Genomic DNA, 57671 nt, shown 5'->3' with positions numbered 1-57671 from the left:
GGCCGATCGAGGATTCGCGCTTCAACACCATCAGGCACATGGATACGTAGGCGCGGGCCATCGTCCGTGTCAGGTTGTCCTCGTCCACGTTCCGCGTGTCGATGAACGGATGGCAGCTCAGCAGGTCCTCTATCGCCAGGTCGAGGTCGTCGAACGCGCTGGCGACGCGGACCAGGTCCTCCAGCCTCCCCAGCCAGAGGTTGAAGTCGCCGGTGCTCTGCCACTGCCGCGGCCGGGTCTGACGGTGCGCCGTCCACGCCCGGTGAGCCTCGGCCGGGCTGCCCCGCAGGTGTGCGTCCTTGTACGCCCACACATCCCGGGCGGCCTCGGCCATCCGCCGCCGGTCGTCGTCCGGGCTGTCCAGGTCGTGCCTGATCCGTTGTCCCCTGGCCTCGTGCGCCCACGGCTCCTCGAAGGTCGCATCGGTCGGCCTTCCGCACGTCGGACACGGGTGCGGCCACGACCGGGGCGCCGGGACGTCGCTCGTCCAGCAGCCGTCGTAGCGGCACTCCCAGCCCCGCACTGCCGCCTCGGGTGGCGCCAGGTATCCGTAGGAGGTAGGTGGCGGGCGTCGAACCAACGCGGTGACCGTCCTCGTGTGCGTCGCCGGCACCGGCTGCCGGACCTCGCCCCCTGCTGACGGACAGCTGTCCGTCAGCAGGGGGCATGGCATTCTTCCGACGACCGTCCAGCTCGCCGTTTCCGGACGACATGCTGCGGTGGCTCGACCTCTTCGGCCGGTACTCGTTCGACGTGCACGGCAGCGGGATCGACGACAGCAGCATGTGGGAACGCGTCGGGTCGCTGTACGAGTACGCGAGAAGCGACCGGGAGGGCTTCCTGGCCGCCCTGGGCGACCTCGTCGCCGACGATCAGGGCGGCTTCGCGACCTTCGGCGCGGCCCGGCTCGTCTGGGAGATGTTCGGCGGGGACGTGCTGACGATTCCCGCGGCGTGGCCGCTGATCGACGCGGGCATCGCCTTCAAGGCCGCGCGAGGGCTTCCGGACGCCCTGCTCACCGGCTACGAGCAGCAACGGCTCCAGCAGATCCGCGCGCAGCGCGGCTGACCCGCGATCGGCGTCGACTTCGTCCGATCGCAAGGAGGGAATGAACACCGTGGAAGGACTAGTCTGCTTCGGCATCGTGGCCGCACTGATCGGCATTCTCGTCTGGCAGTTCGTCGAGACACGAAATGCCACGGCGACCACGACCGTCGACACCACGTGCGATACCGCACTGGCCGCCGAGGTCGTACGAGGGGCCTTCGGTGGTCCCCGCGCAGTGTTGTGGACCGGCGCGAACGGGCCGGGAATGATCAATATGCGGCGGCGTGGAATCCGGGGTGGTATCACCTTGTCCATCGACATCGAACCGCAGCCCGGCGGGGGCTCCCGGTTGGCGATGTGGGCCTCGGAGACTGTCGTGTACATGGGGATCCTGGTGAACTTCGCCGGTGTGGTCAACCGGCGGAAGACGGCGATCGCGCGGCTGCTGGCCGACGCGGAGAGCGCCAGGGCCTCGGGCAGCTTCGGACAGTGACACCCGGGCTGTGGCTCCGGCACATCCGCGGAGGGCGGCAGGCCCTCCGCGGATGACCGCGTACTCGACCGGAGCGTCCCAACGGTGCACCGCCGCCGGGCGTCGGGAGTCCGCGATGCTAGCCTGCCCGTCTGGTATGGACAGTCTTCTCGACCGGGCTCAAGAGTGGATCGATGACTGATGGTTCGGACGCCCGGCGTTCGCGGTACCACGGCGACCACGCCCGTGACCGGCGCCGGCACCCGGGGTGGTGGCGGGTGACCCGGACCGCACCGGCGGTGGTCCGGGCCTCGCTCGCCGTCGTCGTCGCGGTGGCAGTGCTCGCGCTGGCCCCGCTCGCACCGGCGGCCCGCGCCGACGGTGAACAGGTCAAGTACTACCGGGTCGGGGCCACCCACCAGGGCGAGCCGGAGAACCTCACCGAGATCGCGGAGCGGTTCCTCGGCGACGGCGCGCGGTCGGCCGAGCTGTTCACCCTCAACGCGGGGCGGATCCAGCCGGACGGCGCCACCCTGACCGACGGCGCCCGGCTCCGGGCCGGCTGGGTGCTCGTGCTGCCGTGGGACGCGTACGGCAGCGAGGTCCGACAGGGCGTCCCGCCGGCCCCGAAGCGGACGCCCGGCGCGTCCACGCCGTCCGGGCGGCAACCGGATGCCGACGGCGACGCGGCGGCCGGCCCGCCGAAGGGGTGCCGCACCGCCGCGACGGCGCGCGCCCGGTCGCCGTGGGCCGGTCCGCGCGTCGCCGCCGACCGGGCGTGGCCGCACAGCCGGGGCCGGGACCAGCTCGTGGCCGTCGTCGACTCCGGCGTCGCCGGCAGCCTGCCCTCGCTCGCCGGCCGCGTGACGACGGGCGTCGACCGGGCGGCCGGCGCCGCCCGCGGTGACACCGACTGTCTCGGCACCGGTACGGCGATGGCCGGGCTGATCGTGGCGCGGCCGGTGAAGGGGTCGACGGTGGCCGGGGTCGCGCCGGACGCGGCGGTCATGCCCGTCCGGGTGGCGGGCCGGACGCCCGGCGCCTCGGCCGCGGCGAGCGTCGCGGGGATCCGGGCGGCGGTCGGCTCCGGCGCGTCGGTCATCGCGCTCGGGCCGCAGGTGGACCTCGGTCAGGCCGAGGTGGTGGCCGCCGTCAACGAGGCGGTCGACCAGGGCGCGGTGGTGGTGGTTGGCGCCGCGGGCGAGGCGGCGGCGCCGGACCCGGACGTGCCCCTGCACGACGCGGTGCTGCGCGTCGGCGGGATCGGTCCGGACGGGGGCACGGCCGAGCGCTACCGCTCCGGCGGCGTGGACGTGATCGCGCCCGGCGTCGACGTGACAAGCCTCGGCATCACCGGCACGCGGCCGGTGAACGGCACCGGCACCCACCTCGCCGTCGCGTACGTGGCCGGGCAGGCGGCGCTGATCCGGTCGGCGTACCCGGACCTCGACCCGGCGCGGGTCCGCAACCGGGTGCTGAAGACCGCGAGGACCACCGGCGGCGTCGCGCCGGAGATCGACCTGACCGCCTCCGTCACGGCCGTGCTGCCCGAGGAGGCGCCCCGCGCGCAGGCTGCCGAACCGGTGTCCGGCTCCACCACCGGGATCGGCCGCCGGGCGGCGTTGCTGACGCTCGCCGGGCTGGCGGCGCTCGCCGCGGTTCTGCTGGGCCTGCGTGCCCGCCGCCGGGCGGCAACGGGCGCCGGTGCCGGATCGGCCGAGGCGGCGCCGGCCACGACGACAGCCGTGTCCGCCGGTGCTGCCCCGGTGGAGCCGGCCGCGACCCGTGTGGATCCAGCAGTCCCCGAGGCGGCGCTCGCGAAGCAGGCCGGCCCTCACCGGACCTACGCCGCCCCGGCATCAGCCCGGCCGGCCGTCGCCGCTCCCGAGGACACCGGGCCCGCCGGCACCGGGGCGACCGCCGGCGGCGTACCCGCTGACCCCGCCCCCGAGGACACCGTTCCGGGCGACGCCGTTCCGGTCGGGCCGGACGTGACGGCGGCGGTGGCGGAGCTGAGCCGCGACCCCGCGCTGCGGCACCTGGCCGCAGACGAGGCGGGGATGGCGTACCTGGCCGAGACCCGCCCGGAGGCGCGGGAGAAGGCGCTCATCGGCCTGGTGCCGGGCATGGACGACGACACGGTGGCCGCGCTGCCGGCCATGGTGACGGCGCTGCCCGGCACCGACGAGCAGGAGCAGTCGCTCACCGGCGTCCTGGTGGACGTCCGGCGTCACCTGCGCGGCGACCCGCTCGCGCTGGACCGGGCGCTGGTCCGGGCCGGGAAGGTCCGTTGGCAGTCCCAGTACGAGCTGGCCGAGCACGTCACGTCGTACGCGCGGCAGCATCCGGAGCTGGCCCGGCTCGCCACCGCCATCGCCGAGACCCGCTGGTCGAGCGGGGCCGGGGAGCCGGCGCGGGGGAGCTGATCAGAGCAGCACGAGTTCCTGGGCCAGCATGTCGGTCCAGGTGCGCCGGGTGAAGTCGCAGCCGGTGTGCGCCACGAACTGCTCCAGGGTGCGTACCGGCCCGATGCCGAGCCGGTCGGCCGGCGGGGTGTGCAGCATGTAGAGCACCCGGCGGCGGCTCAGCTCCTCGCAGCGGGCCCAGTCCTGCTCGACGTGGTCGCTCCAGTGCCGCGGCCGGTCCTGCCGGATGTAGTAGTGCCAGGTCAGCACCTCGGTGGGGTGGAACAGGTCGTAGCCCCACGTGAAGGCGCGCAGGGCCAGGGTGATCTCCTCGCCGTGGAAGTAGATGCCCGGGTCGTAGGGCACCTCGGCGACGAACGAGCCGGGCGCGAAGAGGAACCCGGCGGCCAGGAAGAGCGCCGGCTTGGGTGGTACGCCGGGCGCGGCCCCCTCGATCAGGCGCTGGCCGAAGACGGGCACGCCGAACGTCGTCCAGTCGCTGACGATGATCTCGGCGGGCGCGCCCGCGCCGGTGAACTCCTGGTCGGGCTCGTAGCTCGGCGGGTACGCGGTCAGGATCGGCTTCGCCGCGCCCGTCTCCCGCGCCATCCGGATCAGGCGGACGTCCCAGTCCGGCGCGAACCGGGTGTGGCTGTCCACCTGCAACAGCCAGTCCTCGCCGCCGTACCGCTGGAACGTCTGGTCCCGGGCCCAGCAGGCGCCACGGCTGTCCCGGGCGTCGTACTCCCGCACGTCGACCTGTGGCAGGTTCCGGATGGCGGAGATGTCCTCGTCGCCGAGGTGCTGCCAGCACACCGCGACGCGGACGTCCTCCGGGTGCGCCGCCTTGGCCAGGCAGTCCAGCACCGTCGGCACGAGTTCCGGGTCCCGGTACGACGCGATCGCCACGAAGATCGTCACGCCTCCGCCGGGACGAGGGCGTACGACTGGAACAGCAGCGCCAGCGCCCGGTGCTCGTCGGCGGGGTCGGTGACCGGCGGCAGCCCGCCGCGCGACCGGATGTGGGCCAGCAGGTCCGGTTCCGGCGCCAGCCCGTAGGCCCGCAGGTAGTAGGCGACGGACTCGGGCCAGAGCCACCGGCCGTCGGTGCGGTAGGTCATCGGCACGACCCGGCCGCGTTCGGGCTCCACCACGTCGGGCCCGCGTGCGGTGGTGGCGAGCACCGGTGTGCCCGTCTCCAGGTACGCCGCCGCCCGGGCGAGGTCGGTGCCGGAGAGCCGTTCGTGGTCCGGCGCGAAGCGTGCCCCGTCGTCGTCCACCTCGTCGAAGACGCGGGCGATCCGCGGCGGCTCGGTGTCCCGGTCGGCCCAGAGCAGCGCGCCGGACCGGCGGGCCGCCGCGGAGTACGGCGGCAGCTTGTCGCCGGGCCGGTACACCTCGACCAGCGGGGCGGAGATTCCGGCGGCGCCCAGCGCCCGCATGACGTTCGCCGCCGTCCCGGCCCGCGGCCCCTCCGTCTCCAGCACGTAGACCGGCGCGGGCGGGATCACCGAGGCGGCCCACTCCGGGGCGATCCGCCATCCGCGCCACAGCGCCACCGCGCCGGGCTGTTGCCGCACGGCGGCGACGGCGACCCGGTCGGTGTCGTCCATCAGGCCCTCGCGGCCGGTCAGGTCGGCCAGCGGCGGCACCCGCCCGCCGAAGACACGCGGGTTCGGTACGGCCGACGCGAAGGTGAACGGCAGGTCGACCGGCCCGGGCGGCTCGGGCAGGGACACCGTGCCGGTGTCGGCGAGCCGCAGCCGGGCGTCGGCGAGCGTCGCGTCCGGCACCCGGCCACCGAGGTGCAGCAGCGCGGTGTGCAGGTGGTCCTGGTCCGTCATCTCCGGCCTCCTCTGGTCCTCGTCGGCGGGGCGCCGGCGCATTCGACCACGCGGGCCGCCGGGAGCGCCGCGCGGCGCCGGGGCTCGTGCCCGAGAGACACCGCGACCCGGGCCGTTCGTACACCCGGTCAGAGCGCTCCGGCGCGTACCAGCGCGGCGAGCGCCCGGTGGACGGCGACCGCGCCGGCCGGCGCGGGCGGATCGGCCCGGCACCGCCGCAGGTGCCACAGCAGACCCTCGTCGGCCAGCGTGCCCTCGTCGAGCAGCCGGTCGGCCACGTCGGCCGGCCAGACCCACACGCCGTCGGTGCGCAGGCGCGCGGTCAGCGCGGGCGCGGACCGCAGGTGGGCGACGAACGGCGCGACCTCGTCGTCGTCGACCGGCAGCCGCGCGTCCCCGTCGGCGGCCAGGCGTACCTCGCCGGGCGGTTCCGGGGCCCAGATCAGCGCGGACCGCGACCGGGCCGCCCACTGGTACGCGGGCAGCGGCAGGTCGTGCCGGTAGACCTCGACCGGTGCGGCGTGCCCGGCGTCGGCGAGCGCCGCCTGCCCCCGGTCGGCGATCACGGGCAGCTCGTCGTCGGGCGTCGCCGCCTCGACCAGGTAGACGCGCGCCGCGTCCACCGTGTCGTCCGGTCCCGGGGTGATCCGCCAGCAGCGCCACACCCCGGCGGTGTGCGCCGGGTCCAGCACGTCGAGCAGTACCTGGTCGAGGCCGTCCACGGTGCCGCCCGCTGTCTCGTCCACCACCGGCGGCGCGGCCGTCGCGTACAGCGGCAGGTCGGCCGGCGGGAACGGGATGAACACCGCCGCCGGGCCGGTGTCCACGTCCTCGTCCGCCGCCGGGTCGGGCAGCAGCGGCGTCTCCGGGGGCAGCAGCGCGGTGAGCGCGGCGATCTCGGCCGCGGACTGCGGGAACGCGCCGAGCAGCCCGGCCGCGCAGGCGCTCCGGTCGCCGTGCGCGAGCCGCGCGCGCAAGCCGGCGAGTTCCTGGTCCGGCATCCGGCCGGCGGCGCGCAGGCAGAGCAGGTGCAGCACGCCGGTGCTCATCGCGTCGCCGCCGTCTCGCGCAGGAAGGCGGCGGCCAGCCGGGCCGGCGCGGCCCCGCCGGCGTTGACGAGCGCATCGCGGTCACCGGCCACGGCCGCCAGTTCCGCCAGGTCGACCTGCCGCCAGCCGGGGGACGGCACCCGCGCCCGGTGTGCTTCGCCGGTCGCTACCACCACGCACCGTTCGTCGTCCGGGGCGGGTACGACAAGTGGCCGCCCGTCGCCGTTCACCGCCAGGTGCAGGGTGCCGGCGCGCAGGACCGCCCGCAGGTGCGCCGGCTGCGCCGCGCCGGCCGCGATCAGGCGCAGCAGCGCGTCGACCGGGTCGGTGGGGGAGTCCGGGAAGGACGGGCGGTAGTCCGGGTTGCTCCGGAACTCGCCCACCTCGCCGTCCTCGCCGACCTGCCACACCCCGACGACCGCCTCGAACGGCGGATCATCGTCGTCGGCCGGCCACTCCGGGTCGAGCAGGAACAGGAAGTCCACGTCGCTCATCCGGCGTCCTCGTCCGTGAACAGGAGCGCGTGCCAGACGAGCGCGGCGGCCAGACGTACCGGCTCGGGGCCGGACGGGTCGACGAGGACGTCGATGCCGTCCGGAAGCAACTCGGCCAGCTCGGCCGTCTCGACCCGGCGCCACCGCGGCGCGAAGGTGCGCGCCCGCTCCTCGGCCGAGGTGGCCACGACCACGCAGGGCATGTCGTCGAAGGAACGGACGATCAGCGGGCGGCCGTCGCCGTTCATCGCCAGGTCGAACCGGGAGCCGCGCAGCGCGGACTGGACCCGCTCCACCGGGGCGTCGCCGCGCATCATCCGGCGCAGCAGCACGTCCAGCGGCTCGGCGCTGTCGGTCATGGTTCCTCCGGGTGGCGGCGGTCCGCGTCGCGTACCTCGGCCGGACGCCGCCTGTCGTCGTGGCCGGGGGTGGGCGGGCGCACGGCACCGCCGGCGCCGGACGCCGGTGCGGTGGGCGTGGCGGCCCCGGTGGCCGGTCCGGCGACCGGCGGGACCGGGGCCGGTGGCCGGGCCACCTCGTCCTCGTGTGCCCGGTAGGCGTTCCACCAGGCGTTCTCCGCCTCCGTCAGGGCCCGCTCGGCCTCGGCGACGGACTCCGCTGTCGAGTCCGTCCGGGACGTCAGCCCGTCCAGGCGGGCCGCCGCCTCCGACATCTTCTTCGCCGCGTCCGCGACGGCGAGCGCGGACGCGCGCAGCGCGGGGGAGAGGTCCCGGCCGGTGGCGTCGCGGGCGGCCGCCTCGTCCAGCCGGACGACGAAGCCGCCCGGGACCCGGACCTCGGTGCCGGCCCGGTGCCGGCCGTCACGGGAACGGGCGACGAAACGGAACTCGACGTCGTACCGGACCGCCGCGGTGATCTTGTCGTCCGGGTCGGTGCGACGGATCGGCTTGCCGGTCGCGCTGACCGCCACCTTGCCCTCGTCCTTCACCTGGGCGCCCGGGTCGGTGCGGTAGAGCTGCTGCTCGACCAGCGAGGAGGCGTTGACGGCGGCGAAGTCCTGCCGCTCGCCCACCCGGCTCGCGCCGCCCGGATGACCGACCCCGCCGGCGACGAGCGGCCCGGCCGCCTTCACCGTGAGCGAACTGCCCGCTGTCCGCTCGTACTCGGTGTCCGTGTTGCGCTTCGCCGAGCCGCCGATCTTCACTGTGGCGTCCGCCCGCAGGAGGGTGGGACGGGCCACCAGGCGGGCGTCGAGGAACAGGTCGCGGCCCAGCGCGGCCGGCATCGGCAGCGGGAACGCGCCGTCCAGCATCGCCGGCAGCGCCTTGATCCGGCTCACCGTCAGGGTGTCGCGCAGCGCGGCGGCGACGTCCCGGCCGGGGTCGGCGCCGGAGGCGATGAGCGCCTGCCGGGCCGCCTCGTGCAGGCCGGGCAGGTCGACCAGGACGTCCTGGACGGCGAACCGGCCCGGCTCGGGCAGCCGGTCGAAGCCGGCCGCCTCGCGCCACGGCCGCCGGCCCTCGTCGGTGGTCTGCCCGGCGGGCACCGGAGTGACCGGACCGGAGACGGCAGGTGGCCTGCCCTCGGTCGCCGAGTACGTGGTGACGTCGCGGACCGCCTGGATCGACACGCCGCCCTCTGGCAGCCCGCGTCCGGTGACGGTGACGGTGAGCCGGACCGGCCCGCGGTACGTGGGCACCGGGCCGGACACGGTAAGCGACTGCTCGTACGTCCGGCCGGTGCGCTCGGTCGTCTTGGTGGCCTGGTTGCCGAGGGCGGCGGTGCCGCTGAGGCCGGCGGCGACGGTGCCGGAGGACGGGCCGTGGCCGGTGGTGCGGGTGGCGTCGTCCTGGACCCGGTCGGTCTCGGTGCCCTGCCCCCGCGCGGTCAGCGTGACCTGCGCCGCCGTCCGGGAGGTGGTGCGGGTCTGCGCCTCGCCGACGACCGAGCGGTCGGTGACCGACAGCTCGTCGACCAGCTCGATGCCGGTGAAGCTCGGCTCCGCCACCGGTTCGGCGGTCAGCGTGACGTGATACGTGGCACCCCGGAACCGCCGTTCCAGCCGTACCGTCTCGCTGCGGCCGCCGTTGAGCGCGTCGGCCAGGTGCAGGTGGGCGGCGCCGAGGAACCCGCTGCTGCCGAGCCCCCGGATCGGGTCGCCGGGGCCGCGGTCCCGGGTGGCCGGCAGGATCGCCTGGGCGAGTTCCTCACTGGACTCCCGGGCCACGGCACGCCGCAGGTGCGGGATGCGGTCGGTGAGGTCGACGTGGGTGGTGACGCCGCCGATGCCGAACGATCGTTCCGGCCCGGGCCGGAACGGCTGTGGTGTCGCGTCGGCCGGCGCGGCGGAGCCGGCCGCCTCCTCGTCCTGCCGCTGCTGCGCCTCGCGTACCAGGTCGCGTTCCCGCTGCTGATGCGCGGCCCGCGCGGCCCGCTCCCGCTCCTGCGTCTGCTTCAGCGCATCCACCGCCGCTCTGTGGCGCGCGTCCAGCTCCCCGAGTTCGCGCCGGTGGCGGTCCTGAAGGTCGGTGAAGGCGTCGTCGACGCGCCGCCGGTCCGTCTCGCCGACGTCGCGGTCCCGGCGGACCCGGTCGACGTACGCGCGGGCGGCGCGCAGCTCGGTGTGCTGGCGCCGCAGCAGGTTCCCGCGTTCGGTGGCCTGTTCGCTCACCATCCGGGCGACCTGCTCGCGCTGGTCGGCGCGCAGCGTCTCGGCGTCCTCCGCGTGCCGCAGTTGCAGGCGCACGTCTGCGGTGCCGTGCCGGCGGGCGCGGTCGCGGTCCTGGAGTCGCCTCAGCTCCGCCGGTGTCATCCGCATGACCACCGCGCCGGGCAGGGTGAGCCGCCGGCCGGCCCGCCGGGCCGGCGACCCGGGCCAGCGGCCCAGCGGGCGCAGGTTGCTGTCGTGCCGGGCCTCGGCCACCACCTCGGCCTCCACGTCCACCCGTACCAGCAGTTCGCGTTCGGCCCGGCCGCCGCCAAGGCGGAGCTTGGCGACCCCGGACGCGCTGCGCTCGCTGATCCGGCCCCAGGCCCGCCGCCACGGCGTGACGGACAGGATGACGGCGCCGCCGGGCCGGCCGGTGCTGCCGCCGTGGTCGGCGACCGGCCCGCTGACAGCGGCGACACCGGTGCCGGAGACGCTCAGCTCGGCCGCGCGCGTGTGCGTGCTCTTGCGGGCGGTGCCGCTGGCGAAGGTCCGCTTGACCCGGGCGAACTCGGCGCCGTCGAGCACCGTCGGGTTGGTCGGGCGCAGCCGTACCCGCACGTCGGCGCGGGCGTCGGCGGCCCGGCGGCCGTGCCACAGGTTGCTCAGCGCCAGCGGGCGGCTGAACAGCTCGGCGTCACCGGTGAGGCGCTCCGGTGACAGTTCGTCGGCGACCACAGTGGAGATCCGGCCGTCCTCGACGGCGTAGACGTCGTCCCGGGCGGCCTCACGCAGCGTCTCGACCACCGCCTCCTGCAACCGGTCGGCGCCGACGAACGACTCCACCCGGCGTCCGTCGAGGTCGTGCGGTCCGCCGGTCATCCGGCTCAACGGGGGCGGGTACGCGATGGTCTCCACGTCGCGGGGAGCCGGGCTGGGCTCCGCGTCCGGGCGTCGCCGGGAGACCCGCGTCTCCGGCACGAGCATGCGCACGTCGAGGCGGTGCGTGCGGGGACGCGTCTCGGACGAGGCGACGACGGTGGGCACGTCCCGGCCGTACGTCCCGAGGGAGAGCTGCCGCCCCGCCTGGTTGACCCGCACCGTGGACCGGGTCGTGACGGTCAGGTCGAGGGTGGCGGCGAACTCGCGCAGCCGTACCCCGGTGGGCTTGCCCTCGTCGTCGAGCTCCGGCCCGTGGTCGCTCTCGACGGACTGCCCCCCGGTGACGGCGCTCTCGTCGGTGGTGCCCCAGGTGATCGCGGCGCGCGGCCCGCCGAGCAGCGTCGAGGCGGCCTGGCCGAGCGGGCCCAGGACGCGGGGCTCCAGGCTCAGCTCGGCCGACCGGCTGTCGTCGCGGGCACTGGTCACCGTGGACCTGGCGGTCCGCTTGTCGGCGGTGCCGATCTTGTCCCGGTTGACCAGGTCACCGTCGGACACCTCGCCGAGGCTGCCCCGGATGGTCACCACAGTGACGTGGTCGTGGAACGTGCCGGTGCGGATCAGCGGGATCCTCAGCCCGGGCCCGACGATCCGGTCCGCCAGGTGGCGCAACTGGTCGGGGGAGAGCTGGGTCTTCAGGTCCGTGTCCCGGTTCAGCGCCGCCTGAAGCTCGGGCGTCAGCCCGTCGGTGAGCCGCGCGTCGCCGAAGTGCCGCAGCGTCTCCTCGGGCGTGGCCAGACGGAACCGGCGGTGACCGGGCACCGAGCGGACCGCGTCGGCGACCGTCTCGTACAGGCTCCGGTCGCCCACCCGGGTCAGGTACGCGCCGCCGAACGACTCGCCGTGCTCGACGCGGGCCGGTGCGAAGTGGGTGCGGGCGGTGCCGCGCCGTCCGCGCCACTCCAGGCCGTTCGGGTCTAGGGCGGTGCCGGGCAGCCGGTCGCCGGTGGTCCACTGGAGCGCGTCGACGGAACCGGACAGCATCCGTGGCGCGCGGCCCAGGACGCGCACCTGCACGCCGTACTCGACCCGGTACCGGACGCCCGGCGCGGTGCCCGTCACCGTCTGCTTGCCGCCGGTCCGCTCGGCGATCGTCTGGGTGGCGCCACGCTCCCGGCCGCCGCCGACCCGGGGCCCCACGACCAGGCTCAACGGCGCGGCGTCCAGTCCGGCGCCGCCGAGGCCCCACAGGCCCCACGGCCGCTTGGTGGTGGCGCCGCCGGTGCCCTCGCCGGCGAGCGCGGCCGTGTCGATGTGCGTCACCCCCTCGACCCGTTCCACCTCCTCGACGTGCCGGGCGACCAGGCGGACCTCGACCTGCCGGGCGCGGCCCGGGAAGAAGCGCCGCCATCCGGTGCGCGCGGCGCGCGGCAGCGCACCCGACCGCACCCAGCCGTCGTGGACGTTCGCCGGGTCGGTGACCACCATCTTCGGCAGGCTGCCGGAGATCGACGCCGTGCTGAGCAGCTTCTGCATCACCGGGCGGCCGGGTGCGCCGATCCGGACCAGGTCGGCCATGCCGTCCTCGGCGAGGATCGCCTCCACCTGGTCGAAGAACGTGGCGTCCGGATCGGCCGGCCGGCTCCGGACGCTCTCCACCCCGAACCGGTCCGGCACCGGCGCGCCGAGCGTGCGGTCCGCGGCGGCCGGCGCTGTCGCGTCTGCCGTCCGCAACCCCGTGTGTACGGCGAGAGCCACGGTGCCCGAGGCCTCGACCGGTCCGGCGGCGGGACGGCCGGGCCGCACGAGCCGGGCGACGAACCGGACCGGCACCGTCACCTCGGTCAGCCCCGCGACCTTGACCGTCGTGGTGGACGTGAACGTGTCCTTGTGCTCGGCGGAGTGCTCGGTGACGGGCGCCGTCGGCACCGAACCACCGACGCCGACCACGACACCGGGTATCGCCGTGACAGTCACCTTCGGCTCGACCCGCTGGTCCCGGTTGTGGCGCAGCTTGTGGGTGAGGTTCTCCCGGGTCTTGGCGGTGACCTTGCGCTTGTCGTCGTGGGCCCGGTCCACGCGGACCGCGTCCCAGTCGAGGACGGCGGTGACGAGCAGTTCGGCCGGGTGCCCCCCGATCGTGACCGGGTAGGGGCGGCCCTCGCCGAGGAACTGGTCCACGTCGTCGCGGCTGTCCGCCGCCACCGCGTCGACGAACTCGTCGGACAGGCCGGGGTCGAGGGTGCGCAGCGCCGCGCCGAGGTCCGCGTTCTCGGTGGCGCGCAACTGCTCGGCGAGCCCGAGGGTCCGGCTCTCCCGCAGGTAGGACGACAGGCTCCGGCGTACCTCGTCGGATGACGGCAGCGCCGAGGTGGTCCCGGTGGTCGCCGGCGACGCGCCGGCCCCGCCCACGGCGTCCTCCCGGGTGGTGGTCCCTTCCGCGGCGCTCTCTTCCGCGGTGGCCCTCCCGGTGGCGGTCTCGGCTGCGGTGGTCTCCGCGGTGGTCGTCTCCGCGGTGGTGGTCTCGCCCGCTGTGGTTTCTTCTACGGTGTCTCTCGTGGCGGTGGTCCCGGTGGTCGTGTCGTCCTCGGCTGTCGACCAGGTGACCGGGGCGTCGTCGCCGTCGTGGTCGTCGCTGCCGTCACCGTCGTCGTGCTCGCCGAAGCCGGCGCCGAAGTCGCCGAAGCCGTCGTCGTCGCCGTCGCCGAACAGGTCGAAGCCGCCGGGCTCGCTGCCGGTGTCGGTGTCGTCGGCCGGGGCCGGCGGCGGTGGCTCCCGGCGGGTGTAGGTGACGTGGCCCGCCGGGTCGATCGTGCGGACCAGTTCCAGCCGGCTCAGCGGCCGGGCGCCGATCACCGGGTAGTCGCGCGGCGTACCGGCCGGGTCGTCGTACACGACGAGGTGCACGTGGGTGCCCCGGGCCGCGGCGAGCTCGACCACGTCGTGCGCGTTGCCGATGCCGCGCCGCTCGGCGTCGTCGACAGGCGTGTCGCGGCGCCGCCCGCCGGGGTCGGGGGCGAGCGCGGCCCGGACGAACTGGCTGTTGTCGTACGGATTGCGCCGCCGCATCGCCGCGGCCTCGTCGAGACTCATCACGTCCCGTCCGGCGCGGAGCGTGCTCAACCGCAGGGCGTCCGCGTCCCCTCCGGGCAGCTCGGCGGCGATCGCGTCGTAGAGCGAACCGGGTTGCCTGTCGATCCCGCCGCGGACGGCGACGGCGGTGGCGACGGCGAACTCCTGCTGGATGGTCCCGGGGTCGTCGGACGTCGCCATGAGGTGCGCGGCGACGAGACGCTGGCTGTTCGGCAGGCCCACGGTCCGGGCCGGCCGCGACGGATCCAGGTCGAGGTCGACGGCGGGCGGGACGTCCGGCGCCGGACCGGTGTCCGGCGCGGGCAGCGAGACGGCGGTGACGTACCGGTTGTGCGGTTGCGCGCCGAGCTGCCGGAGCTGCCGCGCGGTGAGCGACTGCTGCCACGTCGGCGATCCGGCTCCGGCGTCGGTGGGCGCGGCGAACGGCTTCGAGGCGGCGACGTTTGGCTTGCGCAGGTCGGCCCGGTACTCCTTGAAGCCGGTGCCCTCGGTGTAGAACAGCTGCCGGTTGGCGTTCGTGGGCACGGCGTGCGACTGCGGGAGGGCGTGGACGACGGCGAAGTCGGCGGCGAGCCGGGACAGGTCGGTGGGCGTGGCGGCGCCCACGAAGTCCGTCATGAACGCCAGGTCGCGGTCGGGATGCCTGTTGTTCTGCGACTGGACCTGCACGTCGACGGTGAGGACGTCCGCGGGCAGGCCGGCCGGCGTCGCCGCGCCGTGGGCGACGGCGAGCTCCTCGCCGTACGCCTGGTGCAGGCTCTCGGCCAGCATGAGGAACTCCGCGCCCGCCTCGCCGAACCGGACCTCGGGCCGGCCGAGGGTGAGCAGGCCGTCGACGAACAGGTTCGGCTCCGGCGAGTACGGGAGCATCGGGTGGACGGTGGCCTGCCGGTCCCGGGACCGCATGTCCTCGTCCACGGCGTCGGTGAAGTCCTGGACGAAGGCGTCCCGCCCGGCCTGCGTGTCGAACGTGGCGAGGCCCTCCAGGACGGCGGTCAGCTTCTGCCGCTCGATCCCGAGTTCCCGGCGCGCGCCCGGGCCGCGTGTGGTGAGGTCGGCGATCCTCGCCTGGTGGTCGCGTACACGCCGGTCCAGCCGCTCACGGGTACGCCGGATCAGCTCCTCGGTGTCGCCGACCCGGTAACCACCGGAGATCATCAAAGGCCGGGCCGGCGGCTCGTCCTGCGGTCCTGTCGACTCCGGGTCGAAGCGGGTCCGGCCGTCGATGCGGTCGAAGACGTGGGTGCCGTCCGCCGTCGTACGGGCACCCCGGTCGAAGTCCTGGATCGACACGTACGGGTAGCGCCGCTCCTCGCGGGCCGGGTCGCCCTGGACGAGGCCCTGGATCGCGGCCACCGTGTCGGGGTCGCGGAGCACCTGGTTGCGGGTGCGGCCGTACGGGAACTTGCCGCCCTTCGTGCCGACCGCGTAGCCGTTCACCGCCACCGGCACGTCGAGGCCCTCCACCAGCCGGGCGGCCCGGGCGACCGCGTCCCGGAAGGCGAGGTCGGGCGTCTCGGCGGTGGTGTTGACGCCGAAGACGAACGCGACAGTGGTGCCGGGGGCGAGTCCCTCGGTGACGGCGCGGACCACCTCGGGGATCTGGTCGACGTCCTCGGCGGGCAGCATCGAGTTGACGACGAACCCGATCGGCGCTCCCTCGTCCTTGAGCGCGGCACTCACCTGCCGGTAGTTGCCCGGACCGACCTCGCGGGTGTGCCGGGTCAGCTCGTCGAACCGCGCGTTGCGGCCGCCCGCCACCCGTACCGGCTCGAAGCGGACCGGCGCCGTCCGGGGCGGCAGCCCGCCGCGGTCGGGCGAGAGCACGGCATCCTGCTGACCGGCGATCCGGTCGACGTTGCGCGCCAGCAGCCCCGGATCGTGCTCCGGCGTGGTGGTCGCCATCAGCGAGGTGTCGCCCTGGACGAACGTGGCGTCCAGGGCGCGGTCCGCCACCGGGTACTCGTCGCGCAGGCCGAGGAAGTGCCCGATCTCGTGCGCGAGATCGAGGTCGGACGAGTGCGTCGACCAGGTGGTCTGGGTGGCCGGCGCCGGAGTGCCGTGCAGCGCGACGGTGGCGTGCGCCTCGCTGGGCGTCGCCACGAACTCCACAGTGACGTTCAGTTGATCGTCGCCGATCCGGAAGCCCTGGTTGTAGACGCGGTCCACCGCGTCGCGTACCCGGGTCTGGATGTCGGGCCGGGCGGAGGCCGCCGTGGCGTCCCGCGCGTCGAGGAAGACCTTGACCGTGAAGTCCTGCACGTCACGGTCGCCGAGGTCCAGCACCCGATGGTCGTACGCGATGCGGTTGTCGACCGCGTCGAGGCGCAGGCGGGGCCGGTCGTCGGCCGGAAGGGGCAGACCGGCCTGCTCGTACGAGCGCGCGACCACGCCGGGCACGCGGGTGTCGGGGTGGGGTCCCCGGTCGATGACGTCGTACGCGCTGGTGTTCGCGACCCGGTGCGGCGCGGTGTCGCGCTGCGCGGCGCGTGCCTGGGCGATCTCGTCGCGGGTCTTGGGCACGTCGAACCGGGGCGGCGGGGTGCCCTGCTGACGTGCGGCGGTGTCGATCGGGGGCGCGCTCGGCGACGTGTCGGCGCGCGGGCGGGCGTCCGGGTCCAGTGGCAGGCCGGTGACCGTGGCGAGGGCCTGGTCGACCTGATCGGAGCCGGGCTCGCCGAGCGCCTCGCGCCATCTGTCGAAGTACGTGCGGACGGCGCCGTCGCGGTCCTCGACGAAGTCGCGCAGCGCGTCCGGGTCCGTCCCGGTACGGAGGTGGTGCGACGCCCGGTCGAGCAGAGTGCGGCCACCGGTGAGCTCGGGGTCGTCGTGGAACGACGCGGGCTCGTGTTGCCAGGGGCGGGTGTCACCTGCGGACGCGGTCACGGAGAGCGTGGGTCTGCCCGCCGCGAGCGACTCCTGCCAGGTGTTCGCGCCCTCGGTGGCCACGAGCGTGGCGCGCTCGCGCAGCCCGGCCATCTGTTCCGGCGTGACGCGGGGCAGGGCGGCGACGTGGACCGGGGCCCCGGCCGTGGGAAGGGCCCGCGTCGCGTCGCCGACCACCAGGACGACTGTCGGCCGGTCCTGCCGGGCGCCAGTCGTCAGCCGGCGGACCACGTCGCCGTGCTCCGGCGTGACCCGCGTCTTGCCGTAGTAGACGAGCACCACGTCGGTGCCCTCGTCGTCGACCAGGTCCGCGAGGCCGTCGGCCCCGGAAACGCCGGTGTCCCTGATCACCGCCCCGGCACTGGGCGGCGGGGTTGCCGATGGTCGGCCACGGTAGGACGGGACACCGGTCAGGATCGTGTCGAGATCCTTCACCGGCGCGTTCGGGCTGTGGAACTGGCGGGGGAACTTGTCCCACAGGAACGGCTGGAGCGTGAGCAGGTCGTGGTCGCCGTGGGCGTCGCGTAGCCGGCGCACCCAGGACTCCTGGAACCACTCCTTCCGCTGATCGTCGGTCATCTCCGACTCGTCGTCGTTCTTCGGCACGTCGACGGCGGGCAGCACGGTCAGGACCGTGCCCGGGGGGAGCGGGTCGGCGCCGATCTGGTCGAGGCGCAGGCCCTGCGTGTTGTTCTGCTCGTCCTCCGTCTTCTTCCGGAACCCCGGCTGCAGCTCCTTCTGCCATTCGGGGGCCTGCGCGGCGCCGGGCCACTGCCTCGTCTTCCAGTTCACCTCCGTGCGGAGGGCGGCGGCGGCCTTCTGCTCGGCCGGCTGTTGCGGTCGCATGACGACATCCATGTCGCCCCGGCGACCGGTCCACTCGCGGTGGAACAGATCGTAGGAGCCCACCGGGTCGTCGAAGTCGGACTGCCGGCCGAGCTGCCCCGCGTAGTACGGCGTCTTGTTGCTGGGATAGGTCAGCACGACAGTGCCCCGGTAGCCGGTAGCGGCCAGCCCGTCGAGCATGGCGACCGTCGCGGCCTGGTGGCCCAGTCCGGGTGAACCCTGGTCGAGGACGTGCACCACCTGGTACTTCACGGTGAGCCTCTGCCCGACCGCCGTCGGCACGGGCTGCTGCCGGGGCGGCAGCGTGGCTGTGGAGAGGTCCGCCCTGGGTGGTGGGGCGGAGTTCCGGTTCGCCGGTCCGGGCGCCGGAGGCGGCGGGAACCCGGGCGCGGCCGGAGGCGGCGGCATCCCCAGCGGTGGAGGCATCCCCGGGGGAGGCGGCGGGCCCTGAACACCCAGCGCGGCACCCGGTGGCGGTGGTGGCGGTACCGGGACACCCGGCGGTGGCGGCGGTGGCACCGGGACGCCCGGTGGCGGCGGCGGTGGTGGCGGGGCCGGGGCGCGCGACGGGACCTGCGGGTTCGGGTACGGGTCCGGTGTCTGCTCGCGCGGCGCCTGCGGTGCCGGAAGGTCGCGCACCGGTCCGGCGGTCAGCGCGACGTCGTGGATCGTCGCCAGATCCTGTGCGGTGAGATAGTCGACCGGCCCGGCCGAAATCCCGTCCTGCTCCGACATCGGCAGCGTGTCGACCTCGACACCCATCACCCCCGGCCGGGGCACGGTGGTGAAGAGGTGCTCGGGGGCCTGGTGACCCTCCTTGGCCCCGAGGTAGTGCATCACCTCGTGCACCATCACTGGCAGGCGGTCGCCGGTGTTCCACACGTGCTGGTCGGTGCTCACCCCGTCCTGCGAGGTCACCTCCACCGGCGGGTTACGGCGTGGGTCGGCCTGCCAGTCGCGGGTCATGCCGTCGCGCCACGGGGGAGTGTCGACGACCAGGTCGATGTGCAGCAGGCGACCGTCGGGCAGCGTGTATCTGCCGTTGACCATCTCGTCGACGGTGCGCTGCACCGTCGCCGCGAAGTCGCGCAACTCCCGCGGGGACATCTGGTCGTTCTTCGAGACCAGATCCAGGTGTACGTCGAACGACCGGTAGTCCCGGCCGTCGGCGGTGAACTCCCTTGTGGTGAAGTCGATCGTCGTGATCTCGCCGCGCAGCAGGTGGGTGCCGGGGACGACGGTGTCCTTCCAGGGCACGTACCGTTCGGTGCGCAGCCGTTTCGGCTCCGCGCTCGCCTTGGCCTGCTGGAACTGCGGGCTCGGCGTGGGCCGGGTGGGCGCGGGAAGGTCCGCGCCGGCGATCGGCGCGGGAGGGGCCGGCGTCGGCTCGACGGTCCCGTGCTGCTGCGTCGTCGCTCCGTCCGGCGTCGGCGTGGTGTCGACGGCGCCCGTCTCCGGGTCGCCGGCCCGGCCCGTCCCCGTGCCGGGACCGTCGGCGTCGACCTGGGCATCCGACGTGCCGTCGCCCGGCGTGTCGACGGCGGCGACCGGGCCGGGCACCGCGACGACCGGCTCCGGTGAGGACGGTCCCGCGACACCGGGGTCGGTGGCCGGTGAGGCGGCCACGGCCGGACCGTCGACCGAGATCCCGCCGACGGGCGCCAGCGGCGGCGGGGGCGCCTCCGCGGCGCCGGCGACGTCACGCGGGGAAGCGGCCGGACGGCCGGTGGTCGCCGGATCCGTGGACGACGTGCTCGTGGTCGGTTGGCCGGTGCTCGGGGTCCCGGTCGGCGAACCCGTGGACGCGGTGGTCGGCGGCGAGCCAGTGTTCGGCGAGCCGGTAAGCGGGCTGCCGTTGGTGCTCGGTGTGCCGGTGCCCGGCGTGGAGGTGCCCGGTGTGCCGGTAGGTGGTGTGCCGTTGGCGGTCGCCGCGCCCGTGCCGGGCGTGCCGGTGGACGGTGACGGGCCGGTCGGGACTGCCGCCGGGCCGGCGGCGGTGGCGGGCGGGGCCACGGGCGCCGGTGTGTCGAGAGCGGCCGGCCCGCCGTTCGACGCCGGCGCGTCGAAACCGGGAAGGCCGCCGCCGTGGGGCGTGGTGAGGCCGGCGACGGCGGCCGGGGTGCCGGTCGTGGGCGCACCGGTGCTCGCCGGGCTGCCGCTCGGCGCGCCCGTCGCGTCCGCGCGCGGCGACGTCCCCTCGGTGCCGGCGGCCGGGCTCGGCCCCGGGGCGGGACCGCCGGCTCCACGCGGGTCGGTGCCGGTCGCCGGGGTCGCGGCGCCGAGCCCGCTCGGGCTCTGGCCTCCGGTGCCGTTCGGGCTCGTGTCGCCGTTCTGGATGCCGCCCTGTGACCCGTCGCCGATCTGACCGCCGACGCCCGGACCATCCACGGCCTGTCCGCCTGCGGTCTGCCCGCCCGAGATCTGTCCGCCCGGGGCTCGGCCGTCGGCGGTCTGGCTGCCCGGAGCCTGGACGCCTGAGCTTTGGCCGCCCGAGGTCTGGCCGCTGGGAGCCGGGCCGCCCGCAGCAGTCTGACCGCCCGGAGCCGGGCTCGGAGCCGGGCTGCCCGGAGCCTGGCCGCCTGGAGTGGTGTCCCCGGCACTGCCCTGGCCGGCAGCCGGATCACCGGCGCCCTGAGGCGACGGCCCCCGGGTTCCGGCCTCGCCCGGGCCGGACCCCTGACCGGCGCCTCCGGTGGTCGGCCCGCCCGAGGGCTGCGGACCCGGGCCACCGCTCTGACCGCCCGGGCCGGTGGGAGAGCCGACGGGTGGGGGTACTGCTGGCCCGTCAACTGTCGTCGTCGGCGGCGTGGGCGCGGTGGTGGTGAGGTTCTTCGTCTCGATCGTCGGCGGTGGCGCCCCGGCGGCGGCGCCGGGGCCGTAGCTCTGGCCGGCAACCGTGGCGTAGTGGTGGGCCATCCCGCCGATCATCGACGAGCTCATGGTGGCCCACGGGTTGAAGCCTCCGCCGCCGACCATCATGGTGAACAGGCCCTCGAACAGCGTCTCGGCGAGCGCCGACAGCCCTTCCCGCGACAGGACGTTGTTATTGATCTTCGGGAAGAACTTGCCGCCGATCATCTGCATGCCGCTGACGCCCGCGCCGATGAAGGCGCCACCGGCGAACGCCAGCCCGAGGTCCTTGTAGTCCAGGGACTTGCGGTTGCCCTCGATGATCTGGGTCACCTGGGCGGCGGCGCTCTGCCAGAGTTCCTCCAGCCCTTCCTGGAACGCCTCCCAGGTCAGCCGCATCAGCAGGTTCCGCAGCCGCTGGCGGAGCAGGCCGATCAGAGCCCCGACGATCTCCTGACCGATCCTGATCAGGGCGGGCACCGCCGCCGCGCCGAAGCCGGAGGCCAGCGCGATGGCGATCTCGACGACCTGGGTGAAGGCCGCGATGACGATGTTGTACTGGGTGTTCTCCGAGTCCAGTGCGAAGTTGTAGGCCGAGCCGCCCAGGGCCAGGGCGATGTTGCCGCCGGCCGGCACGTTCTTGGTGATCCCCACCTGGTAGTGCTGGAACGCGTCCATCGCCGGGCCGGACAGGCTCCCGGCCAGCCCGTAGCCGAGGTTGGCGGTGGCACCCATCCCGTTGAGGATGGTGCTGCTGAGCGCGTACAGCTCGTCGCCCATGGCCCGCAGGGCGGTGGGGTCGGCCTTCGGATACTCCTCGCCGACGGCGACGAGGATCAGGTCGTACGCCCACTGCCACTGCGGGTCGTTGGGGATGTGGAAGTCGGGCATGTCCTACCGGGGCACCTGTGGGTGGCTCAGGCGCCGGGGATGATCGGGGTGGGTGTGCCGTCCGGCGCGTAGCTCAGGTAAAGCGGCTGGTAGCCGGGTGCGGTGGGGTCGACGGCCGGGTTCTCCCTGACGACGAAGAGCCGGCCCTGCCCGGGATCGATCGGCTTGCCGTCCGGGGTGGTCACGGGCGTCCCGGCCAGCGGGGTGATCGAGTCGTAGAGGTTCGCGTCCACCCGGGTGCTGCCGTCCTCGAACGGGTTGAGTGCGATCAGCCGGTACCCCTCGGGCAGCGGCCGGCCGCCGACGTGGGCGGTCGCGTACTCCGGCCGCACGAAGTACGACGAGATGGCCGGGTGGGCGGCGGTGAGCGGGATCAGCGGCTCGGCGGGCTGGACGGGCGGCATCGGGGTGCCGTACTGCCGCGGAGCGACCCCGGCCTGTTCGGCGACCGGTTCGGCGAGCGCCAGCCGACGGGACGTCAGATGCGGCCGGCGCGGCTCACCCTCCGCGGTGGGCTCCAGCACCGGGTCCGCGACCACCGCCCGCCGGGGGTACGTGAGGCCGTCCAGGCCGTCGAAGTCCTTCGTCATCTTCCGGCTGACGTCGAGGGCGGCCTCGTCCGCCTCCCGGTACGCCCGGCTGCTCTCGGTGAGCCCCTGTGCGGTGTAGCGCAGGGTTCCCCGGACGCCGCCGATGATCGCTTCGAGGTTGTCCAGGCCCTCCAGGAACTTCGTCGAGAACTGCTCGCCCATGTCGTCGTCGCCCCAGGCCCTGGCGTAGCGGGCGCGCAGCGCGGTCAACTGGGTGAGGTACGTGTCGTAGAGCTGCACGTGCGACTCGTACGCCTTGCCGAGCCCCTCCACCCCGTCCGGGTCGACCCACAGCCGCCCGCCGGGATTGTTGCTGATCATTCGGGCCCCCGGGTCAGGAGTTCCCGCACGCTCGTCACCATGCGGGGTTCCTTCGGCAGGAACGCGTCCGCCCCGGCCTGGCCCCGGACCAGCTTGTGGGCGTCCAGGCCGTCCGGCAGCATCGGCGCCAGCACGTCGGCCGCCTGGTTCATGACCTGTTCCTTGGCGTCGGCGTAGGTGTCCAGGATGAGCCGGGTCAGGTCGGCGGTGGTGAGCCGCTTGTGGGCGCCGGAGGGGAACTGGATGTCGGTCAGCACGCCGTTCTGGCCGACGACGACGCTCACCTCGCGGCGCGGTGACGTCGCGGTGGCCGAGAGCGCGCTCATCCGGGCCTGCATCTCGGCGAGGCTGGTGCGCTGCCGCTCGTACTCCTGGAACAGGCCTTCGATGCGCTCGCTGTAGTTCACGACGGACCACTCCCTCGACGTCGCCGTCAAGTGAAGCCGCCACGAGCGTCGCGCCGGAACTCCGGCCGGGGATCAGTGCATGAAAGTGCAACCACTCTTCCCGGGCTGTCGGCCGCTGGGGGCGGTTGCGGGGGCGCTGCCGTGCAATGTTGGGTGACGTTCGGACATGGTGGCGGAACCGGGTTGCCGCCGGGCAGGGCCGCGGATCAACACTCTTCCCTGCCACCTTTCCCTGACACGAGGAGTCCGGCCGTGACGATGCCGACCGTCAGCACCACCGAAGAGGGTATGCAGCGGGCTGCCCAGGAGTTCTCCGACAAGGCCACCGCCTTCACCGGCCAGCTGCGCGCCGTCAACGGGCAGATGGCCATCCTGATCTCCTCCTGGACCGGCCAGGCGTCGCAGGGCTTCAACCAGGCCATGGACAACTGGGAGAACGCGTTCCAGCGGGTCATCAACGAGCTGCTGAAGATGCTCGAGGTCATGGGTGTGACCACGAAGGGCTACCAGACGGCCGAGGACGAGGCGTCGAGCGTGGCCAACTCCTTCGGCGCGGCTCTGCCGGGCATCTGAGCCGCATCCGGATCCCCCCGATCTCCCGAGAGGACTGACGTGTCCAACTACACCTTCGACTTCGTGCAGGCAGACGCCGTGCTGACCGACATGAACCGCATCAACGGCCAGATCCAGTCGTCGCTGGAGGAGATGGAGCGCACCGTCGAGGCCAGCCTGGCCCAGTGGACCGGTGCCGCCCAGGAGCAGTACAGGGTCTCGAAGCTGGCCTGGAACCAGGCGGCCGACTCGATGGTCGGCTACCTGGAGCAGGCCCGGCAGACGCTGCTGCAGATCTCGGACAACTACGGCACCACCGAGCAGCGTCACGCCATGATCTGGAACGACGTCCGCGGCGGCTGAACCGCCGGACGGCCGCCGCGGACGCGGCGTGGCGGCCCACGTCGTCCGTCCCCGGCCCGGTGAGCTAGACGACCCGGGCCGCTGGGGTCTGTGCCAACGTTCCGTCGTCGACTCTCGAGTGGAGTGAGCTCCTTGGCCCGCATTGACTGGGGATACCCCAACGACAAAGCCATCAGCGCGATGAACGCCTACGGCATGGGTGACGAGGCCATAGGGAAGCCGGACGGCACCGTTCAGGCGGCGCACGACTCCTGGATGGCCTTCTACAACAAGCACCAGAACAACCGCACCGGCGTGAACTACGAGCGGTGGAAGGACGAGGTCCGCGCCGAGCATCCGGAGTGGATCGAGGCCCGCGACTGGTACGACAAGAACATCCTCGACACCGAGGGCTGGAAAAACCTCGTCAAGACGTACAAGGACAACATCACCGACCCGTCGAACGTGAAGCCGCCCGCGTTCACCGACCAGTCAGACTGGATCGACGACGAGATCTCGACCGGCTCGGGCTTCAAACCGCCGGCGATCAACCCGACGTTCAAGGGTGACACCGCCTCGACCAGTGGCGTGGCGGTCAACACCGCCGCCCTGAAGTGGTTCGCGGAGGACGTGCTGGGCAGCATCACCGGCGCCGGGAAGATCCTGCTCACCACGGCCGACCAGGTGGGCGCGATCGACCCGCGTCCCGGCGCCTTCGCCCGGGCCGAGGTGCTGCGGCAGGCGATCGTCGGGGCGACGGCCCAGGACGGCGGCGTCAAGGGCGACATGAAGGACATGCTCGTCAACATGAACACCGCCCTGCTCGCGGTGCAGACCGCCCTGCTGAAGATGGCCGCGGAGTACGAGAACCTCGAAGAGCTGAACGCGCTGACCACCGACAAGCTCGGCGAGATCATGGGTGACTCCTTCAAGGGCCTGGACAACCTGAGCACCTACGGCCAGAAGATCGTCAAGACCGACGGAAACTGACGCGGGCGAAACGGTCTCGCCGCTCGCGAAGAGGGACAGGGCATGGGCAACGGTCTCGGTGACAGCAAGCTCGACGGGTGGAACGACCCCGCGGAGGAGGCGGCCACCTTCCCACCCAAGGTGGTCCCCGTCAGCGACCTGTACGACTACCAGACCTGGGCGAAGGAGACCCGGGGCTGGCGGAAGCTCGAGGCCGCGGTGAACGGCGGCGCCGCGCTGACCACCGAGAGCGGGCGGGACCACGCCAAGACGCTGGTGAGCGTCCGGTCCGTCGTCGAGACCGCGCAGGCCTTCCAGGCGACCCAGGACCTGCTGATCTGGCTCGAACAGACCATCCGTACCGCTGTCACCTCGATGGTCGGAGACGACAAGGCGTGGAAGGGGCCGGCGGCCAACGGGTTCCGCGACAAGATGAACTTCTACGCCGACCTGCTCGGCAAGCAGGCAGAGCACCTGGCCGGCGGCGCGGTCCCGGACTCCACCACGGCGGCCAACAGCATCAACTCCTCGACCAACCGCAACTCGCTGCCGTCGCAGCTCTACGACGCCGCCAACCATCTGTCCTGGGCCCAGCAGACGATCGCCTACCTGGACGGCGCCTGGGCCACGATCGCCTCGGACAACGGCGTCGGCAGCGGCAGCGGCCCGGTGCCGATCAGCGGCACCGAGTACGAGAAGCCGATGGCCCAGCAGATGTCCGAGGTCGTCCACACGGTCGCCGAGAAGTACCGGATGACCACCGACAAGGCGGGGACGTCCGGGGTCACCATGCCGACGCCGAGCATCAACGTGCCGACCGGCCCGCCGATCTCGTCGCCGAACCTCACGACGCCGACCCTCACCACCCCGCCCACGATCACCCCGCCGGGATTCACCGCGCCACCCGCCGGCGGTATCACCACGCCGGGGTTCACCACGCCGCCGAACATCACCGTGCCCTCGATCACGCCGCCGAACCTCGCCGACATCGGTGGTCCGGGTTCCGGCCAGGGACCGGGCGCCATCACCCCGCCGTCGTTCTCGGGCCCCGGCGAGATCGGTGGGCCCACGCCAGGCGGGGGCGGCGGCAGCGGGCTGCCCGGCTTCGACGCGCCGGGCATCAACGGGCCGGGGGGCGCCGGCTTCCCCGGCGTCGGCGTACCGGGTGGGGGCGGCCTGCCGGGCGGGCTCGGTTCCGGTGTCGTTCCGCCGGGCATCAAGCCGCCGGGCTCGGCCAACCTCGGTGGCGGCGCGGGTGGCGCCGGATCGGTCAAGCCGCCGTCGTTCTCCGGACCGGGTGAGGTGGGCGGCCCGAAGCCGGGGGCGGGTACGGGCACGGGAACGGGCATCGGCAAACCGGGCGGCGGGTTCACCGCGCCGAGCATCCCGGGATTCGGCCCGCCCGGCGGCGCCGGTCCCGGCGCGGGCGGCAGCCCCGGGCTGCCGGAGAAACCGGACGCGAACGGGTTGCTCGGCAACAGCGACGACTTCGTCCCCGGGGCCGTCGACGGCGTGGACATCCCGGCCGCTCCCGGTGGCGCCGTGCCCGGAGGCGGTGGCTTCCAGTCACCGATGATGCCGGGCATGCCCGGCGCGGGCGCTCCCGGCGCCGGTGCCGGTGGCGGCTCAGGTGTCCCCGAGGCACCGGATGCCAAGGGCCTGGTGGAGGGCGACGAGGCGGACTGGCGGTCACCCGGGTTCGACGGCGTGCAGGTTCCCGGCGCACCGGCCGGCGTCTCGGCCGGCGGCGCCGGGCTGGGCGCCGGCATGCCGCCCATGCCCGGAATGCCGGGGCCCGCAGGTGGCGCGACGAACCCCGGTGGGGCCGAGTCGCCCGACGCCCGGGGACTCGTCAGCGGCGACCCCGAGACCTGGGGACCGGTGGGCGTGGACGCGGGCGTGCCGGACGGGTCGGGCGGCGCGCCGGCCGGTGGCGACGGGCTCGGCGTCGACGGCCCGCAGATCCCCGCCGCGCCGGTGGCTCCGGGCGTCGGCGTCGACTCGCCGGTCACGGCGCCGGCCGGTGCCGCGATGCCGATGATGCCGGGAGCGCCGGGTGCGCCGGGCGCCGGTGCGGGCGCGCCCGCCGGTGTGCCGGACGCGCCGGACGCCTCCGGGCTGGTCGAGGCGGACGCCGACGACTGGCGCCCGTCAACCCCCGACGCCGGTGCGCCGCAGGCGCCCACGGGAGCGGGCACGGGCGGCGCCGGACTGGTGGAGCCGGTCCCCGTCGCGCCGCCGAGCACCGGTGTGACGCTCCCGAGCACCGACGTGTCGGCACCGGTCGCCGGTGTGCTGCCGCCGATGGGCGGCCCGCCGGGCAGCCACGCGCCCGCCGGCACCACACCACGTACCGCACCAGCGGCGTCCGATCTGATCCGCCCGGACGAGACGGAATGGACCCCGGCCCGGCCGGAGGACTGCGCGCCGGAGGCGGGCGACGGGACGGTGGATCCCGACGGTGCTGCACCGGTCACCGCTGTGCCCGGCTCTCGACCGGACGGTCCACCTGCCGGCCCGGATCCGGGCGTGCCGGAGGCCGCCGCCGAGGAGCCCGCGCCGGACGTTCCGGCGGCACCCGTGTCCGGCACCGGCGGTACGCCGGGTGTGCCCGTACCGGAAGTGGTCGTGCCGCCGACGGCGGTGGAGGTGCCGACGGTGGTCGATCTGTCCCCGGCGGTGGAACCGCCGTCACGGGCGGAGCCGCCCGCGGCCGTCGTGCCGCCGGTGGTCGGCGGTGTCGTGGCGGCTCCGGTGATCGTCGGTCAGCCGGGTCTGCCCGCCGCGCCCGGCCCGGTACCGAACCCACCCGCCCAGCCCGGGCAGCCGAGCCAGGCCGCCCAGCCCGGCCAGGCGGCGAGCCCACCCGGCCAGACGGCCGCGCCGAACCCGTCCGGGCAGGCGAACCCGCCTGCTCAGCCGAACTCGCCTGCGCAGTCGAACCAACAGGTCTCGCCGGGGGGCGGCGGTCCGGAGGGGACGCAGCGGAGGACAGCCGTCGTGGCCGACGGTGAGGTGGCGGTCGCGGTCCCCGGCGCGCTCGGCCTGGCCGGTGCCGCCGCCGTCGCCGGAGTCGGTGGTCCACAGACGTCCGGCCGCGCGGCGTCCGGCGCGGGCCCCGACGACCCGGGCCGGACCGGTACGGTCCGGGCGCGCTCCGATCGCGACGACGAGCGCGAGCCCGGTGCCGGCCGGGAACCCGCCGCGGGTCTGCGCGAGGACGACGCTGTCTGGGGCGGTGACCGCGCCCGGCCGGCGGCCGGCGACCACGTGCCGCTGGTCCGCCCGGACGACGACCCGGACGACACGGCGGGCTGGGACGACCTCAGCGACGCGGACTGGCTGACCGGCCCGTCAGCTGACGACGGCAGGGAAGGGTGACCATGTCGGAGACACCGCAGCCCCCGCGTGCCGTGTGGCGGCGGGTGGCGCCCGCGAAGGCGCCCAGGCCGTCCGACGGCACGCTCGACTTCTTCAGCGCCGACCTGGAGAAGTTGCCCCGGTGCGGTGAGCCCGGCGTCAGCGACGCCGAGTTCACGGCGTCGCTCGCCGACGAGGAGACGGCTGCCGCCGCTCGCGCCGAGGCGTTCTGGGCCGAGCAGGAGCGACGCCGCAGGGACGAGGAGGAGCGGGCGAAGAGGGAGAAGAAGCGCCAGGCGGAGGAGGACGACGACGTCAAGGTGGCCGAGCGCTACCGCAACGACCGCTACGCGGTGAAGCTGCTGCGCCAGGAGCGCACCGTCTGGGGCGGCGACGGCGCCGACGCGGGGACGCTCGGATGAGTACGGTCACCGTCAAGCGCCCGCCCCGCGCGCCGGGCCCGGAGGCGCCGGAAGGCTCGGTCGAGCTGCAGGAGCCGCCGCTGATGGCGGAGGAGGCCCCGCTCGACTTCCGCTCGTTCGCGATGGTCGTGCCGATGGGCCTCGGCATGGGCGCGATGCTCGCGATGTTCGGCCTCTACAACCGCACCCCCGTGATGTACGTGATGGGCGGCGCGATGGCCGGTGGCATGCTGCTCATGGGCGTCATGCAGATCGGCCGGGCGGCGTCCGAGCGCAAGCGCAAGATGCGCGGCGAACGGCGTGACTTCCTGCGCTACATCGGGCAGTTGCGCAAGCAGGCCCGCGAGGCGGCCGACCAGCAGCGCCGGCACGTGCTCTGGAACAACCCGCAACCCGGCTGGCTGTGGTCGATCGCGATGGGCAGCCGGCTGTGGGAGCGCCGGCCCAGCCACGACGACTTCGGCCGGGTCCGCATCGGTCTCGGCCGGCAGGCCGCGATGCTGAAGTTCAACCCGCCGTCCACCAAGCCGATCGAGGACCTCGAACCGCTGTCGTCGATCTCGCTGCGGCGGTTCTCCGAGGCGTACCGGACGGTGTCGGGCATCCCGACCTCGGTCGGCCTGCCGAGTTTCACAAGCGTCGAGTTCGAGGGCGCGATCGACCCGGCGATCGACCTGGCCCGCGCCATGGTGGCGCAGCTGGCGACCTTCCACGCCCCGGACGAGCTGCGGATCGCGGTGCTCGCCGCCGAGGTGCACCGGGGCCCGTGGGAGTGGGTCAAGTGGCTGCCGCACAACGCGCATCCCACCGCGTACGACGCGGCCGGTCCGGTACGGATGTTCGCCGGCAGCCACGACGCGCTGATGGACATGCTCGGTCCGGAGATCACCGACCGGGGCGACCACGACCGGGCCGTCAGGCCGACCACCAGCGAGCCGTTCCTGGTGATCGTCGCGCATCTGGTGGACCTGCCGGACAGCTCCCGCCTGCTCGGTGCGGGCATCCGCAACGTGGTGCTGCTCGACCTCACCGGCGCGATGCCCGGCGGTCCCAAGGTGCTGCGGCTGACAGTCACCGGCGACGTCGTGGAGTTCCCGGCCGGCGCGACGACCGGTTCGGCGAAGCGCGACGGTCTGGACCGGACCCAGTGCGAGGCCCTCGCGCGGATCATCGCGCCGAAGCGGACCAGCGGCACGCTGGAGGTGTCCGACGAACCGCTGGACACCAGCTTCGAGCTGACCACGCTGCTCGGCATCCGCGACGCGATGACCTTCGACGTGCAGGCCCTGTGGCGTACCCGGACCCCGCAACGCAACCGCCTCATGGTGCCGATCGGTGTCACCGAGGAGGGCGAGGTCATCGAGCTGGACCTGAAGGAGTCCGCGCAGGGCGGCATGGGCCCGCACGGCCTGCTGATCGGCGCCACCGGCTCGGGCAAGTCGGAGCTGCTGCGTACCCTCGTCTGCGGCCTGGCCGCGACGCACAGCTCGGAGATCCTCAACCTGGTGCTGGTCGACTTCAAGGGCGGCGCCACCTTCCTCGGCATGGACAAGCTGCCGCACACCTCGGCGGTGATCACCAACCTGGCCGACGAGCTGCCGCTTGTCGACCGGATGCAGGACGCGCTCAACGGCGAGATGACCCGGCGGCAGGAGATGCTGCGGGCCAGCGGCTACGCCTCGCTGTTCGACTACGAGAAGGCGCGCGGCAACGGCGCCCAGCTCGTGCCCTTCCCGGTGCTGCTGATCATCGTGGACGAGTTCAGCGAGCTGCTGTCCAGCAAGAGCGAGTTCATGGACCTCTTCGTGTCCATCGGCCGGCTCGGCCGGTCGCTCGGCGTGCACCTGCTGCTCGCCTCCCAGCGCCTGGACGAGGGCCGGATCAACCGGGTCGAGGGGCACCTGTCGTACCGGCTGGCGCTGCGCACGTTCTCCTCGATGGAGTCGCGGTCGGTGATCGGTGTGGGTGCGGCGTACGAGCTGCCGCCCGAGCCGGGCAACGGCTACCTCAAGGTGGACACCACGAACCTGGTGCGCTTCAAGGCGGCGTACGTCTCCGGCGCGTACACCGGAAGTGGACGCCGCGGCGGCGTCGCGGACGCCGGGGACGAGCCCACCGCGGACGTGGTGCCGTTCACCACCCGGCAGGTGGCGGTGCGCCACGACCCCGGGCCGGAGCGTCCAGCCGAGCAGGTCGACGAGCCCGCCGCCGACGCGAACGGGCCGAGCCTGGTCGAGGTGCTGCTGGACCGGCTCGCCGGCTCGGGCCCGCCGGCCCGCCAGGTCTGGCTGCCGCCGCTGTCCTACGCGCCGAGCCTGGACTCGCTCATCCCGAGCGTGCTGCCCGACCCGCTACGCGGCATGACCATCGACGACCCGGCCGTCCAGGGTGGCCTCCGGGTTCCGGTGGGCGTGGTGGACCGGCCCGCCGAGCAGCTGCGCGAGCTGCTGGTGGTCGACCTGAACGGCGCCGACGGCCACGTCGGCATCGCGGGCGCCCCGCAGAGCGGCAAGTCGACGCTGCTGCGCAGCCTGATCCTGGCGCTGTCGCTGGCGAACACGCCCCGCGAGGTGCAGTTCTACGGCCTGGACTTCGGCGGCGGCGGCCTCGCCTCGATCGCCGGCCTGCCGCACGTCGGCTCGATCGCGACCCGGATGGAACGCGACCGCGTCGTCCGGACGGTCGAGGAGGTCCTCCAGGTCATGGAGAAGCGCGAGGCCGAGTTCGCCCGGCACGGGCTCGACTCCATGTCCAGCTACCTGGGCAAGGTGGCCGAGGGGACGATCGAGGACGGCTTCGGGCACGTCTTCCTGGTCATCGACGGCTGGTACACGATGAAACAGGACTTCCAGGAGCTGGAGCAGAAGTTCCAGGAACTCGCCTCGCGTGGCCTGTCCTTCGGCGTGCACGTGATCGTCACCGCGACCCGCTGGTCGGAGCTGCGTACCTGGATGCGGGACCTGCTCGGCACGAAGCTGGAGCTGCGGCTCGGTGACGCGATGGAGTCCGAGCACGGCTCCCGCAAGGCGGCCACCGTGCCCAACCAGGTCGGGCGCGGTCTCACCGACGGCGCGCTGCACTTCCTGGCCGCGCTGCCCCGGATGGACGGCAGCTCCGAGGTGGGCGACCTGGCCGAGGCGACCAAGTCGGTGGTCGAGGAGATCGGCACGTTCTGGCCCGGTCCGGCCGCCCCGCCGGTACGGATGCTTCCGGCGCACCTGATGGTGGAGACGCTGCCACCGCCCGAGTCCGACTTCAAGTTCGTCATCGGCCAGGACGAGCAGCGTCTCGCCCCGGTCTGGCACGACTTCATGGCCACGCCGCACATGCTGGTCCTGGGCGACAGCGAGACCGGCAAGACCAACCTGCTCCGGCTCGTCCTGCGGTCCATCCAGCAGCACTACCCGCCGGAGCGGGCGAAGGTCGTGCTCGGCGACTCGCGCCGCGACCTGGACACCGCGATCGGCGCCGCGTACCAGGTGGGCTTCGCGTTCACCGGCGACAAGATGCACGAGCTGGCCGGCCAGGCGTCGGTCTCGATGAACCGGCGGATGCCCGGCGCGGACGTCTCGTCCGAGCGGATGCGCAAGCGCGACTGGTGGGAGGGGCCGGAGCTCTTCGTCATCGTCGACGACTACGACCTGATGACCAAGAGCACCGGGATGGGCTCGACGCTCGACCCGCTCCTGCCGTTGCTCGCGCAGGGCGCCTACATCGGCCTGCACGTGATCGTCGCGCGCAGCACCTCCGGCGCGATGCGGGCCATGATGGACCCGGTGATCCGGCGGATGTGGGAGCTGGGCACGCCCGCGACGCTCTTCTCCTACCCGAAGGAGGAGGGCAAGTTCCTCGGCGAGGCGAAGCCCCGCCAACTGCCGCCCGGACGCGCCCAGCTCGTCACCCGGCGCGGCGTACGCCTGATGCAGACCGGTTTCGTGTCCGACACGGCCCGATGAGAGAGGCTCGCTGGTGACCGCAGCGCTGAACGACCAACTGTGCCGGATCACGGTGATCGGGCCGGCCCGCCGGGCCGACCTGGCCGTACCGGCACGGATGCCGGTGGCGAACCTGATGCCGCTGCTGGTGCGGCACACCACCGATCTGGCCCGGGTCCCCGACGGCGAGGCGCCCGACGAGTCGTGGGTGCTGCAGCGCCTCGGCCAGGCGCCGTTCGAGCTGTCCGGCACGCCGGAGAGCCTGGACTGGCTGGAGGGTGAGGAGCTGCACCTGCGCCCGGCGCAGGACCCGCTGCCCGAACTCGACTTCGACGACCTGGCCGAGGGCGTCGCCACTGTGGTCAACCGGCGGGCCGACAGGTGGCAGCCGGAGTACCGCCGGGTGCTGTTCCTGGTGCTCTGCGTGGTGGCGATGGGCCTGATCGCCGCCGTGCTCGTGGACCGGGGGCCGGTGCTGCCCCAGGTGATCGGCGGCGCGGTGCTCGCGGCCGGCCTGTTCACCGCGTCGATGGTCAGCGCCCGCCAGCAGAGCGACGGCGCGTTCCCGCTGCTGTTCGGCGGCGGCGCGGCGTTCTTCGCGGCGGTCGCCGCGTCCAGCGCCGTCGACGGCGACCCGGAGGGCGTGGCCTGGAACGCCAGCGCCGGGCTGGCCGCCACCGTCGCGATCGTCGCGGTGACCGCGTTGCTGCTGATCGCGCAGCGTACGGTCACGCCGGTCATGCCGTTCGCTCCACTGCTCGTCATCGCGCTGACCGCCGCGATCGTGGTGCTCGTGCTGCTGGCCGGCGACGGCTTCGCGCTCACCGCGCCGGAGGTCTCCGCAGTGGCCGTGTCGGTGATCCTGGTGCTGATCGTGATCGCGCCCCGGGCGGCGGTGAAGCTGGCCCGGCTGCGCGGGCCGCAGTTGCCCAAGACCGGCGCGGACATGTCGTACGACATCGAGCCGGAGGACTCCGACCTGGTCAAGGCGCGCGCCGACGAGGCGGACACCTACCTGACCGCCTGCATGACCGCCTCCGCGCTGGTCCTGCCGGTGCTGATGCACCACACCATGAAGGTGCCCGGCTGGTCCGGGTGGACGCTCGTGCTCGTGACATCGAGTGCAATCCTGTTGCGCTCGCGTACCTTCTTCGGGTTCTGGCAGCGGGTCGCCCTGGTGGCGGCCGGTACCGTCGGCTACCTCATGGTGGCCCTGATGTTCTCCGACAAGCTCGCCCCGACCGGCCGGTACGTCCTGCTCGGCGGGCTCGTCGCCCTCCTGGTGCCGCTGGTGATGGCCGCGTTGCGGCCGTGGCCGCGCCGGATGCTGCCGTTCTGGGAGTACACGGCCGGCGGGCTGGACGTCGCCACCGGCCTGGCCGTGCTGCCGGTGCTCGCCCAGGTGCTGGGGCTCTACGCCTGGGCCCGCGGGCTGTTCGGGTAGCCGGCCGTGCAGACCCAGCGCGACCACGTCCACGCCCACCAGTTCATGATGGGCCGGCTGAGTTCCGCCCTGGTGCAGGGCGACCCGTCGACGGCGGAGATTCCCGGGCAGCGCGCCGTCACCGGCCTGGCCTTCGGCGTGCTCATCAGCGTCCTGGTCGTGGCCGGGTTCGCCGTCTACGGCTGGATCGTCCCCGGCGGCAGCAAGGCGTACGCCCGCAGCGGCGTGATCCTGGTGGAGAAGGAGAGCGGCAACCGGTACGTCTACCTCGACGGTGCGCTGCGCCCGACGCCGAACCTGACCTCGGCCATGCTGGTCCAGGGCGCGGGCGCCACCGTGAAGCTGATCTCCCAGGAGTCGATCAAGGACGTGCCGCGCGGGCCGTCGATCGGCATCGACGGCGCCCCGCAGTCGGTCGCCACCGGGCCGATGGTGGCCGGGCCGTGGCTGGCCTGCCTGCCCGGCTCGGTCACCGACGAACCCGGCGACCGGCTCGGCCTCAACCTCGACCCGCGCGCCGAAGCCGTCCCGGTGCCGGCCGACCGCTTCGCCGTCGTCCGCACCGCCGACGGGCCGACCTACCTGGTGACCGCCGACCGCAAGCACCGGGTGGCCGACCCGGCCGTGCTCGCCGCCCTCGGCGCCACCACCACCCGCAAGGTGCCCGCACCGGGGGAATGGCTCGGTTTCCTGCCCGACGGGCCGGACCTGGCGCCGGCCACGATCCCGGGAGCGGGCCGCTCCGGACGGGTCGGCGACCGCACGTACCCGATCGGCACGCTGTTCCGGCAGCGGCCCGACACCGGCGCGGAACAGTTCCTGGTGCTGCGCCGCGACGGTCTCGCGCCGCTGAGCCGGACCGAGTTCCTGCTGGCCACCGCCGCCTCCGGGGAGGAGCCGGTGGAGTTGAGCGCCGCCGGGCTCGCCGCCGCGCGGATGTCGGCCGACAGGTCGCTGCTCACCCGGCTGCCCGACCTGACCGGCCTCACCCCGCAGGAACCCGGCCCGTACGCGCTGTGCCTGCGCCAGGGCCCGGCGGACGGCACCCGGTTCGACAGCACGGCGGTGCTCGTCCCGCTGGCCCGCTCCGGCGTCCGCCCCGACGGCCGCACGTCGGTGCTCCTGGCACCCGGCAGCGGCATGGCGGTGCTCCCGGCACCGGCCGGCTCCGGAGCGGCGCAACCCCTGCCCACGTACATCGCGGACGACGGAAAGGCGTACCCGATCGGCGACCAGGACGCGGTACGGGCGCTGAAGCTCGACCGGGTCGTGAACGTTCCCTTCCCGAGAGAGCTGCTCGCGCTGGTGCCCCAGGGCCCGGCGCTGAGCATGAGGGCCCTCGCGGCCGCAGAAGTGGGGTAGGTCGATCATGGCAACCCGGATCCGCGACCTGTTCGGCGGCGGCAAGGACCGCCCGGAGGGCGTCGTCCAGCACACCGTCGGCAACGCGCTCGTGGTGCACGCCGAGGACGCCATCAGCCCGGAGGCCCAGTCCCTGGCGCTGTCCATGATCGAGGACGCGGAGAACGACGTGGTCGTGCTCGACCTCGGCGACGGGATGCCGATCAGCGCCTGGGAGTCGATGGCCGGGGTGCTGCCGCGCCGCCGCCGGGGCATCCGGCTCATCGCCTGCGGCCGGCACGGCAACTCGGCGGCGATGGCCGGTCAGTGGCTCTCCGAACGCCTCAACCGCACCGTCATCGCCCCGGACGGCGACCTGGTACGCGGCTCCGCCGGAACGCTGTTCGTCCACTCCGCCCCGGGCAGCGGCTGGGTGCGGTTCCGGCCCGGCCGCCCGCCGGCCTGGGACGCCAAGCGCTACCCGACGCCGCGATGGGACCGGGCCGCGATCGACACCCGGCCGTCCAGCGCCACCGCCGAGATCGAGCCGATCCCGGCCGGCGTCTGGATCCACAGCAACCGCGACCCGCAGGTGGTAGACCCGCAACGGCAGCGGCTCACCGCGTACGTGCCCTGCCAGGCGGAGACCATGACAGTGCTGCTGGGCTGCCCCGGCACGCCACCGCTGTCGCTCGACGACGTGGTGCGCTTCTGGCGCGGACTCGACGAGGAGAACCGGCACCGGGTGCGCTTCGTGCAGTTCGGCGAGGTCCGCATCCCCGAGGGGGAGGCGTTCGGCCAGGCGCTCGCCGACCTGCTGAACACCGACGTCACCTGCTACACCGGCGTGCCGATCGGCAGCCCGCACCGGTACGAGATCCGTACCGTGCTGCCCGACGGCGCGTTCGGCTGGGCGCCGTACGCGCTGGAGTTGTCCTACTCGCCCCGGGCGCACCCCAACTCCCGGGCCCGCCGGCCCGCCGTGCTCAGCCACCGCCCGCCGCTGGCCGGCGCCGAGGAGGTCGCACCCCGGGTCTACTGGTTCGCCCCCGGCGCCGTGGTCGAGGTGGTGCAGACCGGTCTCTGGGTACGCTCCACCGCCGAGCCGAGGAACGCCGAGCAGGTCCGGTCCGCGATGCTCGACGCGCGCAGCGGCACGCTCGTCTTCGACGACACCGTCCACTCCACCGCCCACCGGATGCGGGAACTGGCGCTCGACCTCGGCGCACGGGTCGACGGCATGGCGGGTACGAGCCGCGCGCTGATGCCCGCGTCGGTGCTGGTGCCCGGCGCGAAACCGCCCAGCCGGGCGGAGATGGCCGTCGACCTGGAGGCCGAGGCGGCCGCTGTGGGCACGACCGCGCCGGTGCGCGGGTACCTGGAGGTCACCCCGCCCGCCGCCGTCGCCCCGCCCGCGGCGGACGGTGTGGTGGTAGCCGTTCCCGCCCCGGTCCCGGCCCTCTCCGCCGAGCGGGAGCGGACGCCGACGCTGCCGCCGCCCCCAGCGGTGCCCGAACTGCCCCCGTCCCCGGTGGCGCCGCCCGGATCCGAGTTGCCGGCGCCGCCCGCGATGCCGTTCGTGTCCGCGCTGCCGGATCCACCGGCGGTGCCGCTCAGGTCCGAACGGGCGGCCCCGCCGCCGGCCGTGTCCGGACGGCCGCTTCCGTCGCCGGCCCCGGCCCGGTCCGAGCGACCGTTTCCGGCCGCCCCTCCGGTCGCGGCCGGACTGCCCGAACCACCCTCGGCGCCACTGAGATCGGAGCTTCCGGAACCACCCTCGGTGCCGCTCGGGTCCGAGCTGCCGCCGCCGCCCGCGATGCCGCTCCCGACAGCACCGCCGCTTGCGACAGCACCGCCGCTTGCGACAGCACCGCCGCTCCCGACCGCGCCGCCGGTGGCACCGGTCGTGGTGGCCGCCCCCACGCCCCCGGCCGGGGTCGGCGAGCCGGTCGCGCCCGCCTTCACCGAGCCGGCCGCCGTCGCCGAGCCGGCCGCACCTGCCGCACCCGCCGCGCCGACGGCACCTGCCGCGCCGACGGCACCTGCCGCGCCGGCCGCACCTGCCGCGCCGGCCGCACCCGCCGCGCCGACGGCACCCGCCGCGCCGGCCGCGCCTGTGGTCGCCGGGCCGGTGGTTCCCGCCGGTTCCGGGCGCGGGCCGTCGGCGGCACCCGCCGAGGACACCGGGGGCGAGGCGTACCCCGGGCCGTCCACCGTGCCGGCCGGCTTCGACGAGCCGGCGCCGCCGACCATGCCCGCCGGTTTCGGCCAGGCGCTCGCGACGCCACCGCCCGTGGCGGCCGGTCCGCCGTCGATGCCGGTCGCGGTCGACCTGCCGCCCGCCGCGCACGCCGGCACCGGCCCGGCGCGGAGCGCCGAGCCGGTGGACACACCCGGGCGGGCAACGACCGCCGGGCCGGCGGAGGACGCCGAGCCGTCGGAGGTGGCCGCCGAGGCGCGGCTGCAGCCGGTGCCCTCGGCCGGCGCGGGCGCGCTGCTGTCGGAGAAGAAGGGGCTCGCCGACGAGCGCGCCTGGCTGCGCCGCACGCTCAGCCGCGAGTTCGACGTGATGGCCAGCTCGGTGTCCCGGATCATGTCCGAGCACCCGGGCATGCAGGGCTCCGGCGTGTCCACCGACGACGTCCTCGCCGACTCGGTCGCGCTGCGGCTCTACCTGACCGGCCGTGGGCCGGGCGTCGACGCGGGCCTGCGGTCAGGCCGCAAGGGGCCGCACGTGCCGTTCGCGCGCTGTGTGGTCGCCGGGGCCTCCCGGATGCCGTCCTTCCGGGGCACCACCGTCTACCGGCTCTCGCCGACCGCCGGGGAGTGGGCGCTCTACCAGGACCGGCGGCTGGTCACCGACTGGAGCTTCGTCAACGCGCTCACCCAGCCGTGCGCCGCCGAGGACGGCGACACCGACGTGCTGATCTGGTCGATGACCGCCCGCCGGACCAGCCTGCTGGAACCCGACGGCGACGAGCACGTCGAGGACCGGGTGCTGTTCCTGCCGGGTACGAGCTTCAAGGTGCTGGACCTGCGCCGGCCCGCGGCGGGCGGGCGCGGCGCGGTGCTGCTGCGGGAGATCGGCGCCAACGAGATCGACGACACCGGCCGGGTCGACTCCAACCGGCTGTCGCTCGACGAGCTGGCGATCACGTCGCTGCGGCGCAGCGTCGACCGCTGGGCCACGGCCGAGCCCCGGGTACGCGTCGGAGCGGCGGCCCGCGGGCGCCTGCGGGTGCTGCCCGGACTGGACCGGAAGGGGTGACGCGGTGAGTCGGCAGGTTCTTGTGGTGGGCGACCGGAGGCCGGGCTCCCATCCGACGATCGGCGCCGCGCTGTCCCGCGCCGAGCCGGGCGCCACGATCGACGTCCACCCCGGCCGGTACGTCGAGAAGCTCGTGGTCGGCGACCGGGTGACGATCAGCGCGGTCCAGCCCGGCACGGTCGAGGTGCACGTCGAGGAGGGCAGCGTTCTCGTCGTCCGCGGCGAGGGCGCCCACCTGCGCGGCATCACGCTCAGCTCAGCCGACGCCACGCTCGCCGCTGTCGACGTGTACGCGGGCGAGGTGGCGCTCGACGACTGCCGGGTCAGCGGCGCCTCCTGGGTGACACTGCTGGCCCGCATGCAGGGCACCGTCGCGTTGCGCGGCTGCGACGTGACCAGCTCGGCGGGCGCGGGCGTGGTGGTGATGTCGGCCGGTTCGAGCACGATCGAGGACACCGACGTCCACGACGTCGCCACGAGCAGCGTGGTGGCCGGCGAGCAGAGCGCGCTGACGCTGCGCCGCTGCCGGCTGCGTACGGCCGGCGCGAACAGCGTGTGCGTCGGCGGTGACGCCCGGCTCACCGTCGAGCAGTGCGAGATCACCGGCGCCGGCAAGCCCGCCCTGGTGGTCGAGCAGCGCGCGTGGGCCCGCATCCGCGGCCTGTCCGTCACCGGCAGCGGCAACGTCGACGTCTTCGTCCGGGGCGAGGCCGACGTGCAGATCAGCGACTCGACGTTCACCGGCGCGGCGGTGCAGTCGGCGCACATCGCCGAGGGTGCCTCGCCGTCGTTCCGCGACTGCACGTTCGGCGGCGCCGGGCACACAGCGGTCCAGGTGCTCGGCGGCGGCCGGCCGACCTTCACCGACTGCACGATCCAGGACGCGCCGGTGGGCGTCGCCGTCAACGGTGGCGCCCCGCGTTTCCTCGGCCTGACCGTGCGGGGTACGCGGGACAACGTCGCGGTACTCGCGGGCGAGTCGGCGGTCGTGCTCCAGCGGCTGCGCGCCGAGATCACCACGGGCTCCGGGGTGCTGGTCCAGGACGGCGCCTCGCTGGAGGGCACCGACCTGGTGGTGGACGCGGGCGAGGCGACGGCGCTCGCGCTGACCGGACCGGCGCGGGGCGTCGTGCGCGAGGCCCGCCTCACCGGTACCGGCGCGGCCTGCGTCCGGGTGGGCGCCGGCGCCGACCTGACGCTGCGCGCGGCCCTGCTGCGCGGTTCCGGCGTACTGGCCGAGGGGGCGCTCCAGCTCGGCGACAGCGAGATCGTCGGCGCGGCCCGCGACGGCCTGCGGGTCACCGGCTCGGCGAGCGTCACGCAGACCCGGGTACGTGACGCCCGGGCCGACGGGATCGTCTTCGAGGCGGGCTCCCGCGGGTCGGTGAGCGACGGGGAGGTGTTCGGCAGCGGCGCGGCCGGCATCGGCGTGGACACCGTGGAGCCGGTCGCGCTCACCCGGTGCGTGGTGCGCGACAGCGGCGGCGAGGACGTGCGCCGCGCGCCCGGCGCGACGGTGACCACCGAGGCGCTGACGGTGGGCCGTCCGCAGGCCATGCCCGCCGGTCCGCCGGCCGCCGCGCCGGTCCCGGTCGCCGACGACGAGGGTACGGCCGAGGGGAACGGCTCGGACGAGCTGAGCGAGCCGCTTCGCGAGTTGAACGGCCTGATCGGTCTGCGCGGGGTGAAGCAGGAGGTCACCGCGTTGATCAACCTGATCAAGATGTCGCAGGTCCGGCTCCAGATGGGCCTGCCGATGCCGCCGATGAGCCGGCACCTGGTCTTCGCGGGCCCGCCCGGCACCGGCAAGACCACAGTGGCCCGCCTGTACGGCTCGGTGCTCAAGGAGCTGGGCATCCTGTCCAAGGGCCACATGGTGGAGGCGGCGCGGGCCGACCTGGTGGGCCAGTACATCGGCTCCACCGCGATCAAGACGACCGAGCTGGTCACCAAGGCGCTCGGCGGCGTGCTCTTCATCGACGAGGCGTACACGCTGTCCAGCGGTTCCGGCGGTTCCGGACCGGACTTCGGCCAGGAGGCCATCGACGCGCTGATGAAGATGATGGAGGACCACCGAGACGAGCTGGTGGTGATCGTCGCGGGCTACTCCGAGCTGATGGAGCGGTTCCTGGCCTCCAACCCCGGTATGGCGTCCCGCTTCACCCGTACCATCGAGTTCCCGAACTACTCGGTCGAGGAACTCGTCACCATCACCTCGAACCTGGTCAGCAAGCACTACTACGAGCTGACCGACGACGCGGTGGACGCGCTCACCGCGTACTTCACCCGGGTGCCGAGGAACGCCACGTTCGGCAACGGCCGGGTGGCGCGCAAGCTGTTCGAGGCGCTGATCAACAACCAGGCGTCGCGACTGGCCACCACGCCGCCCACGAAGGACAGCGAACTCAACCGGCTCACCGCCGCCGACGTCGAACCGGAGCTGGCGCTGCTGGAGGACCTGCCGGTCGAGCAGGGTGAGCAACCCGACGCGGCGACCGATCCCACCGGCGCGATAAACGCTGCCCGCAGCTGGAAACGGATCTGCGGCCTGGTCGGCGGGCAGCGGGTGAAGGAGGCGGCCGGGCAGACGCTGTTGCAGCTCTGCGAGGGGCGCAACCGCCGGCGCGGCCCCGGCCGCACCGGCAACGTGCTGCTCGGCGGCCGGGCCGGCAGCGGCCGCGGCGAGTACGCCCGGCTCTACGCGGCCTGCCTGTCCGAGCTGGGCCTGGTGCCGGTCGGGCACCTGGTGCGGGTGGGCACCAGCCGGGAGCTGGCGCCGCAGTGGCCCGGCCAGACCGGCAGTCTCGTCGACGCGGTGCTCGACGACGCGGCCGGCGGGGTGCTCCAGCTCGACTACGTCGACGACGGCTCCGGCGTGGCGCCGGAGATCGCCGAGGCGCTGGTCGGCCGGATGCGCTCCCGGCTCGGTGACCCGGTGGTGGTGCTGACCGGCGAGGAGGCGGCGCTGGCGAGCCTGCGCGACGCGGTGCCGGCGGTGAACGAGGTGTTCGGCCAGCAGTGGTCGGTGCCCGAGTTCAGCACCGACGAGCTGGCCGCGATCGTGCTGCGGCACCTGGAGCGGCGGGGCCACGAGGTGCCCGACGACGTCCGCGCCGCGCTGACGCAGATGGCCGGGCGGTTGCCCGAGCGCACCGTCCACGCCGCCCACCAGTTCTCGCTCGCGCTGACCCGGCGCACCGGCTCCCGTACCCTCGCCCTCGCCGACCTGGCCGCGCCCGGCCCGGCGGTCGGCGAACGGCTCGGCGGCCTGGCCGCCGTCGGCTGACCACCCGCCCGTCCCGGACAGAAAGGCCCGGCATGCAACCCGAGTCCAAGCCGATCCCGCCCTCGTTCCAGGAGTTCATGGAGAACGCGCAGCGCCTGGAGGACCAGATGCGCGGCGCGCAGGCGGAGTTGGCGAAGGCGGTCGTGACCGGCCGCTCGCAGGACGCCACGGTGGTCGTCATGGCCAGCGGCCTGGGCAAGGTCCAGGCCGTCCGGGTCGACCCGGTGGTGTACGAACGGCGTGACGCAGCGTCGTTGCAGGCGGCGATCATGGAGGCCATCCAGGCTGCGGGCGAGAATGCCGGGAAGCTCGCGACGGAGAAGATGGGCCCTGTCGAAATCAATCTTCACTGACTGAAAAAAGTCTGACCAGCGGTTACGCGCACATCTTCACGCCTTACAGCCATCCGGCCGGAGACTGTGGAGATTTCCTGAAGGACTCTCCATGAGACTGTCAGCCCCTACTGACAGTGATGGAGATGGCTGTGGAGCAAGTTGCCGTCTTTGTGCACGCGCCCGACCCGCTGACCCACACCGGCCTGACCGCCCACCTCCGGTCGTGTCCGGACATCACGCTGCTGGACAGCGCGGACCGCACGCGGGCGCGGGTCCTCGTCGTCGCCGCCGAACGGCTCACCACCGACGTGATCGCCATGCTGCGTCTCGCGGCGACCGAGATCGGCGCCCCGGTCGTCCTGATCACCACGGAGGTCAGCGAGCAGGAACTGCTGACCGCCGTCGAGTGCCGCGTGGTGGCGGTCCTGCCGCGCGCGGCGGTCACCGCCGAACGCCTCGCGCACAGCGTCCGGGCGGCCGCCTCCGGCGGCGGCGTACTGCCCCCGAACCTGGTGGGCGAGCTGCTCAAACACATCGAACGGCTCCAGCGCGACGTGCTCAACCCCAACGGGCTGAACGCCTCCGGCCTGACCGCGCGGGAGATCGACGTGTTGCGGCTGATGGCCGAGGGCTTCGACACCAACGAGATCGCCGACGAGCTGCGCTACTCCGAGCGCACGGTGAAGAACGTCATCTACGGCCTCAACCACCGGCTGAAGCTGCGCAACCGCTCGCACGCGGTGGCCTACGCCCTGCGCTCCGGCATGATCTGAGGTGATCACGCGCCACACCGTCGGCAACGCCCTGGTGCTGCACGCCCGCGAACGGATCAGCACGGAGGCCCGTACGGTCGCGCTCTCGGTGGACCGGGATCCCGACAACGACATCGTGATCCTCGACCTGCAACACGAGCTGCCGTTCGACATCTGGGACACGGTCGCGACCGAGCTGCGCCGGCAGCGCCTGCGCCGGGGCATCCGGCTGGTGGTCTGCGGCGCCCGTCCGGAGACCGGGGCGCTGGCCGGCCAGTGGCTCTCCGACCGGCTGGGCCGGCCGGTGATCGCCCCCTTCGGGCGGATGATCCCGGGCGCGGCGGGACTGCTGTTCGTGCACGCGACCGACCTGGGCGGCTGGGTCTGCTACCGGCGCGGCCAGACGCCGGTCTGGCAGTCGAAGCGCTATCCCGTACCGGCCTGGGACGGCGCCGCCGTCGACCACCTGACGATCAGCTCGACCTGCGCCGCCGAGCCGCTACCCGGCGGCGTGTGGTTGCGGGAGAGCCGCGACGAGGCCGCCGTCGCCGTACACGGAAGTCACCTCACCGCGACGATGCCGTGCCTGCCGGACGCGATGCCGGTGCTGGTGGGCTGCCCCGGAACGGCGCCGCTGCGCCTGGACGACATTGCCCGGTTCTGGCGCGGGCTGGCGCCCGAGGGCCGCGACCACGCCCGCTTCGTCCAGTACGGCCCGGTCGCGTTGCCCGAGGGCGACCAGTTCGGGCAGGCGCTGGCCGACCTGCTGCGCTGCCCGGTGCGCGTCTTCACCGGCGTGCCCACCGGCCGTCCGGACGGTCCGGCGATGTTCACCGTCGACACCGACGGGCGGCCCGGCTGGCAGGTCTTCGCCGAGGAACTGGCCTACCGTCCCCGGGAGACCCTGGGCGCGAAGGCGGTGACGCCGCGCATCCTGCGCCACCGCGCGCCGCCGGAACTCGGCGAGCCGGTCGGCCCCCGCGTCTACCAGTACGCCCACGACGCGGTGGTCGAGGTGATCCCCTCCGGCCTCTGGCTGCGCGGCCCCGAGGCGCCCCGGCACGCCGACCGGATCCGCGCGGTGCCGATGGACCCGAACCGCGCCCGGCTGGTGGTGGACGATCCGGCACCGGCCGTGGCTGACCGCCACCGGGAACTGGCCGGCGACCTGACCGCGCGGCTGGACCCGGCGACCCGCGGGCGAACGGCGGTACAGCCGTCCTCGGCCGTGGCGCCGGGACGTCCGGGGCTCTCGGCTCGCGGGTTCGAGGCCGGGACGTACCGGCACACGACCGGTGACGCCGCCGGTCCGGTCTCCGCGCCGCCGGCGGCCGTGCCGCCCGTCCCGGTGCCGGCGGCCGTGCCGGAACCGGTGCCCGTCGCCGTGGCCGGTCCGCCCGCGCCGCCGACCGGCGAGGTGGCCGCTGCCGGGGTCGCCGTTCCCGCCCCGCCGGACGCGGCCCTGCCGGCCGGCTCCGGACTACCCGGCGCGGCGCCGGAGGTGGCCGGACCGCACGGTGCCGGGTCAGGCGTGGCGGGGCCGCACGGCGATGGACCGGATGTGGCCGGGTCGGTGCTCGGCGGCGGCGCGGCGTGGGCGACGGGTCCGACGATGACGTTGCCGGTGCGGCGCCCCGACCCGGCGCCGGTCCGCTTCCAGCGCACCCCCGGCGACGACGCGCGCGGCGTACGCCCCGGACCCGACCTGGACGAGGAGCGGACCTGGTTCCGGCGCGCGTTCCGCCGCGAGATCGCCGCCGTCTCCGCCGACGTGGCGGACGTGCTCACCGCGCACCCGGCGCTGGCCGAGGGCGCCGGCGCGGTGGAGTACGCCACCGCCGTCCGCCTCTACCTCTCCGCCACCGGTGACGGCCTGGACCAGGCGCTGCGGTCCGCCGAGCCGGGTGGTCACGTGCCGTTCGCCAGGTGCGTGTCGGCGGGCGTACGCCGGCTGCCGGCGCACCGCGGCGTCGCGTACGCCGGCGCCGAGCTGACCACGGCGGACCTGCGCCGGATCGCGCAGCGCCGGGTGCTGACGGACTGGGGGTTCACAAACGCGCTCGCCGAGCCGCCCGCCGACCTGCCGGGCACGGTCGAGGTGCTGATCTGGTCGGCCACGGCGCGGCGCACCGCCGTGTTCGAGACCGGCGACGGCGTGCCGGCCCGGGTCCTCTTCCTCCCCGGTACGGCGTTCACGGTGCTCCAGGTGCAGGATCCGGAGGCCGGTGCCCCGGCCCGGCTGCTCTTGCGGGAACTGGCAGTGGAGGAGCCGCCGGTCGACGGGCGGGTGCGCTTCGACGCCCTCGCCCTGGCCGCCCTGCGCCAGCATCTCGCGCGCCGCACCGGCCCGGGTACGCCGGTCTCGGCGGAGGCCGCGCGCCGGTTCACGGGCGTACCCGGGCTGCGCTGAGGGCCTACCCGTCGCGGAGGGCGGCGAGCGTCGCCCGCTGCGCCTGCGACAGCCGGCGGCTCGCCAGGGCGCGGCGCACCAGTTCCCGGCCCGCCTCCGGCGCTTGGCGGAACAGCTCGTCGCCGTGCGCGACCAGCCAGCCGACCAGCCATTCGTCCACCTCGGGCGGACCGGCGAGCAGGTGTTCGGCGATCCGGATGAGCGCGCCTCCGTTCTCGGCGAGCGCCTGCGCCGCGTGCCGGTGCAGCGTCGGGCGCAGCGCGGCGGGGATGCCTGCGGCGAGCGCCCGCCGCAGCACGGGTTGCCGGAACGCCAGCTCGCTGCCGGCGGCCACGAGGACGTCGGCGGCGACCGCCTCCTCCAGCCCGGCCATCAGGTCGAACGGCGACCGTCCGGTGACCGCCGCGACCTCGGCCACGGCGAACTCGCCGCCGAGCAGGGCGGCGTAACGCAGCGCCTCCCGGGCGCCGGGGGAGAGGTGGTCGAGGCTGGCCCGCACGGTGTCCAGGAGCGAGCGCGGCATGTCGTCGGCGCGCGCGTCGACCTCGGCGAGCCCGTCGACCACCCGTACCGCGTCCTCCGCCACGAGTCCGGCGACCAGTTCCCGGGCGTACAGCGGATTGCCGGCGGCCAGCGGCGCCAGTGACCGCAGAGTGGCGCCGGGCGGCACGCCCACCGTCGTACCGAAGATCTGTTCGATGTCCGGCGCGGGCAGCGGGGCGAGCCGGATCAGGTGCCCGTCGCGGGTGTTCACCCCGCGCCGCAGCCGGGCCAGGTCGCGGCGACCGGGCTCGGGCCGGGCGGTCGCGACGAGCAGCAGCGGCAGCCACCGGGTCAGCGCGGCCATCCGCTCCCAGGCCAGCAGGCTCACCTCGTCGGCCCACTGGAGATGGTCGACGGCCAGCACCAGCGGGCCCGTGGCGGTCAGCGTCCGGACGTGGTCGAGCACCCGGTCGACGGCCGTGGCCGGGTCCTCGTGCGGCGCGTCCTCCAGGGCCAGCGCCCGGAGCATCACGTGCAGCGGGATGCGGCTGGTGAGTTCCTCGGCGACGCCGCGCGCGACCCGGTGGCCCCGCGCCCGCGCCTCGTTCAGGGCGGCGTCGAGCAGTGCGGACTTGCCGATGCCCGGCTCGCCCTCGATCCACACGATCGCACTGCGGCCCGCGCCCAGCAGGCCGGCCAGCAACGCCAGGTCGCCGTCGCGTCCGACCAGGGCACCCCGCGGCGGTACGGCGGGCGCCGCCACGGCTGCCGAGGCGGCCGGTGCCGCAACGGCGGCCGGCGTCGGCTCGGCGAGGATGCGGCTCTGCAGCCCGCGCAGGGCCGGGCCCGGCTCGACGCCGAGTTCGGCAGTGAGCACCCGGCGTGCGGCGTGGAAGACGTCGAGCGCCTCGGTACCCCGGCCCGCCCGGTGCAGCGCGCCCATCAGCAGCTCGTGGAACGGCTCGTGCAGCGGGTGGTCGCGGACCAGGCCGGTCAGCTCGGCGATCAGCGCGTCGTCGCCGCCGTCGGCCAGGACCAGCCGGGCCCGCCGCTCCGCCGCGGCGATCCGCAGCTCCGTCAGGCGGTGCCGGTCGAGGTCGGCGAAGAGCCCGGTGACGTTCGCGTACGCCTCGCCGTGCCAGAGCGCGAGCGCCTCGTCGAGCAGGGCCACTGCCTCCCCGGACCGCCCGGCGGCGGCCGCCGCCCCGGCCGCCTCGCACAGCCTCTCGAACCGGTCGGCGTCCAGCGCGCCCGGTTCGAGGCGCAGCGTGTAGCCGGTCCGGCCGGAGCGCAGCCCTCCGGCCGGGCCGAGGCCGCGCCGCAGCCCGGAGACGTAGGTGTAGATGTTGCCCGCCGCGGTGCTCGGCGCCGACTCGCCCCAGAGCGCGCGGATCAGCTCGGTGCGGGTGACCGGGCGGTTGGCGTTCGCCGCCAGCACCGCGAACAGGGCCCGCCGCCGGGCCGGGCCGAGGTCGATCTCGACCTCGCCGTTCCAGGCGCGTACCGGCCCCAGAACGGTGACGCGCAGTCTTCTCACCGCTGGCCGGAGACCGTTGTCCCGACGGCGATCCGGTCCATCTCGGCGCGCGTCGCGGCGTCCCCGGTGTGCGCCGACACCCAGCTCGCCTCGGCGCCGGCGGGCAGCCCGCTGCGGTGCAGCACCCGGGCCAGCTGCGCGGTGAGCAGCTCGCGGGCCGGTGCGGAGAGGCCGGGTGCGGCGACGGCGTGCCGCAGCACCGCGATCGCGGGCGCGGGGGCGACAGCGCTCAGTTGCGCGGCGTGCGCGGTGAGCCAGTCCTGCACCCACGCGTCGACCGGCACCGGCCCGGCCAGCAACTGGCCCGCGACCCGGCCGAGGTCGCCGCCGGCCTCGGCGAGCCGCTGGGCGAACTGCCTGTGCATCAGCACCCGCAGCGCGGTCGGGATAGCGCCGCGCAGGACCCGGCGGATGACCGGGTGCCGGAACCGCAGGCGGCGTCCGTCCTCGACGAGGAGGCCGGCGGCCAGCGCCTCCTCCACGGCCGGCAGGAGCTCCGGCGCCGATCTGCCGGTGACCGCTGCGAGGTCGGTCACCAGGTAGTTGTTGCCGAGGAACGCGATCGCCCGCAGCAGTTGACGGGTGTCGTCGGCGAGCGGTTGCAGGTGCCGGGAGACGGCGTCGGTCAGTTCCGGTCCGGGCGTGTCGGCGGTCCGGCCGTCGCGGTCGGCGAGCACGAGATGCCGCAGGTAGTACGGGTTCCCGGCGGCCGCCGCGACGAACGAGCGCGCGGTGCCCAGATCCGGGCCGGGCGGGCGGGACCAGGCGCGCACCAGGCCGGCCGCCGTGTCGTCGTCCAGCGGCCCGAGTTCGATCAGCGCGGTGCCGTCGCGGGGCAGCACCCGGCGCAGGAGCCGCACCTCGTATCCGGCCGGCACCGGGCGGGCGGCGGAGACGAGCAGCAGCGGCAGCCGCGTGGTGAGCTTGTGCAGCGCGTGCCAGATCAGCAGCGACATGTCGTCGGCCCACTGGAGGTCGTCGAGGACCAGCAGCAGCGGCCGTTCGGCGCACCGCGCGACCACGAACCGCTGGACCGTGTCGATCACGGTCATGGTCGGTGGCGCCCCGCCCGTGCAGGCGTGCAAGGAGGCGGGCAGGCCGTCGTCGCCCAGTGACAGGCACTCCAGCACGATGCTCAACGGCATCCGGTACGCCAGCTCGTCGCCGACGGCCCAGCCGACCCGGACGCCGAGCGGGGCCGCGCCGCTCAGTCCCTCGGCCAGCAGCGCGGACTTCCCGATGCCGGCCTCGCCGCTGACCCAGACGCTGCCGCCGCGTCCGCCGGCCAGGCCGGTGACCGCCGACCGCAGGCGGGCCAGCGCGGCGGAGCGACCCCGGAAGCCGGGGTGCCGGGACGGCGCCGGACCGGGGGCGCGCGGGTGCGCCGGGTTGCCGCCCAGGAGCTGTTCGTGGATCTGCCGGAGCGCGGCGGCGGGTTCGGTGCCGGCCTCCTCGACCAGCCGGTCCCGCAGTGCGGCGTACAGCGCCAGCGCCTCGGCGGTACGCCCCTGCGCGGCCAGGGCCCGCATGGCCACCGCGTACAGGCTCTCCCGGGCCGGGTGGCGGCCGGCGAGCGCGAGCAGACGGTCGACGACCTCGGCGCCGCGTCCGAGGCCCAGCATCAGCTCGGCCTGCCGCTCCACTGTGGTCAGGTACAGCTCGCCGAGCCGGATCCGATGGCCGGCGGCTCGTGGTCCCGGTACGCCGACGAGCGCCTCGTCGCCCCGCCACTCGGCCAGTGCGGCGTCCAGCGCGGCCAGTTCACCGGTCGTGTCTCCGGCGGCGCGCGGCGCGCGGCTGCGCTCCCGTAACCGCTCGAAGCGGTGCACGTCGACAGCGTCGGCGTCGACGTGCAGCCGGTAGCTGCCGCCCTCGGACGTGAGCACCCCGCCGGAGGACCACCTGTGGCGGTCCGGTTCGAGCATGCGGCGCAGGGCGGAGACGTACGTGTAGAGGTTGCCGGTCGCGCTGGCCGGGGGATGCTCACCCCAGACGGCGGCGATCAGCTCGTCCCGGGACAGGCCCCGCTCCGGGGTGAGCGCCAGCGCGCTGAAGACGGCCCGGCGCTGAGCCGAGCGCAGTGGCAGTTCCCGCCCGGCGTACGTGATCCGGAGACTGCCCAGCAAGCGGATGTCGAAGCCACTGCACTGTGCCGTCATGCCGTCCTCGTGGTGACCGGATACCTGCCTCGGTGACAACCGTTCGGCGGAACCCTAGCCCAACCATCTACCATGTCAACTTCGTGTGGATGGCCGGAAGGCTTACGGCACAGGGCTTTCCGGTGCGCGAAATATTTACCTCCGGCCGCCGGTGGTCGCGCTAGCAGGCAGTCTTCGCGAGGCCGGTCCAGACCGTCCACGAGGGATCGGCGGGCGGCCGGGCGTACCGGCGAGACGATACTCACCTCGGCGGGGGCCGGCGTCCGGCGCCGGCCCCCGCCGAGGTGGTTCAGCTGCCGGCGCAGGTGGCGGTGGCGCCGCCGCCGCTGCCGGTGCCCTGGAATCCGAAGGTGGTGGTCTGCCCCGCGCCGAGCCGTCCGTTGTAGCTCTGGTTGGCCACCGTGACGGTGCCGCTGGTGCCGCTCGGCACGCCGTTCCACAGCGAGCTGATCGCGGCGCCGCCGGGCAGGGTGAGCGTCACCCGCCAGCCGGTCAGCGCGGCGCTCCCGGCGGTGACCGTCACGTTGGCGACGAAGCCGCCGTTCCACTGGTCCTGGACGGCGTAGACGGCGGTGCAGGAGGCCCCGCCGGGCGGCGGGGTGGTGGGCGGGGGCGTCGTCGGCGGCGGCGTGGTGGGCGGCGGGGTCGTGGGCGGGGGAGTGGTGGGCGGCGGGCCGTCGAGCGTCAGGTTCTTCTGCTGCACGCTCCACTGGGTGCGGCACAGCCCGCAGTCCGGGCCGACGAAGTTGGCCCCGGCGCCGATGTCGCCCTTCAGCCGCCACTTGAGGTAGAGCACCGCGACCCGGCCGAACTCGCCGCCGTTGGGCTGGTCGTACGTGCCGCCGTGCCCGACGTTCAGGTTGCCCATGAAGGCGGGCAGCCCGGGCGGCAGCTTGCCCCAGTCGTCCATCGCGTTCGGGTACGCGATGTCGCTGGGCCCGCCGACGATGTACGCGATCGGCTTGGTCAGCCTGCGCAGTTGGTAGTCGTCGGCGTCGTTGAGCAGGCCGCTGCTGAAGATGCCGGTGGTGGTGACGCGCGGATCGTTTGAGACCGCGTACGCCTCCAGGCCGCCGCAGGAGAACCCGGCCACGGCGATCTTCGTGGTGTCGATCCGGTTGTAGTACTTGCTGCCCGACCGGGAGTTCTCCGCCACCGCCCAGTCGATGGACTGGGTGAGCATCTGGGAGTTCGTGGAGCCGGAGCCGTTCGGTGCGCCGTTGGCGATGGCGAGGAAGCCGTGGGAGGCGATCTCGCGCAGGAAGTTGCCCTGGGAGAGGCCGTTGGCCGAGCACGCGCCGTTGCCCCACACCAGGACGGGAAGGCGCTCGGACGGGAGCGTCTGGGGCCGGAAGATGGTGTGGTTGGGCAGGCTCGACGAGGTCTCGTAGTCGGCGGGGTAGGGCCCCGAGCCGCCGATCGCGGCGCCCGCCGGTGTCGCGCCGAGCGCGACGATCACCGAGGCGATCGGGACGACGGCGGCCGCCAGCCCGGCGTAGATCTTCGATCTTGTTCTCATGCGTCCTCCAGGGGACGTCGTGACGGCGCTCCCTGGGAGGTGGTGGTGGCGGTCTGTCGGCCACGTCGGCGTGGCGCCGCCGGGTGCGTCCCCGCAGGGGGACCGGCGGGAGCTTTGCAGTTACTATCACCGCCGTAACCAAATGTGTCAATGCGCGTCGGTCGATGTCTGGCGCCGATTTGGTTGACAACTCAACTTTTCTCCGGCACGGTTGGCATCGATGCGCATCGCTCCTGGCGGGGCGGGAAACCGCCGCCCCTCCCTGGCCGCCCACCGTCCCTGGAGGACAGAATGCGCACGTCCACCATGCGAATCGCCGCCGGTCTCGCCGCCGCGGCCCTGACCGTCCCGCTGCTCGCCATGCCCGCCGCCGCCGAGCCGGCGACGATCCCGAACCCCGACACGGGCCTGGTCTTCTACTCCAGCAATCCGCTCGCCGTGGTCGCCCGGCAGGCCGCGCCGGACGGCCTCTGCCGCCCCTTCCCGGCGGACTCCGACTGGTTGCTGGCCTGGAGCGGAGGCTTCCAGAACGTCATCGGCTACAAATCCGCCGACTGCGGCGGCGAGGGGTACGGGCTCGGCCTCTTCCGGGGCTGGACGACGCGCGGCACCTTCGGCTCGTACCGGACGCTCTGAGCGACCCCCGCGACGCCGGTCCGCGGCACGCGAGCGTGGCGTGCCGCGGACCCCTCGCGTCAGAGGTCTTGCATAGCAAGGTATCTTGCGAAGCATGGACGGTGCACGCGAGCGGATCACCACGAACATCCGCAAGGGCGTGCTGGAGTTCTGCGTGCTCGCCCTGCTCGCGCGGCGCGACATGTACGGCCTGGAACTGGCCGAGTGGCTCGCCGTCCGTGGCCTGACCGCGAGCGAGGGCAGCCTGTACCCGCTGCTCGCCAGGATGCGGCAGGCGGGCACCGTGGAGACCCGGTGGGTGGCGCCCGAGCAGGGGCACGCCCGGCGGTACTACACGATCACCGATCAGGGGCGGGCGCACCTGCGGTTGTTCGCGGGGGTGTGGCGGGAGATCCAGCCGCACGTCGACGAGTTGATGGCGGAGGAGACATGAGCGACGACGGCCTCCCGGAGGCGGCGGAGACCTATCTGCGGGCCCTCGACGCGGAGTTGTCCGAGGTCCCGCCGGGCGCGGCGGGCGCGGCGGGCGAGATCGTCGCGGACGTCCGCGCGCACATCGCCGACGCGCTGGACGGTGGACGCGACATCGCCGAGATCCTCGCCGGTCTCGGCGAGCCGCACGAGGTGGCGGGCCAGGCGCGGGAGGAGCTGGGCCTGCCGGTCCAGGACGGCGCGGAGCGGGCCGCCCGGATGCTGTCAGTGGTAGCGGTGGCGGCCGGTGTGCTGATCGCCGTGTGCGTGAGCTTCCTGCTGCCGACCACCGTGCCGGTGGACCCGCTCGGCGCCGACTCCGGCGAGCAGGGCCTCGTCCGCCGGTTCGGCCCCGGCATCGCGATGCTCACGGTGCTGCCGGCGCTCCTCGCGGCCGCGCCGCTGGTGCTGCCCGACCGGGTCCGCGGCGCGGCCCGGTTCGCCGGCGCGGCGGTGCTGGCGCTGTTCGCCTGCGCGTCCGGCGAGATCGGCCTGTACTACTTCCCGCTCGCGCTGGTGGCCGGTGCGGCGGCGCTGGTGCCGTGGGCGTTGCGGCGCGGAGCCGGTGGACGGTGGTGGCACTACCTGACCGGCGGGTTCGTGGCGATGCCCGGCGTGCTCGTGGCGGTCGCGTCGGCGGGCGGCTCGGTCGGCGTCGGCTGGGTGGGCGCGGCGCTGTGGATCGCCGCACCACTCGCCGTCGGCGCGCTGTGCGCGTACGGCATGCGGGCCGGTTACGCGGTGACCGCGGTGGCCGGGGCACTCGTGATGACCCTCGCGATGGCCGAGCGCGGCTTCCTGTTCGCCGCGTTCTGGCTGTTCGGCGGGCTCTACCTGGCGATCGGCGCGAGCGGGTACGCCGCGTCGCGGGCCGCCGCGGCCGACCCGGCCGGGACGCCGGATCCGCCGGTACGACCGCGACCCGCGCCGGCCCCGGCGCCTGACCGCCGGCCGTGGCGCCACGGCCGGCCCTAGCCGGCGGCTGCCTGTGCCTCCGCGTCGTGGGCGGCCATCTGCTCCTGGCGTCCGGGCTCCTCGCGCAGGATCGCGGCGTGCAGCCACGCGTCCGGGATGGCGAAACCGTCCACCAGCGTGCGCATGTACGGCCGCAGTTCCTTGAGCAGCCCGTTCACCACGCTGGTGATCGTCTTGGACCGGGCCGGGGTGAGCCGGCCGTGCTCCAGCAGCCAGCCCTTGTTCGCCTCGATGACGCTCAGCGCGTACAGGTCGCAGACCCGGGACAGCAGCTCCTTGACCGCCGGGTCGGCGGTGGCGTCGATGCCGGCGACGAACGCCTCCAGGGTCACCCGGTCGACGTGCGCGGCGGCGACGGCGAGGACGTGGTCCTGCACGTCGTTGAAGATGTCGAAGGGACGGTCCTTCTTCGTCGACGCGCCGCCGCGCAGCCGGCGGACCGCGCTGTCCAGCAGGTGCTCCTCGCGGTCCTCGAACACCTTGAGCTGCCAGCCCCGGTCGGTGACCGCGACCTCGTCGTCGCGGCCCGGCACGGCGCCGACCAGCCGCGCGATGAGCGCCCGCGCGGCGGTGCGCTCCAGCACCATCTCGCGTACCTGCTCGGCGACGAAGGAGGCGCGTCCCCAGCCGTCCAGCGAGCCGAACTCGTCCCGGTAGCCGGTCAGCAGCCCCTTGGCGACCAGCTGGAGCAGCACCGTGTTGTCGCCCTCGAACGTGGTGAACACGTCGGTGTCGGCCTTCAGGCTGGGCAGCCGGTTCTCCGACAGGTATCCGGCGCCGCCGCACGCCTCCCGGCACGTCTGGATGGTGCGCGTCGCGTGCCAGGTCTGCGCCGCCTTGAGCCCGGCGGCCCGGGACTCCAGCTCCCGCTGCCGGTGCTCGTCGACCGGCCCGTCGCCGCCCTGGATCTCGTCGAGCGCGGCGACCAGCTCGGTCTGGGCGAAGTGCAGCGCGTACGTGGTGGCGAGCGCGGGCAGCAGCTTGCGCTGGTGGGCCAGGTAGTCGTTGAGCAGCACCTCGCGGTCGCCGTCGCCGTCGCTGAACTGGCGGCGGATGTCGCCGTAGCGCACCGCGATGGCGAGCGCCGCCTTGGTGGCCGCCGACGCGGCGCCGCCCACGCTGACCCGGCCCCGCACCAGCGTGCCGAGCATGGTGAAGAAGCGGCGCGAGTCGTTCTCGATCGCGCTGGAGTACGTCCCGTCCTCGGCCACCTGCGCGTACCGGTCCAGCAGCATCTCCCGGGGCACCCGGACGTGGTCGAAGCTGAGCCGCCCGTTGTCCACGCCGAGCAGCCCGGCCTTGGGGCCGGCGTCGCCGATGCTCACGCCGGGCATCGGGTTGCCGTGCTCGTCGCGGATCGGCACCAGCCACGCGTGCACCCCGTGGCGGTGCCCGCCGCTGATCAGCTGGGCGAAGACCACGGCCATCCGCCCGTCCCGCGCGGCGTTGCCGATGTAGTCCTTGCGCGCCGCCTCGTGCGGCGTGTGCAGGTCGAAGGTCTGCGTCAGCGGGTCGTACACGCAGGTCGTGCGCAGCTGCTGCACGTCCGAGCCGTGACCGGTCTCGGTCATCGCGAAGCACCCGAAGAGACGGCCCTCGACGATGTCCCGGAGGTAGGCGTCGTGGTGGCGCTTGGTGCCGAGGGCGGCGACCGCGCCGCCGAACAGGCCCCACTGCACGCCGGCCTTCACCATGAGTGACAGGTCGACCTGCGCCAGCATCTCGGTGGCGACGATCGAGGCGCCGATGTCGGACCGGCCGCCGTACTCGGCCGGGAAGCCCGCGGCGATGCCCAGCTCGACCGGGAGTTCGCCGAGCAGCCGGGTGATCCGCTCCCGCGCCTGGTCGCCGGTCTCGCCGTAGACCGGCAGGAAGCGCTCGTCGAGGTGTTTGCGGTGGGCCTGGCGGACCTCGGACCACGGTCCGTCGAGCGTCTCCTGGAGGCGGGCGATGTCGATTCGGCCGGACGCGTGATCGAGCATGGTCGCTCCTCTGGGGCAGCGGACATTTGGGTGCACTCTCGGCCTGATCAACATTACCGGCGGTCACCGGACCCCGCTGGCGGAGGCCGTGGTGAGCCGTGCCACCCGCCTCGGTCGCTTCCGGGGCTGAGGTTAGGCTGTCCTCACTTCGAGCACTGGAGGCGTCCCCTCGTGTCCCCGCAACCCGCCGGCCGCGCCGTCACGGCCCGGTACGTGCTCCGTCAGGCGTTGCGCCGTCAGCGGCGTCCGGTGCTGATCGGCGTGACGCTGCTCGGCCTGCACCAGGTCGCCGAGGCGCTCGTGCCGGTGGCGATCGGCGTCATCATCGACCGGGCCGTGGTGACCGGCGACCCGTGGGCGCTGGCGTACTCGGTCGCCGGCCTCGCCACCCTGTTCGCCGTGCTCGCGTTCGCCTACCGCAACGGCGCCCGCCAGGCGTTCGCGGCGGTGGAGCGGGAGGCGCACCTGCTGCGGGTGGAGATCGCCGAGCGTGCGCTCGACCCGCGCGGGCACCGTTCCGGCCTGCGCGACGGCGAACTGCTCTCCGTCGCCGCCTCCGACGCCGAACTCTCCGCGTACGTGGTGCGGGTGGCCGGGTTCGGTGTCGCGGCGGTGACCGCGCTGACCGTCGCGGCGACCGCGCTGCTGGTCATCGACATCCCCCTCGGGCTCGGCGTGCTCGTCGGCGTGCCGGTGCTGGTCCTGGTGCTGCAACGGATGGCGCCGCTGCTGTCCCGGCGCAGCGCCTCCCAGCAGGAGGCGCTCGCGGAGACCACCGCGCTCGCCGTGGACCTCGTCTCCGGCCTGCGTGTGCTGCGCGGCATCGGCGCCCAGCACCACGCCGCCGGCCGGTACGCCGCCGCCAGCCGCAACGCCCTCGCCGTGACGCTGCGCGCCGCGAACACCAAGGGACTGCACCTCGGGCTGACCACCGCCGCCAACGGCCTGTTCCTCGCGGCGGTGGCCGGGGTGGCCGGCTGGCTCGCCCTGCGCGGGCGGCTCACCATCGGCGAGCTGGTCACAGTGGTCGGGCTCGCGCAGTTCGTCGCCGAGCCGGTGCAGACCATGGGCTACTGCGTGCAACTGTTCGCGATGGCCCGCGCCTCGGCCGCCCGGGTGGCGCGCGTGCTCGGCGCCGAACCGCTGACCCGGCCCGGCGACGCCGCGGCGCCGCCGTACACGGACGGGCCACGGCTCGCCCTCGACGACGTCGGGCACGCCGGGCTGGACGGGGTGAGCCTGCGCGTCGGCCCCGGCGAGATGGTCGGTGTGCTCGCGTACGACCCGGCCGACGCCGAGGCGCTGGTGGCGCTGCTGTCCGGGCGGGTGCCGCCGGACCAGCGCCGGGGCGCCGTACGCGTCGACGGCGTGCCCGCCGACGAGCTGCACGTCGACGCGCTGCGCGGCACGGTGCTCGTCGAGCCGCACGACGTGACGCTGTTCGAGGGCACGGTGGCGGCCAACCTCGCCGCCGGAGCCCGGAGCGAGGAGGCGAAGCTGCACGCCGCCGTCCGGGCCGCGGCGGCGCAGGACGTGGTGGACGCGCACCCCGGCGGCCTGGAGCACCGGCTCGTCGAGCGGGGCGCGAACCTCTCCGGCGGGCAGCGCCAGCGGCTCGGGCTGGCGCGGGCGCTGCACGCCGACCCGCCGGTGCTGGTGCTGCACGACCCCACCACCGCCGTCGACGCGGCCACCGAGGCGCAGCTCGCCGACGGACTGGCGCGGGCGCGCCGGGCGGCGCCCCGGGGCACGGTGCTGGTCACCAGCAGCCCGGCCCTGCTGCGGATCACCGACCGGGTGGTGGTGATCGCCGACGGCCGGGTGACCGCCGAGGGACCGCACGAGCGCCTGCTCGCCGAGGACACCCGCTACCGCGAGGAGACACTGCGGTGACCGCCGACCCGCGTACCCCCGGCCGGACGTTGCTGCCTGTCGCGTCCGCCCGGCAGACCTGGACCACGCTCGCCGCCCGGTTCCGCGAACGGCCGGGCCTCAGCGCCGCGGCCGCGACGGTGCTCGTCGTCGCCGCCGCGGGTGGCCTGGTCGCCCCCTGGGTGCTCGGCCGCCTGGTCGACGACGTCATCGCCGACGCCCCGGCCTCCCGGGTCGCCGGCCGGGTGGCGGTGATCGCCGCCGCCGCGGTGCTCACCGGCCTGCTCACGGCACTCGGCGCCGCGCTCGCGTCCCGGCTCGGCGAGACGGTGCTGGCCCGGCTGCGTGAGCGCGTCCTCGACCGGGCGCTGCACCTGCCGTCCGCGACACTGGAGCGGGCCGGCACGGGCGACCTGCTGGCCCGCGTCGGCGACGACGTGGCGGTGGTGACGAACGTGATCGCGGTGAGCGGCCCCGCGTTCGTCGGCGCGCTGCTGTCCGTGGTGCTCACCGTGTTCGGGCTGGTCGCGCTGGACTGGCGGCTCGGCCTCGCCGGGCTGGTCGCCGCGCCCGCGTACGCGCTGGCGCTGCGCTGGTACCTGCGGCGCTCGGCGCCGCACTACGCCCGGGAGCGGATCGCCACCGGCGAGCGGACGCAGGCGATGGCCGGCGCGCTGCGCGGCGCGGCGACGGTGCGCGCGTACCGGACCGAGGACGCGCACGTGGCCGCGATCGCCGAGCGTTCCGGCGTGGCGCGGGACCTGTCGCTGGAGATCTTCAACCTGCACACCCGCTTCGGGCTGCGGATCAACAGGTCGGAGTTCCTCGGCCTGGCCGCGGTGCTGGTGGCCGGGTTCTTCCTGGTCCGCGACGACCTGGTCACCGTCGGCGCGGCGACCACCGCCGCGCTGTACTTCCACCGCCTGTTCAACCCGATCG

At 74.4% G+C, this 57671-nt stretch carries 34 protein-coding genes (2 of these 34 cut by a window edge); 21 read left to right on the top strand and 13 right to left on the bottom strand.

Annotated elements, in window-relative coordinates; genetic code table 11:
* On the bottom strand, positions 1-334 hold the 5' portion of the coding sequence (locus tag AB0C17_RS14430) for a CHAT domain-containing protein (RefSeq protein ID WP_357478813.1). It extends 2525 nt beyond the left edge of the window; 334 of the gene's 2859 nt are visible here — the first part of the coding sequence; it begins with the start codon at positions 332-334; its stop codon lies beyond the left edge, outside the window.
* A gap of 332 nt (positions 335-666) precedes the next feature.
* Between AB0C17_RS14430 and AB0C17_RS14425 the strand changes: the two genes are divergently transcribed.
* The 3 genes from AB0C17_RS14425 to AB0C17_RS14415 all read left to right on the top strand — a co-directional run bounded on the left by AB0C17_RS14425 (position 667) and on the right by AB0C17_RS14415 (position 3945).
* Positions 667-1068, top strand: a complete 402-nt coding sequence (locus AB0C17_RS14425) for a hypothetical protein (protein ID WP_357387192.1) — start codon at positions 667-669, stop codon at positions 1066-1068.
* A 40-nt stretch (positions 1069-1108) separates the two neighbouring features.
* A complete protein-coding gene (locus AB0C17_RS14420) occupies positions 1109-1540 on the top strand; it encodes a hypothetical protein (RefSeq protein WP_357387190.1) in 432 nt (143 codons plus the stop codon).
* Positions 1541-1713: 173 nt separating this feature from the next.
* A complete protein-coding gene (locus AB0C17_RS14415; protein ID WP_357478810.1) occupies positions 1714-3945 on the top strand; it encodes a S8 family serine peptidase in 2232 nt (743 codons plus the stop codon).
* Here the strand turns inward: AB0C17_RS14415 and AB0C17_RS14410 are convergent, their stop codons facing one another.
* The 8 genes from AB0C17_RS14410 to AB0C17_RS14375 form a co-directional block, all read right to left on the bottom strand.
* Entirely contained in the window at positions 3946-4845 is a 900-nt protein-coding gene (locus AB0C17_RS14410) for a GlcNAc-transferase family protein (protein WP_357387186.1), read from the bottom strand.
* Entirely contained in the window at positions 4842-5768 is a 927-nt protein-coding gene (locus AB0C17_RS14405; RefSeq protein ID WP_357478807.1) for a hypothetical protein, read from the bottom strand. The genes AB0C17_RS14410 and AB0C17_RS14405 overlap by 4 nt, the downstream gene beginning before the upstream one ends.
* Before the next feature lie 128 nt (positions 5769-5896).
* Positions 5897-6817 (bottom strand): hypothetical protein, encoded by a 921-nt coding sequence (locus tag AB0C17_RS14400; protein WP_357387182.1) that lies wholly within the window; start codon positions 6815-6817, stop codon positions 5897-5899.
* The gene (locus AB0C17_RS14395; RefSeq protein ID WP_357387180.1) at positions 6814-7311 is read right to left on the bottom strand and encodes a type VII secretion system-associated protein; all 498 of its coding nucleotides are present in this window, start codon (positions 7309-7311) and stop codon (positions 6814-6816) included. The genes AB0C17_RS14400 and AB0C17_RS14395 overlap by 4 nt, the downstream gene beginning before the upstream one ends.
* On the bottom strand, positions 7308-7670 hold the full coding sequence (locus AB0C17_RS14390) for a type VII secretion system-associated protein (RefSeq protein ID WP_357387178.1): 363 nt from the start codon (positions 7668-7670) through the stop codon (positions 7308-7310). Before AB0C17_RS14390 ends, AB0C17_RS14395 begins: the two co-directional genes overlap by 4 nt.
* On the bottom strand, positions 7667-21364 hold the full coding sequence (locus AB0C17_RS14385; RefSeq protein WP_357478803.1) for a hypothetical protein: 13698 nt from the start codon (positions 21362-21364) through the stop codon (positions 7667-7669). The genes AB0C17_RS14390 and AB0C17_RS14385 overlap by 4 nt, the downstream gene beginning before the upstream one ends.
* A gap of 26 nt (positions 21365-21390) precedes the next feature.
* Complete coding sequence (locus AB0C17_RS14380) at positions 21391-22275, bottom strand: hypothetical protein (protein WP_357387174.1); 885 nt, start codon at positions 22273-22275, stop codon at positions 21391-21393.
* The gene (locus tag AB0C17_RS14375; protein WP_357387172.1) at positions 22272-22682 is read right to left on the bottom strand and encodes a YbaB/EbfC family nucleoid-associated protein; all 411 of its coding nucleotides are present in this window, start codon (positions 22680-22682) and stop codon (positions 22272-22274) included. Before AB0C17_RS14375 ends, AB0C17_RS14380 begins: the two co-directional genes overlap by 4 nt.
* A gap of 252 nt (positions 22683-22934) precedes the next feature.
* Between AB0C17_RS14375 and AB0C17_RS14370 the strand changes: the two genes are divergently transcribed.
* From AB0C17_RS14370 to AB0C17_RS14310, 13 genes are all read left to right on the top strand, one after another.
* Positions 22935-23255, top strand: coding sequence for a WXG100 family type VII secretion target (locus AB0C17_RS14370; protein ID WP_357387170.1), 321 nt, complete (start codon positions 22935-22937; stop codon positions 23253-23255).
* A gap of 39 nt (positions 23256-23294) precedes the next feature.
* Entirely contained in the window at positions 23295-23597 is a 303-nt protein-coding gene (locus AB0C17_RS14365) for a WXG100 family type VII secretion target (protein ID WP_357387168.1), read from the top strand.
* 132 nt (positions 23598-23729) lie between these two features.
* Positions 23730-24566 (top strand): hypothetical protein, encoded by an 837-nt coding sequence (locus tag AB0C17_RS14360; RefSeq protein ID WP_357387166.1) that lies wholly within the window; start codon positions 23730-23732, stop codon positions 24564-24566.
* A gap of 42 nt (positions 24567-24608) precedes the next feature.
* The gene (locus AB0C17_RS14355) at positions 24609-27926 is read left to right on the top strand and encodes a hypothetical protein (RefSeq protein ID WP_357387164.1); all 3318 of its coding nucleotides are present in this window, start codon (positions 24609-24611) and stop codon (positions 27924-27926) included.
* Positions 27927-27928: 2 nt separating this feature from the next.
* A complete protein-coding gene (locus tag AB0C17_RS14350; protein ID WP_357387162.1) occupies positions 27929-28327 on the top strand; it encodes a hypothetical protein in 399 nt (132 codons plus the stop codon).
* Positions 28324-32283: a type VII secretion protein EccCa gene (eccCa, locus tag AB0C17_RS14345; protein WP_357478800.1), complete on the top strand. Its 3960-nt coding sequence runs from the start codon at positions 28324-28326 to the stop codon at positions 32281-32283. Before AB0C17_RS14350 ends, eccCa begins: the two co-directional genes overlap by 4 nt.
* A 13-nt stretch (positions 32284-32296) precedes the next feature.
* Positions 32297-33706 (top strand): type VII secretion integral membrane protein EccD, encoded by a 1410-nt coding sequence (gene eccD / locus AB0C17_RS14340; protein WP_357467914.1) that lies wholly within the window; start codon positions 32297-32299, stop codon positions 33704-33706.
* Positions 33707-33712: 6 nt separating this feature from the next.
* Positions 33713-35068, top strand: coding sequence for a type VII secretion protein EccB (gene eccB, locus AB0C17_RS14335; protein ID WP_357387156.1), 1356 nt, complete (start codon positions 33713-33715; stop codon positions 35066-35068).
* Between the two features lie 7 nt (positions 35069-35075).
* Positions 35076-38315: a hypothetical protein gene (locus AB0C17_RS14330; protein WP_357478796.1), complete on the top strand. Its 3240-nt coding sequence runs from the start codon at positions 35076-35078 to the stop codon at positions 38313-38315.
* A 4-nt stretch (positions 38316-38319) separates the two neighbouring features.
* Positions 38320-41601 carry a right-handed parallel beta-helix repeat-containing protein gene (locus AB0C17_RS14325; RefSeq protein WP_357478794.1) on the top strand — a complete coding sequence of 1094 codons (3282 nt, stop codon included), beginning with the start codon at positions 38320-38322 and terminating at the stop codon, positions 41599-41601.
* 32 nt (positions 41602-41633) lie between these two features.
* Entirely contained in the window at positions 41634-41954 is a 321-nt protein-coding gene (locus tag AB0C17_RS14320; RefSeq protein WP_357478791.1) for a YbaB/EbfC family nucleoid-associated protein, read from the top strand.
* A 119-nt stretch (positions 41955-42073) separates the two neighbouring features.
* On the top strand, positions 42074-42709 hold the full coding sequence (locus AB0C17_RS14315) for a response regulator transcription factor (protein WP_357390930.1): 636 nt from the start codon (positions 42074-42076) through the stop codon (positions 42707-42709).
* A 1-nt stretch (position 42710) separates the two neighbouring features.
* Positions 42711-45098, top strand: coding sequence for a hypothetical protein (locus AB0C17_RS14310; RefSeq protein WP_357478788.1), 2388 nt, complete (start codon positions 42711-42713; stop codon positions 45096-45098).
* 4 nt (positions 45099-45102) lie between these two features.
* Here the strand turns inward: AB0C17_RS14310 and AB0C17_RS14305 are convergent, their stop codons facing one another.
* The 3 genes from AB0C17_RS14305 to AB0C17_RS14295 all read right to left on the bottom strand — a co-directional run bounded on the left by AB0C17_RS14305 (position 45103) and on the right by AB0C17_RS14295 (position 50796).
* Positions 45103-47118 (bottom strand): BTAD domain-containing putative transcriptional regulator, encoded by a 2016-nt coding sequence (locus AB0C17_RS14305; protein ID WP_357478785.1) that lies wholly within the window; start codon positions 47116-47118, stop codon positions 45103-45105.
* Positions 47115-49277: a BTAD domain-containing putative transcriptional regulator gene (locus tag AB0C17_RS14300; RefSeq protein WP_357478782.1), complete on the bottom strand. Its 2163-nt coding sequence runs from the start codon at positions 49275-49277 to the stop codon at positions 47115-47117. The genes AB0C17_RS14305 and AB0C17_RS14300 overlap by 4 nt, the downstream gene beginning before the upstream one ends.
* A 289-nt stretch (positions 49278-49566) precedes the next feature.
* The gene (locus AB0C17_RS14295; protein ID WP_357478779.1) at positions 49567-50796 is read right to left on the bottom strand and encodes a cellulose binding domain-containing protein; all 1230 of its coding nucleotides are present in this window, start codon (positions 50794-50796) and stop codon (positions 49567-49569) included.
* Positions 50797-51087: 291 nt separating this feature from the next.
* On the opposite strand from AB0C17_RS14295, the gene AB0C17_RS14290 reads away from it, so the two are divergent.
* The 3 genes from AB0C17_RS14290 (at position 51088) to AB0C17_RS14280 (ending at position 52878) form a co-directional block, all read left to right on the top strand.
* On the top strand, positions 51088-51432 hold the full coding sequence (locus AB0C17_RS14290) for a hypothetical protein (protein ID WP_357478776.1): 345 nt from the start codon (positions 51088-51090) through the stop codon (positions 51430-51432).
* A 94-nt stretch (positions 51433-51526) separates the two neighbouring features.
* Positions 51527-51865, top strand: a complete 339-nt coding sequence (locus AB0C17_RS14285; RefSeq protein WP_357390918.1) for a PadR family transcriptional regulator — start codon at positions 51527-51529, stop codon at positions 51863-51865.
* The gene (locus tag AB0C17_RS14280; RefSeq protein ID WP_357478773.1) at positions 51862-52878 is read left to right on the top strand and encodes a hypothetical protein; all 1017 of its coding nucleotides are present in this window, start codon (positions 51862-51864) and stop codon (positions 52876-52878) included. Before AB0C17_RS14285 ends, AB0C17_RS14280 begins: the two co-directional genes overlap by 4 nt.
* On the opposite strand, the gene AB0C17_RS14275 is transcribed toward AB0C17_RS14280, so the two are convergent.
* A complete protein-coding gene (locus AB0C17_RS14275; RefSeq protein ID WP_357390914.1) occupies positions 52875-54860 on the bottom strand; it encodes an acyl-CoA dehydrogenase in 1986 nt (661 codons plus the stop codon). The genes AB0C17_RS14280 and AB0C17_RS14275 overlap by 4 nt on opposite strands.
* A 171-nt stretch (positions 54861-55031) precedes the next feature.
* On the opposite strand from AB0C17_RS14275, the gene AB0C17_RS14270 reads away from it, so the two are divergent.
* Together AB0C17_RS14270 and AB0C17_RS14265 are read left to right on the top strand one after the other, a co-directional pair.
* Entirely contained in the window at positions 55032-56753 is a 1722-nt protein-coding gene (locus tag AB0C17_RS14270) for an ABC transporter ATP-binding protein (RefSeq protein ID WP_357478770.1), read from the top strand.
* Positions 56750-57671 carry the 5' portion of an ABC transporter ATP-binding protein gene (locus tag AB0C17_RS14265; protein WP_357478767.1) on the top strand. 887 nt of this gene lie beyond the right edge of the window, so the window shows 922 of its 1809 coding nt (coding positions 1-922); its start codon is at positions 56750-56752; its stop codon lies beyond the right edge, outside the window. The genes AB0C17_RS14270 and AB0C17_RS14265 overlap by 4 nt, the downstream gene beginning before the upstream one ends.

Source organism: Micromonospora sp. NPDC048887, from assembly GCF_040649715.1.
Taxonomy (GTDB): domain Bacteria; phylum Actinomycetota; class Actinomycetes; order Mycobacteriales; family Micromonosporaceae; genus Micromonospora.
This window is presented reverse-complemented; position numbering and strand designations above follow the sequence as displayed.

Excerpts from the sequence above, each read along its gene's own strand:
- AB0C17_RS14280 (WP_357478773.1), top strand. The coding sequence starts at position 51,862 with ATGAGCGACGACGGCCTCCCGGAGGCGGCGGAGACCTATCTGCGGGCC.
- AB0C17_RS14285 (WP_357390918.1), top strand. The coding sequence starts at position 51,527 with ATGGACGGTGCACGCGAGCGGATCACCACGAACATCCGCAAGGGCGTG.
- AB0C17_RS14390 (WP_357387178.1), bottom strand. The coding sequence starts at position 7,670 with ATGACCGACAGCGCCGAGCCGCTGGACGTGCTGCTGCGCCGGATGATG.
- AB0C17_RS14420 (WP_357387190.1), top strand. The coding sequence starts at position 1,109 with ATGAACACCGTGGAAGGACTAGTCTGCTTCGGCATCGTGGCCGCACTG.
- AB0C17_RS14350 (WP_357387162.1), top strand. The coding sequence starts at position 27,929 with ATGTCGGAGACACCGCAGCCCCCGCGTGCCGTGTGGCGGCGGGTGGCG.
- AB0C17_RS14425 (WP_357387192.1), top strand. The coding sequence starts at position 667 with ATGGCATTCTTCCGACGACCGTCCAGCTCGCCGTTTCCGGACGACATG.
- AB0C17_RS14400 (WP_357387182.1), bottom strand. The coding sequence starts at position 6,817 with ATGAGCACCGGCGTGCTGCACCTGCTCTGCCTGCGCGCCGCCGGCCGG.
- AB0C17_RS14415 (WP_357478810.1), top strand. The coding sequence starts at position 1,714 with ATGACTGATGGTTCGGACGCCCGGCGTTCGCGGTACCACGGCGACCAC.
- AB0C17_RS14380 (WP_357387174.1), bottom strand. The coding sequence starts at position 22,275 with ATGATCAGCAACAATCCCGGCGGGCGGCTGTGGGTCGACCCGGACGGG.
- AB0C17_RS14295 (WP_357478779.1), bottom strand. The coding sequence starts at position 50,796 with ATGAGAACAAGATCGAAGATCTACGCCGGGCTGGCGGCCGCCGTCGTC.
- AB0C17_RS14315 (WP_357390930.1), top strand. The coding sequence starts at position 42,074 with ATGGAGATGGCTGTGGAGCAAGTTGCCGTCTTTGTGCACGCGCCCGAC.
- AB0C17_RS14355 (WP_357387164.1), top strand. The coding sequence starts at position 24,609 with ATGGGCAACGGTCTCGGTGACAGCAAGCTCGACGGGTGGAACGACCCC.
- AB0C17_RS14385 (WP_357478803.1), bottom strand. The coding sequence starts at position 21,364 with ATGCCCGACTTCCACATCCCCAACGACCCGCAGTGGCAGTGGGCGTAC.
- eccCa (WP_357478800.1), top strand. The coding sequence starts at position 28,324 with ATGAGTACGGTCACCGTCAAGCGCCCGCCCCGCGCGCCGGGCCCGGAG.
- AB0C17_RS14300 (WP_357478782.1), bottom strand. The coding sequence starts at position 49,277 with ATGACGGCACAGTGCAGTGGCTTCGACATCCGCTTGCTGGGCAGTCTC.
- AB0C17_RS14320 (WP_357478791.1), top strand. The coding sequence starts at position 41,634 with ATGCAACCCGAGTCCAAGCCGATCCCGCCCTCGTTCCAGGAGTTCATG.
- AB0C17_RS14275 (WP_357390914.1), bottom strand. The coding sequence starts at position 54,860 with ATGCTCGATCACGCGTCCGGCCGAATCGACATCGCCCGCCTCCAGGAG.
- AB0C17_RS14405 (WP_357478807.1), bottom strand. The coding sequence starts at position 5,768 with ATGACGGACCAGGACCACCTGCACACCGCGCTGCTGCACCTCGGTGGC.
- AB0C17_RS14395 (WP_357387180.1), bottom strand. The coding sequence starts at position 7,311 with ATGAGCGACGTGGACTTCCTGTTCCTGCTCGACCCGGAGTGGCCGGCC.
- AB0C17_RS14290 (WP_357478776.1), top strand. The coding sequence starts at position 51,088 with ATGCGCACGTCCACCATGCGAATCGCCGCCGGTCTCGCCGCCGCGGCC.
- AB0C17_RS14330 (WP_357478796.1), top strand. The coding sequence starts at position 35,076 with ATGGCAACCCGGATCCGCGACCTGTTCGGCGGCGGCAAGGACCGCCCG.